Annotated in this window: 50 protein-coding genes and 1 tRNA gene (2 of these 51 cut by a window edge); 29 read left to right on the forward strand and 22 right to left on the reverse strand. The window is 38.5% G+C overall.

Features of this window, described 5'->3' with window-relative positions:
- The 3 genes from EWM59_RS04480 to EWM59_RS04490 all read right to left on the reverse strand — a co-directional run.
- Positions 1-2068, reverse strand: the 5' portion of a protein-coding gene (locus EWM59_RS04480; RefSeq protein ID WP_130019747.1) for a T9SS type A sorting domain-containing protein. Its footprint begins 743 nt before the window's first position; 2068 of the gene's 2811 nt are visible here — the first part of the coding sequence; the start codon lies at positions 2066-2068; its stop codon lies beyond the left edge, outside the window.
- Positions 2069-2201: 133 nt separating this feature from the next.
- Entirely contained in the window at positions 2202-3545 is a 1344-nt protein-coding gene (locus tag EWM59_RS04485) for a trigger factor (protein ID WP_130019748.1), read from the reverse strand.
- 137 nt (positions 3546-3682) lie between these two features.
- Positions 3683-3764, reverse strand: a tRNA-Leu gene (locus EWM59_RS04490).
- Positions 3765-4002: 238 nt separating this feature from the next.
- On the opposite strand from EWM59_RS04490, the gene EWM59_RS04495 reads away from it, so the two are divergent.
- Together EWM59_RS04495 and EWM59_RS04500 are read left to right on the forward strand one after the other, a co-directional pair.
- Complete coding sequence (locus EWM59_RS04495) at positions 4003-6276, forward strand: RelA/SpoT family protein (protein WP_130019749.1); 2274 nt, start codon at positions 4003-4005, stop codon at positions 6274-6276.
- Positions 6277-6315: 39 nt separating this feature from the next.
- Positions 6316-6834: a hypothetical protein gene (locus EWM59_RS04500; protein ID WP_130019750.1), complete on the forward strand. Its 519-nt coding sequence runs from the start codon at positions 6316-6318 to the stop codon at positions 6832-6834.
- A gap of 65 nt (positions 6835-6899) precedes the next feature.
- On the opposite strand, the gene EWM59_RS04505 is transcribed toward EWM59_RS04500, so the two are convergent.
- Positions 6900-7937 carry an SGNH/GDSL hydrolase family protein gene (locus EWM59_RS04505; RefSeq protein WP_130019751.1) on the reverse strand — a complete coding sequence of 346 codons (1038 nt, stop codon included), beginning with the start codon at positions 7935-7937 and terminating at the stop codon, positions 6900-6902.
- 166 nt (positions 7938-8103) lie between these two features.
- On the opposite strand from EWM59_RS04505, the gene EWM59_RS04510 reads away from it, so the two are divergent.
- The 9 genes from EWM59_RS04510 to EWM59_RS04545 all read left to right on the forward strand — a co-directional run bounded on the left by EWM59_RS04510 (position 8104) and on the right by EWM59_RS04545 (position 16547).
- The gene (locus tag EWM59_RS04510; RefSeq protein WP_130019752.1) at positions 8104-9969 is read left to right on the forward strand and encodes a carbamoyltransferase family protein; all 1866 of its coding nucleotides are present in this window, start codon (positions 8104-8106) and stop codon (positions 9967-9969) included.
- A gap of 62 nt (positions 9970-10031) precedes the next feature.
- Positions 10032-10181 carry a DUF5989 family protein gene (locus EWM59_RS27565; protein WP_165372095.1) on the forward strand — a complete coding sequence of 50 codons (150 nt, stop codon included), beginning with the start codon at positions 10032-10034 and terminating at the stop codon, positions 10179-10181.
- Between the two features lie 3 nt (positions 10182-10184).
- Complete coding sequence (locus EWM59_RS04515) at positions 10185-10547, forward strand: SxtJ family membrane protein (protein ID WP_130019753.1); 363 nt, start codon at positions 10185-10187, stop codon at positions 10545-10547.
- Between the two features lie 163 nt (positions 10548-10710).
- Entirely contained in the window at positions 10711-11172 is a 462-nt protein-coding gene (locus EWM59_RS04520) for a Fur family transcriptional regulator (protein ID WP_130019754.1), read from the forward strand.
- A gap of 45 nt (positions 11173-11217) precedes the next feature.
- Complete coding sequence (locus tag EWM59_RS04525) at positions 11218-12498, forward strand: adenylosuccinate synthase (protein WP_130019755.1); 1281 nt, start codon at positions 11218-11220, stop codon at positions 12496-12498.
- Positions 12499-12735: 237 nt separating this feature from the next.
- Positions 12736-13332 carry a hypothetical protein gene (locus tag EWM59_RS04530; protein WP_130019756.1) on the forward strand — a complete coding sequence of 199 codons (597 nt, stop codon included), beginning with the start codon at positions 12736-12738 and terminating at the stop codon, positions 13330-13332.
- A gap of 216 nt (positions 13333-13548) precedes the next feature.
- On the forward strand, positions 13549-13824 hold the full coding sequence (locus EWM59_RS04535; protein WP_101725194.1) for a co-chaperone GroES: 276 nt from the start codon (positions 13549-13551) through the stop codon (positions 13822-13824).
- 126 nt (positions 13825-13950) lie between these two features.
- Positions 13951-15585: a chaperonin GroEL gene (gene groL / locus EWM59_RS04540; RefSeq protein WP_130019757.1), complete on the forward strand. Its 1635-nt coding sequence runs from the start codon at positions 13951-13953 to the stop codon at positions 15583-15585.
- 83 nt (positions 15586-15668) lie between these two features.
- Positions 15669-16547 (forward strand): S1 family peptidase, encoded by an 879-nt coding sequence (locus tag EWM59_RS04545; protein WP_130019758.1) that lies wholly within the window; start codon positions 15669-15671, stop codon positions 16545-16547.
- A 43-nt stretch (positions 16548-16590) separates the two neighbouring features.
- Here EWM59_RS04545 and EWM59_RS04550 read toward each other — a convergent pair whose 3' ends face one another.
- Positions 16591-17589: an MBL fold metallo-hydrolase gene (locus EWM59_RS04550; protein WP_130019759.1), complete on the reverse strand. Its 999-nt coding sequence runs from the start codon at positions 17587-17589 to the stop codon at positions 16591-16593.
- Positions 17590-18047: 458 nt separating this feature from the next.
- On the opposite strand from EWM59_RS04550, the gene EWM59_RS04555 reads away from it, so the two are divergent.
- A complete protein-coding gene (locus EWM59_RS04555; RefSeq protein WP_130019760.1) occupies positions 18048-19037 on the forward strand; it encodes a YhdH/YhfP family quinone oxidoreductase in 990 nt (329 codons plus the stop codon).
- Positions 19038-19155: 118 nt separating this feature from the next.
- Here the strand turns inward: EWM59_RS04555 and EWM59_RS04560 are convergent, their stop codons facing one another.
- Complete coding sequence (locus EWM59_RS04560; RefSeq protein ID WP_130019761.1) at positions 19156-20517, reverse strand: M20/M25/M40 family metallo-hydrolase; 1362 nt, start codon at positions 20515-20517, stop codon at positions 19156-19158.
- Between the two features lie 118 nt (positions 20518-20635).
- On the reverse strand, positions 20636-20857 hold the full coding sequence (locus EWM59_RS04565) for a PspC domain-containing protein (protein ID WP_116985183.1): 222 nt from the start codon (positions 20855-20857) through the stop codon (positions 20636-20638).
- Positions 20858-21065: 208 nt separating this feature from the next.
- Between EWM59_RS04565 and EWM59_RS04570 the strand changes: the two genes are divergently transcribed.
- The 5 genes from EWM59_RS04570 to EWM59_RS04590 all read left to right on the forward strand — a co-directional run bounded on the left by EWM59_RS04570 (position 21066) and on the right by EWM59_RS04590 (position 24130).
- Positions 21066-21260 carry a cold-shock protein gene (locus EWM59_RS04570; protein ID WP_130019762.1) on the forward strand — a complete coding sequence of 65 codons (195 nt, stop codon included), beginning with the start codon at positions 21066-21068 and terminating at the stop codon, positions 21258-21260.
- 230 nt (positions 21261-21490) lie between these two features.
- Positions 21491-21970, forward strand: a complete 480-nt coding sequence (locus EWM59_RS04575) for a hypothetical protein (RefSeq protein WP_130019763.1) — start codon at positions 21491-21493, stop codon at positions 21968-21970.
- 25 nt (positions 21971-21995) lie between these two features.
- Complete coding sequence (locus EWM59_RS04580) at positions 21996-22685, forward strand: hypothetical protein (RefSeq protein ID WP_130019764.1); 690 nt, start codon at positions 21996-21998, stop codon at positions 22683-22685.
- Positions 22678-23478 carry a sensor histidine kinase gene (locus EWM59_RS04585; RefSeq protein WP_130019765.1) on the forward strand — a complete coding sequence of 267 codons (801 nt, stop codon included), beginning with the start codon at positions 22678-22680 and terminating at the stop codon, positions 23476-23478. The genes EWM59_RS04580 and EWM59_RS04585 overlap by 8 nt, the downstream gene beginning before the upstream one ends.
- A 1-nt stretch (position 23479) precedes the next feature.
- On the forward strand, positions 23480-24130 hold the full coding sequence (locus EWM59_RS04590; protein ID WP_130019766.1) for a response regulator transcription factor: 651 nt from the start codon (positions 23480-23482) through the stop codon (positions 24128-24130).
- Here the strand turns inward: EWM59_RS04590 and EWM59_RS04595 are convergent, their stop codons facing one another.
- From EWM59_RS04595 to EWM59_RS04625, 7 genes are all read right to left on the reverse strand, one after another.
- Positions 24131-24523, reverse strand: a complete 393-nt coding sequence (locus tag EWM59_RS04595) for a RidA family protein (RefSeq protein ID WP_130019767.1) — start codon at positions 24521-24523, stop codon at positions 24131-24133.
- Between the two features lie 69 nt (positions 24524-24592).
- Positions 24593-25864: a 3-coathanger stack domain-containing protein gene (locus EWM59_RS04600; RefSeq protein ID WP_130019768.1), complete on the reverse strand. Its 1272-nt coding sequence runs from the start codon at positions 25862-25864 to the stop codon at positions 24593-24595.
- 100 nt (positions 25865-25964) lie between these two features.
- The gene (locus EWM59_RS04605; protein WP_130019769.1) at positions 25965-26276 is read right to left on the reverse strand and encodes a LytR/AlgR family response regulator transcription factor; all 312 of its coding nucleotides are present in this window, start codon (positions 26274-26276) and stop codon (positions 25965-25967) included.
- A 9-nt stretch (positions 26277-26285) separates the two neighbouring features.
- The gene (locus tag EWM59_RS04610; protein WP_130019770.1) at positions 26286-27836 is read right to left on the reverse strand and encodes a hypothetical protein; all 1551 of its coding nucleotides are present in this window, start codon (positions 27834-27836) and stop codon (positions 26286-26288) included.
- Between the two features lie 182 nt (positions 27837-28018).
- Entirely contained in the window at positions 28019-28657 is a 639-nt protein-coding gene (locus EWM59_RS04615; protein ID WP_130019771.1) for a response regulator transcription factor, read from the reverse strand.
- 106 nt (positions 28658-28763) lie between these two features.
- The gene (locus tag EWM59_RS04620) at positions 28764-32516 is read right to left on the reverse strand and encodes a sensor histidine kinase (protein WP_130019772.1); all 3753 of its coding nucleotides are present in this window, start codon (positions 32514-32516) and stop codon (positions 28764-28766) included.
- Positions 32517-32740: 224 nt separating this feature from the next.
- The gene (locus EWM59_RS04625; RefSeq protein WP_165372096.1) at positions 32741-34180 is read right to left on the reverse strand and encodes a TlpA family protein disulfide reductase; all 1440 of its coding nucleotides are present in this window, start codon (positions 34178-34180) and stop codon (positions 32741-32743) included.
- A gap of 120 nt (positions 34181-34300) precedes the next feature.
- On the opposite strand from EWM59_RS04625, the gene EWM59_RS04630 reads away from it, so the two are divergent.
- The gene (locus tag EWM59_RS04630; RefSeq protein WP_130019774.1) at positions 34301-35068 is read left to right on the forward strand and encodes a YdcF family protein; all 768 of its coding nucleotides are present in this window, start codon (positions 34301-34303) and stop codon (positions 35066-35068) included.
- A gap of 64 nt (positions 35069-35132) precedes the next feature.
- Here EWM59_RS04630 and EWM59_RS04635 read toward each other — a convergent pair whose 3' ends face one another.
- Positions 35133-38114: a glycosyltransferase family 117 protein gene (locus EWM59_RS04635; RefSeq protein ID WP_130019775.1), complete on the reverse strand. Its 2982-nt coding sequence runs from the start codon at positions 38112-38114 to the stop codon at positions 35133-35135.
- Positions 38115-38544: 430 nt separating this feature from the next.
- Here EWM59_RS04635 and EWM59_RS04640 point away from each other — a divergent pair, with 430 nt between their 5' ends.
- Both EWM59_RS04640 and EWM59_RS04645 read left to right on the forward strand, forming a co-directional pair.
- The gene (locus EWM59_RS04640) at positions 38545-39666 is read left to right on the forward strand and encodes an AAA family ATPase (protein WP_130019776.1); all 1122 of its coding nucleotides are present in this window, start codon (positions 38545-38547) and stop codon (positions 39664-39666) included.
- A gap of 423 nt (positions 39667-40089) precedes the next feature.
- Positions 40090-40992, forward strand: a complete 903-nt coding sequence (locus EWM59_RS04645) for a DUF6371 domain-containing protein (RefSeq protein ID WP_130019777.1) — start codon at positions 40090-40092, stop codon at positions 40990-40992.
- Positions 40993-41032: 40 nt separating this feature from the next.
- On the opposite strand, the gene dnaJ is transcribed toward EWM59_RS04645, so the two are convergent.
- The gene (dnaJ, locus tag EWM59_RS04650; RefSeq protein ID WP_130019891.1) at positions 41033-42181 is read right to left on the reverse strand and encodes a molecular chaperone DnaJ; all 1149 of its coding nucleotides are present in this window, start codon (positions 42179-42181) and stop codon (positions 41033-41035) included.
- A 197-nt stretch (positions 42182-42378) separates the two neighbouring features.
- A complete protein-coding gene (locus EWM59_RS04655; RefSeq protein WP_130019778.1) occupies positions 42379-42924 on the reverse strand; it encodes a nucleotide exchange factor GrpE in 546 nt (181 codons plus the stop codon).
- A 615-nt stretch (positions 42925-43539) separates the two neighbouring features.
- Between EWM59_RS04655 and nagA the strand changes: the two genes are divergently transcribed.
- The 8 genes from nagA to EWM59_RS04695 all read left to right on the forward strand — a co-directional run bounded on the left by nagA (position 43540) and on the right by EWM59_RS04695 (position 51175).
- Positions 43540-44670 carry an N-acetylglucosamine-6-phosphate deacetylase gene (gene nagA, locus EWM59_RS04660; RefSeq protein ID WP_130019779.1) on the forward strand — a complete coding sequence of 377 codons (1131 nt, stop codon included), beginning with the start codon at positions 43540-43542 and terminating at the stop codon, positions 44668-44670.
- A gap of 105 nt (positions 44671-44775) precedes the next feature.
- Positions 44776-45363: a TetR/AcrR family transcriptional regulator gene (locus tag EWM59_RS04665; RefSeq protein ID WP_130019780.1), complete on the forward strand. Its 588-nt coding sequence runs from the start codon at positions 44776-44778 to the stop codon at positions 45361-45363.
- A 69-nt stretch (positions 45364-45432) separates the two neighbouring features.
- Complete coding sequence (locus EWM59_RS04670) at positions 45433-45927, forward strand: PaaI family thioesterase (RefSeq protein WP_130019781.1); 495 nt, start codon at positions 45433-45435, stop codon at positions 45925-45927.
- Positions 45928-45944: 17 nt separating this feature from the next.
- Complete coding sequence (locus EWM59_RS04675; protein ID WP_130019782.1) at positions 45945-46691, forward strand: SDR family oxidoreductase; 747 nt, start codon at positions 45945-45947, stop codon at positions 46689-46691.
- A gap of 10 nt (positions 46692-46701) precedes the next feature.
- Positions 46702-46935, forward strand: coding sequence for a DUF2798 domain-containing protein (locus EWM59_RS04680; RefSeq protein ID WP_130019783.1), 234 nt, complete (start codon positions 46702-46704; stop codon positions 46933-46935).
- Positions 46936-47129: 194 nt separating this feature from the next.
- Positions 47130-48080 carry a sugar phosphate isomerase/epimerase family protein gene (locus EWM59_RS04685; protein ID WP_130019784.1) on the forward strand — a complete coding sequence of 317 codons (951 nt, stop codon included), beginning with the start codon at positions 47130-47132 and terminating at the stop codon, positions 48078-48080.
- Positions 48081-48082: 2 nt separating this feature from the next.
- Complete coding sequence (locus tag EWM59_RS04690; RefSeq protein ID WP_130019785.1) at positions 48083-49120, forward strand: Ldh family oxidoreductase; 1038 nt, start codon at positions 48083-48085, stop codon at positions 49118-49120.
- Between the two features lie 534 nt (positions 49121-49654).
- A complete protein-coding gene (locus tag EWM59_RS04695) occupies positions 49655-51175 on the forward strand; it encodes a P-loop NTPase family protein (RefSeq protein ID WP_130019786.1) in 1521 nt (506 codons plus the stop codon).
- 66 nt (positions 51176-51241) lie between these two features.
- On the opposite strand, the gene EWM59_RS04700 is transcribed toward EWM59_RS04695, so the two are convergent.
- On the reverse strand, positions 51242-53872 hold the full coding sequence (locus tag EWM59_RS04700) for a valine--tRNA ligase (RefSeq protein WP_130019787.1): 2631 nt from the start codon (positions 53870-53872) through the stop codon (positions 51242-51244).
- A gap of 337 nt (positions 53873-54209) precedes the next feature.
- Positions 54210-54929 carry a head GIN domain-containing protein gene (locus EWM59_RS04705; protein ID WP_130019788.1) on the reverse strand — a complete coding sequence of 240 codons (720 nt, stop codon included), beginning with the start codon at positions 54927-54929 and terminating at the stop codon, positions 54210-54212.
- Positions 54930-55076: 147 nt separating this feature from the next.
- On the opposite strand from EWM59_RS04705, the gene EWM59_RS04710 reads away from it, so the two are divergent.
- A complete protein-coding gene (locus EWM59_RS04710) occupies positions 55077-55991 on the forward strand; it encodes an ROK family protein (protein WP_130019789.1) in 915 nt (304 codons plus the stop codon).
- A 52-nt stretch (positions 55992-56043) separates the two neighbouring features.
- Here the strand turns inward: EWM59_RS04710 and EWM59_RS04715 are convergent, their stop codons facing one another.
- The 3 genes from EWM59_RS04715 to EWM59_RS04725 all read right to left on the reverse strand — a co-directional run.
- Positions 56044-56451 carry a DUF805 domain-containing protein gene (locus EWM59_RS04715; protein WP_229239277.1) on the reverse strand — a complete coding sequence of 136 codons (408 nt, stop codon included), beginning with the start codon at positions 56449-56451 and terminating at the stop codon, positions 56044-56046.
- A gap of 97 nt (positions 56452-56548) precedes the next feature.
- A complete protein-coding gene (locus EWM59_RS04720; RefSeq protein WP_130019790.1) occupies positions 56549-56905 on the reverse strand; it encodes a DUF805 domain-containing protein in 357 nt (118 codons plus the stop codon).
- A gap of 21 nt (positions 56906-56926) precedes the next feature.
- On the reverse strand, positions 56927-57671 hold the 3' portion of the coding sequence (locus EWM59_RS04725; protein WP_130019791.1) for a DUF58 domain-containing protein. 590 nt of this gene lie beyond the right edge of the window; the window shows 745 of its 1335 coding nt (coding positions 591-1335); the start codon falls outside the window, past its right edge; the stop codon is at positions 56927-56929.

A 57671-nucleotide genomic window follows, 5' to 3' on the forward strand; every position in this document is an offset into this window, starting at 1 on the left:
CCATTAATGGTTGTTTAATAAATCTTTGTAAAGTATTCTGTCCTGCAGCATACAAAGTATTTTCATCAAAAAATTCAAATCCATAAACTGTATTTGTACCTAACAAGGTAAACGAACTGTCTATCTTCCCTTTTGGCGTTATTTTCAGGAAATTATGTATGATATATTCCCCATATTCTTTCACCTCATGGACAGTATTCATAAAAATACTTCCATCCTTTTGATACTGTTTGAAATAACCTCCCCTATAAATATTTGATTGATAATTCTTGTCCGGATTCCCATTACTATCGTATTTCAGAAATTGTTGTTTAACTATATTGGCAATTTCACCAACAGCCATCTGGTTAACAATTAATCCGTCTGCATTTTTTATAGTATTTGGTATCCCACCAGAGAGTCCGAAAAAAGTATGATCCACTACAATAGTTTTAAAGGAATTATCCAGCATTCCATTAATATGGTACATATTGATATAGTTCACTCTTTGCGCAGGGGTTATATCGGCCCATGTTTCTACCGCAATCCTTTTATCGTCCATGATACTGAAATTGCTTATTCTCTGGTCTCTGATCAAGAAGTTTTTATCAAGCCCCTTTCCAGTCTCATATCTGATAATACTATCGCTTTTTATCTGGCGATACACAAAATTATTCTCCCAGTCAATTAAGTCGTTTGCTTCCAAAGTATCCTTTGAAACTATCATTTGATTGGCTTCATCAATCGTGTAGAATTTCCCATCACCTCTTACTACCAATGTATTTTTAGTTTTATATGTTTTCCAGATAGTTTTGCTATCAAAAAACTCATGTAATAACTTATGTTTATTGTCATATACCTGCACAGCATTCGGATAAGGCGAGTACCTGATACTATAAGGAGAATTATCGTGGGTATGGCTGATAAAATCAAGCAGATAGCTATTGTTAGAGAGTTTCTGAATCTGGTTAGGAAATAGCTGTTTTTGTACCTGCATTAAAATTCTGAAGTTCTCATCAATGTTACCGTCGGCATTTATTCTCTCTATCACCCCACTCTTGTTTCGCATAATCCAATAGCTTCCATCAGCAAAGGCATGTAAAAAACTCGTATTTTTATGTAATTTTCTATCGTAGAAAGTAGAATCTACCACACCATTTGCTTTAATTTTCAGGTGCTTATAATCAAAATAGACTAAATCAATACTGCCATTGCTCTGCTCAAAAAAACTAACACCCATATCAAATGTGCTTATCTTATCAAAACTTACATCCCATACTTTAGCACCATTTCTATCATACTTCCCTACTTTATTTTTTAAACCTTCAACACCTGACTGATATACCAGAAAATCATTTCCGACTCTTTGCAATTTATGGGTGTACGCTTCTATACCACTTAGTTTTACAGGAGAGAAGTTTTTATCAATTTCAAAATTTGTGTTTGTTTTAATTACCTCTACATTTCGTTTGCTATCAATGAGTAATAAAAAATATTCATTCAAATCGTTCGAGATTATATCTGTGAGCTGTGCACCAGTAGAACTTGTAAACATAGACGGGTCAAGTGTTCTGATAAATTTTCCATTTTTATCATACACTTCATGCTTTAGATAACTATTTTCATCATGAAAGAACAGTACAAAATTTTCATTCTTTAGCAAGACTATTTTTGAAATATAACGCTTAGGATTATTGAACTTAAAAGTAGTGTCGATTGCTCCATCATGAGAGACTTTTATAATTGAATAAGACGACTCACTAACCAGTTGAGAAATTAACACTTTACTATCGGGCGTAACAGCACTATTTGCTGACCGGTAATCGTAATTAAATGGCGTTTTATAAGTAAGATTCTTTACAATCTCCCCTTTTGTATTCAAAAGAAAATTTCCGGGTTCTTTTAACTCCCCGTTAATCAGGTTAGCATCAGTTCTAAGGTAGAGTAATCCGTTTGGAAATTGTGTAACTAAGGGTTCCTGAACAGCTAATGGTTTGATGAGAGGCTTACCTACAAAGGTAGTATCAAGGTAAAAAACCTGAGAAAAGCTATGGAAAGATATGAATGCAAGTAATAAAACTTTTTTCATGACTTAGGGCTTTTTCAATCAATGACTGCATTAAGAGTCAATTAGTTGGAATGGACTCACAAAGGTAGTTTTTAAAAACAAAAAATCCTCGTAGCTGTACTACGAGGACTATATAATCTTCCATTACAAAATCTTAGGCATAAACCTCTTCTGCAATTTTATTGAATTCGTCAACTTTAACAGTTTTCTTTTCTACTGTCAGGTTTGCTTTCAGAAACTCACGTACTTTCTTACCAAAAGCACGGTCAGTATAACGACGCACGGCGTTATCTTTGTTTTCTTTCAATTGCTTACGAGCCATATTGTCGATGATGTCTTCTAAACCTTCGTAAGAGTAAGCACCGAAATAGTTACGCATTTCTGCTTTTACTTCTTCCACAATATCATTATACTCTAATTTAATTTCGTTGTTAGCTGCTATTTCATTACGAATCAAATCCATACGTAAACCACGGGCAAAAGCATCATAATCTTTGTTGATGTCTTCTTCTGTAAATTTACCTTCGTTGATAGTCAACAACCATTTTTTCAGAAACGCATCCGGTAATTCAATATGAATATTATCTAAAAGCGTTTTCTCTACTTCAAAGTCTAACAAATAATCGCTTTCACGCTCGTAGTTTTCTTTAACAATGCGCTTGATTTCTTCTCTGAATTCTTCTTCGGTAGTAACTTTTCCGGCACCAACCGCTTTATCAAAAAACTCTTGATCAATATCAGCCGGAGATACTCTGGTAATTTTTTCTACGGTAAATTCAAATTCGCCTGTTAGAGCAGATGCTTCTTCTTCACTTTTACCAGTAGCAAAACCTAAATCTTTAGGGTTTTCAAAAACCGACTGAATGTCAAATTTCACACTACTTCCCTTTTCTAAACCTTTAAAAATATGGAAAGCATCTTCACGCACACGACCGGTTGAAATAGTAGCATCAGTAATTTCTGTTTCTGACGACTCTTGCTTCAAAGTTCCAAACACTAAATCTTCTTTCTCTACCTCTTCGGCCTCTGAATCGTTCCCAAAACGACGACGAATATCTTCTATTGCCTCAGTAACTCTTTCTTCAGTAGGTTCGATATCATAATTGGTAATGGCCGGAATCGCACTTAAATCTACTGTAAAATCTGATGCCAGTCCTAAATCATATTCAAAAGAAAATTCTTTGCTATTGTCCCAATCTACCTTTGCAGAAAGCTCGTTGTCTGGCATTGGGTCTCCTACTACACGTAGTTTGTTGTTAGTGATATATTCATTAGTAGTTTTAGAAACAAGGTTTATTACTTCGTCAACTAAGATACTTTTACCGTATAATCTCTGGATATATTCTTTAGGAACCATGCCCGGGCGAAAACCTTTCACCTGTGCTGTTTTAGTGTATTGTTTAATCTTTTTATCTACTTCCGGCTTGTAATCTGCCTCTGTAACAGTTACTTTAAGTCTGCCGTTTGTTGCAGAAGTCTTGTCTAATATTGTTTCCATTATGTAGGAATATGAGGTTTATTTGATAAAATCGCCACATTCAGTACTAATAGTCTGAATGAAATAAAGTTTTGTGTGAGCTAAAACTGGTATTATTAAAAAACCCCCTGACCAGGCAAGGTTCAGAGGGTTGTCTGTACGGGCGGAGGGACTCGAACCCCCATGCCTTGCGACACCAGATCCTAAGTCTGGCACGTCTACCAATTTCGCCACGCCCGCATCGCTCGTTTCCGTTTAGTTGTAACTGAATCGGGCTGCAAAGGTAATCAGTTTTTTTATTCATGTCAACCCATTTGAAAAAAAACTTTATTTTTTTTCAAACTTTTTTTTCTACCTCCGAAAAAGTGAAAATCCGGATACTTTATTTAGATTGCATCAAGAGTATGTTGAAAAATTATTTGCGCTTAAGCCAACCATTGATTATATTAGTCTTTAGGTACACAATAAAACAACAATAATGTCGGGAGTAATAGCAGAAAAAGTGGAAACCAGTCGTCAGTATGAGCCAATGATAGACCTTGAGAAAGAAAGAGCGGAGATATTAACAAAGTATCGTCGATTACTTCGGGCAGCCAAACCTACCCTGAAAGAAGACGATGCCAAACAGATAAAGAAAGCCTTTACAATTGCGGTAGAAGCCCATAAAGATATGCGGCGGAAATCAGGAGAACCCTACATTTATCATCCTTTAGAAGTAGCGCAGATATGTGTAGAAGAAATCGGATTAGGGGCTACTTCTATTATCTGTGCTTTACTACATGACGTGGTAGAAGACACAGATATGACCCTGAAAGAAATTGAAAAAGATTTTGGTCCGAAAGTAGCCCGTATTATTGATGGCCTTACCAAAATCTCAGGCAATTTTGAGCAAGGCACTTCTGCACAAGCCGAAAATTTCCGTAAGATGCTGATTACGCTTTCGGAAGATGTGCGTGTGATTCTGATAAAACTGGCTGACCGCCTGCATAATATGCGTACACTTGGCAGTATGGCCCGCAACTCTCAGTTAAAAATTGCTCATGAAACTATTTTTATCTATGCACCGCTTGCCCACCGTTTGGGTTTGTACAAGATAAAATCAGAGCTTGAAGACCTTTACCTCAAATATACAGAGCCTGAAATGTTTAAAGACATTGCCCAAAAGCTCAAAAGTACCAAATCGACACGTGATAGATTTATTGATAATTTTATTAAACCCCTCAAAAAGAAAATACATGACAATGGCCTTGAGTTTATCATTAAAGGCCGCCCCAAGCATATTTATTCAATCTGGAACAAGATAAAGAAACAGAATACACCTTTTGAGGAAATCTTCGATTTGTTTGCCATTCGGGTAATTTTACAGAATGTTTCACCTGAAAAAGAGAAATCGGCCTGCTGGCAGGTATATTCTATTGTAACTGACCAGTATAAACCCAATCCTGACCGACTGAAAGACTGGATTTCTATTCCTAAAGCTAATGGGTATGAGTCTTTGCATACAACTGTGATGAGCCAGACAGGCCAATGGGTAGAAGTACAGATTCGTACCGAGCGCATGGATGAAATTTCGGAAAGAGGTTATGCCGCTCACTTTAAATATAAAGGCAACGATACCTCAATGAATGCTCCGCTTGACCGATGGATTAATCAGGTACGGGAAACGTTGCAATCGGGCGATAAATCAGCTATTGAGTTTTTAGAAGATTTCAGGGGGAATTTTTATAATGAAGAAGTTTTTGTTTTTACACCTAAAGGTGATTTAAAGGTATTAAGAAAAGGAGCTACTGTACTCGATTTTGCTTTTGAGATTCATACCGATATAGGGAAAAAATGTACAGCCGGAAAAGTAAATAACCAGTTAGTGCCTATTAGTTATACTTTACAGAACGGCGACCAGGTAGAAATATTAACTACCAAAAACCAAAAACCCTCAGAAGACTGGCTCAGGTTTGTTACTACCACTAAGGCCAAAGCCCGTATTAAAGACTTACTGAAAGAAGAAAATAAAGTTTATTATAGTGATGGAAAAGAAATAATCACCAAAAAATTCAAGATTTTAGGGTTAGAAAACAACCTCGAAACCCTTAATCAGTTACGAGCCTATTTTAATAAAAAAGATTATAACGACCTTTACTATGCTTTTGGCAAGGCTTATATTAATCCTGATGAAATCAAGAAATTTAAGGCAGACAGAGAGGCTCGTTTAAATAAGCAGGCAAAAATTGAAATAGACAATAAGGCTTTTATTGATGCCAAGAGTTTTGAAAAAGAAATTAAGAAAGTAAAAGGCAACGACACCCTATTTATTGGTGATGATTTACAGGAAATTGATTTTACCTTAGCCCGTTGTTGTAATCCAATTCCCGGCGATGACGTTTTTGGATTCCTGACTGTAAATGAAGGCATCAAAATCCATCGGAATTCCTGCCCTAATGCACAACAGTTATTGTCGCAATATGGCAATCGGGTTATTAAAGCCCGTTGGTCGTCGCAGGTGGCGAAAGCCTTTGTAGCAACCGTACATTTAGATGGTATTGACCGTATGGGCATGATTCAGGACATTTCTAAAGTAATCTCAAGCGAGCTACATATTAACATGCGTTCTTTGGCAGTTGATACAAATGATGGTATATTTACGGGTGATATAAAATTATATGTGCAGGATACACGCCATTTGGAAACACTGATGAAATCTTTAGGGGAAATAGAAGGGGTTAATCAGGTAACACGTGTTGATGCAGAAAAATGAATCTGAACATCTTTAGACCAAACATAACCATACTCTTCAATGAAATCATTTGCTATTCTATTAATTCTTGTAGCCATTAGCATTCATACCTCTGCTCAGACCTTAGATAGCCTTACTACCAAAAGAGCATTTCTGACTACAAAAATTTATAGAAATGGCTTTAAACTTTCTAATGACAGAGTTCTGAGTTTATATCAGGAGGCCTCGCAATCTAAAGCCAAATATAACTGGGGGCGTGCCATGAACCCGGTTGGTCCTGTAGTGTTTATTGCAGGTATAGGTTTAGCGGCCATAGGCTTGAAGGGGCAGGATGCAACAGCAATGGTAAGAGGAAGAGAAGTGAATTATAAAATACGCAGTTTACCCCAAGTACTGGCAGGTGTAGGTATAGCAGCAGCAGGGTTATGTATTATCGAGTCATCAAACGAATTAATACGCCATTCTGTAGATATTTATAATGCCGGCTCAAAAAACCAGAAACCGCTGGCGTCTTTTATACAAAAAGTAAATCTGGGTATTACTGAAAGCAACGGCATAGGTTTTACGCTCAGGTTCTAATACAATAAAACCAGATTAGAGCTACTAATCTGGTTTTACAACATAACGGCAAGGGTTGTGCCTATCTATATCTTTGGTTTACCTTCCAGTATATGATTTGTGGTAATATAGTTGGCTAATGCATCTGCAAATATTCTGCATCCTTTCTCGCTCAGGTGACATATATCGCAAAAGCAATCTACTTCCTGAGGTATTACTTTGCGCATATCTAAATAATAGGTCTTATGCTCATTGGCAAGTTTTGTTAAAATTTCGTTGTGCACGCCTATTCCCTTTTGGGTATTTTTTGTATCGCCCCATACAGTAACAATAGCTGCTCTCTGACAATTTTTAGCAAAATATTGTGCATCAGACGGGTCGCCTAAAAAATTTACATCAGGAAAAAAAGAAGTATAAGCCATCAATAACAATTTTTCTTCCTTTTTTTCCGACAAGGCAATAATATCCTCTAAGTTTTTCTTATAAGGCACTGCTGTTTTTATATCGCTTCCATACGGACGATTTTCTTTCCGCACATTATCATTTTCAAGAAAAGGAGTTCGGGTAACTTTCCGTGCAATGGTAACTATTGCTTTATGAATTAAATAAGGTAAAGTAGTAAAATTAAGTTCAGGGTGTTTTCTTATCAACCCTATATGATGATACCACTCCATCTGAGAATAATCTTCCCTGAATAATTCAGGCTTAATATTATTAGCCCGATTTTCATTAATGGCTTCGTAGTAAATTACGAGGTCAAATTCTTTATCTTTTAATAAATCGTATTTAATGGCATTGTCTAAAGAAGTATGTCCCGGAATAGCCACATCAAAAACCCTTACTTTTTTTGCGGCCAGTAAACTATCCAGACGGGTATCCATACGGCTCCATAATGGACTGATAACCGACCCCCCTAATATAAGAATATCTTTATAACCATCATCTTTGCTGATATTGGTTTCCAAAGGTTTTTTAAGTTCTTTATAGTAATTATCAACTAAAAAACTCTTGGGATTAAAAAAAGAAAAACCTAAAAATGACAGAGCAATACGAGAGAATAATTCAAGAATAATATAAAATAACAGGAAGGAAACCAGTCCCAGAACCAAATTTTTAGACTTCACTTTAAATCTGTATTAACGATTAATAAACGGCTTAAAACTAATCAAAAATCTCTACTCAATAAAATTTTGGCATATTTAATAATAATTAATATTAGAAAGACTCTAAAATCTCTATATTTGCATTCCAATTTATAGACGGACTAAAAATTTCCCGAAAAATAGATACATGACAATTTTAGGAATTTCTGCATTCTATCACGATTCCGCAGCAGCTCTCATAAAAAATGGCGAAATACTCGCAGCAGCCCAAGAAGAAAGATTTACAAGAATAAAACATGACCCGGCGTTCCCGACGAATGCGGTGAAATTTTGCTTAGAATACAGCGGCGTAACTTTAGACAAAGTAGATGCCATTGTTTTCTATGATAAACCTTTGTTAAAATTTGAACGTCTGTTAGAGACTTATTACGGTTTCTCACCAAGAGGTCTTCAATCTTTTCTTACTTCAATTCCGGTATGGCTTAAAGAGAAGATGTTCCTGAAAAGGATGCTTCATGAAGAATTAGAGAAAATCGGAAATTATAGTAAGAAAAAGGCCAAATTACTTTTCCCTGAGCATCATCTTTCACATGCAGCCAGTGCTTATTACCCTGCCCCTTTTGAAGATGCCGCCATACTAACCATTGATGGTGTTGGTGAGTGGGCAACTGCTTCCATCTGTCATGGGAAAGGCAATCAGATGACTATCTTGAAAGAGTTACGTTTTCCGCATTCATTAGGGCTCCTTTATTCGGCAGTTACCTACTATTGTGGATTTAAGGTAAACTCAGGTGAATACAAACTGATGGGCTTAGCTCCTTATGGCAATCATGGGTCGGCTCAAGTAGCCAAGTTTGTTGACCTAATCAGAAATGTGTTGGTAGAAATAAAACCCGATGGCTCAATATGGCTGAATCAGGAATATTTTAATTATGCCACAGGTCTGAGAATGGTATTTGATGACAAGTGGGAACAACTTTTAGGTTTCAAACGCCGTGAGTCAGAAAGTCTTTTGGAGCAGATACACTGCGACTTTGCGCTGGCTATTCAGGAAGTAACCGAAGAGGTAGTAATTAAAATGGCCGAAGAAGCAAAACGATTGACCGGCTCTAAAAACCTGTGTATGGCAGGTGGGGTAGCACTAAATTGCGTAGCAAACGGTAAACTACAAAAAACGAATATTTTCGACAATCTTTATATTCAACCTGCGGCTGGTGATGCCGGAGGGGCATTAGGTGCTGCTTTGGCTGCTTATTATATCTATTTTAATCAGGAGCGCAAACTGACCCCAAATACTTTAGACGAAATGCAAGGCTCTTATCTGGGTCCTGAGTACTCAGATATGGAAGTGAAGCAAATGGCTAAAAAGTATGAGGCTCACTATCAGTATTTCGAAAATTTTGACAAATTAGCCAGCAAAACTGCTGAATTACTGGCAGAGGGCAATGTAATAGGCTGGTTTCAGGGACGTATGGAGTTTGGCCCGAGAGCTTTGGGTGGCCGAAGTATTTTAGGTGATGCCCGTAACTCTGAAATGCAGAAAAAACTGAATTTAAAAATCAAATACAGAGAAGGATTCCGCCCTTTTGCCCCATCTGTTCTGGCAGAAGATGTAGAAGACTATTTTGAATGTGAAACGCCTTCGCCTTATATGCTATTGGTACATGGAGTAAATCCAAAAAGAAGAAATGCTTTTCCGGCCGATTATGAAGATTTGCCAATGATGGAAAAGCTGTACTTCTTACGCTCAGATTTACCTTCAATAACCCATATTGATTATTCTGCACGTATTCAAACTGTTCATCAGGAAACTAATCCACGCTATTGGACACTCATCAATGAATTCAAGAAACAGACAGGCTATGGCGTTATCGTAAATACCAGCTTTAACGTGCGTGGCGAGCCTATTGTTTGTACGCCAGAAGATGCTTACAAGTGCCTTATGCGTACAGAAATGGACTATTTAGTCGTTGGGAATTTTATTTTTGACAAGAAATTCCAACCAAAATGGACTGAATCAGAATCATGGAAAGATGAATACAAATTAGATTAGTTTTGCGTCCCTAAAAACTAACCAAACTTTAAACAAATCCCTTCAGGGAAGGGAGTGAAATCATGGATTTTTTACAAGACCTTTGGAATTTCTTAAAAGAACGAAAAAAATGGTGGCTTATGCCAATGATAGTAGTATTATTACTAATTGGGGTATTGATTGTAATTGGTGGCGGCTCGGCTATTGCTCCGTTTATTTATACGTTATTTTAAGCAATGAAACAACAAAACAATAAAGAGATTGTCCTGACAATTGTAGTAGGACTATTAGTATTTTTTTACTTTTTCAAACTGGAGGGCTTACTTATTGCGGCACTTGTAATAGGCTTATTAGGCGTATTTTCCAGTTTTGTTGCTGAAAAAATTGCCTGGGTATGGCTGAAATTTGCCGAAATACTGGGCAGAATTAACTCTACCGTTTTATTAAGTCTGATTTTTTTCATTTTCTTAACACCCATTGCTCTTTTGATGCGTATTTTCAAAAAAGACGATGCCTTAAAACTGAAAAAACCAGCAACCAGTGCGTATGATGAAAGAAATCATACCTACGTAAAAAAAGACTTAGAAAATACCTGGTAATATATCATTTACAGATAAATGGCCGACTTATACAAGCATTGGTTTTTACTCAATGCTTGTATATTTATTTTCAGAAAATAATCTTTCATCTATATATTTATCTGTTCGTATCTATTTTCTTTGTAACTTCACACCAAAATAACAGTCAAACAAAGCGAACAATATGGTTCCTAATCCATCAAATTTTGACTCGGCCAAGCGTATTTTTACTGCTTATCTTGAAGCAAAACAGCTTCGGAAAACCCCGGAAAGATATGCGATATTGGAAGAAATATACTCTCGTGACGACCACTTTGAGGTTGAAGACTTGTATATTTCTATGAAAAACAAAAAATACCAGGTTAGCAGAGCCACCGTTTATAATACACTTGATTTATTAGTGGAATGTGATTTAGTAACTAAACACCAGTTTGGCAAAAATCTGGCTCAGTACGAAAAAGCTTATGGCTATAAACAACATGACCATCTGATTTGTGTAGACTGCCATAAGGTGATGGAATTCTGCGACCCTCGGGTACAAAATATACAAAGCATGGTAGGCGATATGCTCCAGTTTAAGGTCATGCACCATTCGCTGATATTCTACGGTAATTGTCAGCGTGAGAAATGCGAAAACAAAGCTTAATATTTTCTAATTTATATATTACAGACATAGTCTTTTTAACCAATAATGATTGATATACTTTTAGGTTTACAATGGGGCGATGAAGGCAAAGGAAAAATTGTTGATGTGCTTGCCCCTGATTATCAGGTTGTTGCCCGTTTTCAAGGTGGCCCGAATGCCGGACATACCCTTGAATTTGATGGCATCAAACACGTGCTTCACCAGATTCCATCAGGCATTTTCCGTGCCGATTGTCTGAATATTATCGGTAATGGTGTGGTGCTTGACCCAATCGTTTTCCGTAGAGAAATAGAAGGCCTGGCTAAATATAATCTTGATTTACGCAAAAACCTGATTATTTCAAAAAAGACAGCTATCATTATTCCTACTCATAGATTATTAGACGCTGCTTTAGAAAAAGCTAAAGGTGATTCAAAAATCGGCTCTACCCTACGTGGTATCGGCCCTGCTTATTCTGATAAAGTTGCTCGTCAGGGTTTAAGATTAGGCGATATTCTTTCTCCTAATTTCGAGGACAGGTATCGTAGTCTATTAGAAAAACATAAACAGGTTTTAGATTTTCATGAATTCAGCTATGACCTTTCAGAATCTGAAAGAGAGTTTTTTGCAGCTATCGAATTCCTGAAAGAGTTTACTATTCTTGATAGCGAATACGTTGTGAATGATGTCCTTAAAAAAGGGCAGAAAATATTAGCTGAAGGAGCACAAGGTTCTTTATTAGATATTGACTTCGGTTCGTATCCATTCGTAACCAGTTCTAATACAACTGCCGCAGGTGTTTGCTCAGGTTTAGGTGTAGCTCCTCGCCAAATTGGTGAAGTATATGGCATTTTTAAAGCCTACTGCACAAGAGTAGGTAGCGGCCCATTCCCTACTGAATTAAATGATGATTTAGGAGAGGCGATTCGTCAGGAAGGAAGAGAATTCGGTGCTACTACTGGTCGTCCACGTCGCACAGGTTGGTTAGATTTACCTGCGTTGAAATACAGCATTATGCTGAATGGCGTTACACAATTAATAATGATGAAAGTTGACGTATTGAATTTCTTAGACGAAATCAATGTATGTACCCATTACAAATTGCCTGATGGTACTCTTACTGACCAGATGCCATTTGATTTGACAGATATTACCGTAGAGCCAATCTACAAATCATTTAAAGGCTGGAAATGCTCGTTGGCGGACTTCCATACTTATAATGAAATTCCGTCAGAATTGTCTGACTATATCAATTATTTAGAAGCCGAATTAGATGTTCCGATTAGTTTCATCTCTACCGGCCCTGACCGTGAAGCCGTTATTTTGAGAGAAGCGGTAGTGTCTTGATAGTATATATTGTAAGTCTCTTGAATTTGTAAAATATACGTTCCTTTTTCGTAGAGACGCAATGCTTGCGTCTTCGTTGGCCTATAAAATCCCATATATCTAATTTGGGAGATAAAAACAATAGAGAGTTTATCATGTTTTATAGACCCTTGGAGACGCAAGCATTGCGTCTCTACAAAGGAATCTTAAAATATTTATTTTTGCACTGCACTGTAAATAAGAGACCTGATTTTTCAGATGAATCATATACTTGCCCAATATCTTTTCAACAAAGAAATCCTTTACAAAAATCCACAGACTAATATAGTCTCTGAAAAAGAAATTGTAGTTGAGAAAAAAGAAATTTCTTCTGTAAAAGCCACTTCGATAGAGGTTACTCCGGCAGCGGCAACAACTCCGAAAATCACAGCTACTCCGCCACCTCCTGCTCCGGTAGTTGAAATACCTAAACCTGTTGTTCCTGTTACTATTCCTTTAAAACTCAACCACAAAGTTTTAGTACTGACTGAAGTGATTTCAGAAGATGAAAAAGTTTTATTGGGTAATATTCTGAAAGCTGTTGGTTTATCGTTAGCGCAAATAGATTTAATAGAGATGCAGAAAACACAACAGATAGATTACCCATCTTTTATTGCTCAAAAAGTTACGACCAAATTTATTAGCTTCGGAGTCGGGCTTAGTAAACTCAACTGGGATATATTGTTAATACCTTATCAAATCAGAACAGTAGCAGCTATTGATTTTTTATTAGCCAACGAATTAAGCGCAATTGCCGCAGATACCAAATTAAAGAAAGACTTGTGGGCAGCTTTGCAAAAAATGTTCAGTAAATAATCTTCTCGTCTATACATCAACTCTATAACAGCTTTTTTGGTGGCGTGTCATGCTTTTAACAATTTTGTCAGTTAATACTGAAAATTTGTCAGAAAACCGTACCTTTGCGGCTCGTTGGCAAAAATCTTGATGATTTGTCAGCAATCTCTTTATCAGACACATTTGTCTGGTTTTAAATTGTACAATTATTAAAACCATAAAAAATCAAAAATAACTATGTCAGTAAACGTTAAGCCATTAGCAGACAGAGTATTAATTGAAGCTGCTCCGGCGGAGGAAAAAACGGCATTCGGTATTATCATTCCCGACACTGCTAAAGAAAAGCCACAAAAAGGTATTGTAGTAGCAGTAGGTCCAGGCAAAAAAGACGAACCCCTTTTAGTAAAAGTAGGTGATAGCGTACTTTACGGTAAATATGCTGGAACTGAAATTACCGTTGAAGGTAAAGAGTATTTGATCATGCGTGAATCAGATATCTACGCAATCGTTTAATTTTTTCAGAACTTTAAGTTCGCCGTTATAGTGTGGATTGTAGAATTATCTCTTTCTACATATATTTTCCATTTCTATTCAATCATTCACTCATTTTATTCACTAATTCATCATTAGTAAAACAACATGGCAAAGCAAATCATTTTTGATACAGAAGCAAGAGAAAAATTGAAGCGTGGGGTGGATACACTTGCTAACGCTGTAAAAGTAACTTTAGGACCAAAAGGTCGTAACGTAATCCTTGATAAAAAATTCGGTTCACCAGCTATCACTAAAGACGGTGTAACTGTAGCAAAAGAAATCGAATTGAAAGATTCGATCGAAAACATGGGAGCACAACTTGTGAAAGAAGTAGCTTCTAAAACTGCTGACCAGGCAGGTGACGGTACAACAACTGCTACTGTTCTGGCACAAGCAATCTACACAATAGGTGCTAAAAACGTAGCCGCTGGTGCAAACCCAATGGATTTGAAACGTGGTATCGACAAAGCTGTTACTGCCGTTGTTGATGCGTTGAAAGGTCAATCAAAAGCTATCTCTACATCAAAAGAAATCGAACAAGTAGCAACTATCTCTGCTAACAACGACTATGAAATCGGTCAGATGATTGCGCATGCAATGGAAAAAGTTGGTAAAGAAGGTGTAATCACAGTTGAAGAAGCTCGTGGTACTGAAACTGAAGTAAAAACAGTAGAAGGTATGCAGTTTGACCGTGGTTATTTATCGGCTTACTTTGTAACTAACCCGGAGAAAATGGAAGTTGAATTAGAAAAACCTTTCATCTTAATCTCTGAGAAAAAAATCTCTTCAATGAAAGAGTTACTTCCTGTATTGGAAGGTGTAGCACAAACTGGTCGTCCATTGTTAATCATCTCTGAAGATGTTGACGGAGAAGCTCTTGCTACATTAGTAGTAAACAAAATCCGTGGTGCATTGAAAATCTGTGCAGTAAAAGCTCCGGGTTTCGGCGACCGTCGTAAAGCAATGTTAGAAGATATCGCTATCTTAACTGGTGGTACTGTAATTGCTGAGGAACGTGGATTCAAATTAGAAAACGCTGACCTGTCTTACTTAGGACATTGCGATAAAATCATTATTGATAAAGATAACACAACCATTGTAAACGGTGCTGGTGATCAGGATCAAATCACAGGTCGTGTAAATCAAATCAAAGCACAAATCGAATCAACTACTTCTGATTACGATCGTGAAAAATTACAGGAACGTCTGGCTAAATTGTCAGGTGGTGTAGCTATCATCTATATTGGTGCTGCTACAGAAGTAGAAATGAAAGAGAAAAAAGACCGTGTTGATGATGCCCTACACGCAACCCGCGCTGCGGTTGAAGAAGGTATCGTATCAGGTGGTGGTGTAGCATTAATCCGTGCGCAAAAAGCTTTAGAAGGTCTGAAAGGTGCTAACGGCGACGAAACAACAGGTATTGCTATCATCAGATCTGCTATTGAAGCTCCATTACGTACAATCGTTGCCAATGCAGGTGGCGAAGGTTCAGTAATTGTTCAGGCAGTAAAAGGTGGCGAAGGTTCATTCGGATACAACGCTCGTGAAGACAAATACGAAGATATGTTGGCGGCCGGTATTATCGACCCAACTAAAGTAACTCGTTTGGCATTAGAAAACGCTGCTTCTATCGCAGGTTTATTATTAACTACAGAAGCTGTAGTTTCTGATATTCCTGAAGAAAAAGCTCCAGACATGGGTGGTCATGGCCACGGTGGTGGAATGGGCGGCATGATGTAATCAGATGCCTGAATGATATACCAAAGCCCTCGGAGCAATTCGAGGGCTTTATTTATACCTGAATTTTTTCAAATACTAACCTCATGTTTGCCAAAGCCTACCAAATTGCCAGTAATTATACACAACCCGTTCTTATCTCAACACTTCGCTTCGATGGAACGGTAGAATGTAGTGTAGGTACTTTTGTAATTGTCAACCCTGAAGGTTGGATTGTTACTGCTGCTCATATTTTTGATAGTATGCTGACACAACAGAGGGATGCAATTGAGATAAATCAGTATAATCAGGAAGTAAGCGAGATAGAAAATAACAGGTTTTTATCGTCTCAGGATAAGAAGAAAAAATTAGCTAAAATAAAGTTTAATCCAAAATGGATACGAACTTATTCTTACTGGTGGGGTGCTGATTTACATGGAATAAGCAATATCCATTTACTAACCGAGAATGATATTGCTGTTGGCAAACTGACCAATTATAATCCGCAGTTCTGCCCACAATATCCTGTATTTAAAAAACCTGATAATCTCGCTTTAGGCACAAGCCTTTGTAAATTAGGCTATCCGTTTCATGAGGTAAAAGCCACGTTCAATGAAACTAACAACGCTTTTCAGATTGCCCCTAATGCCCTACCCATTCCTCGTTTTCCGATTGATGGAATATTTACAAGAGAAGTGCTACAACCCAATTCCGGCAATAGTCCTTTTGAAATAAAATTCATTGAAACCTCTACACCCGGATTTCGTGGACAAAGTGGTGGACCAATTTTTGATACCAATAGTCATATATGGGCTATCCAAAGCCGAACCGCTCACTTAGCCTTGGGGTTTTCACCTAAAGTGGTAGTTGATAACAAAGAAATCACCGAGCATCAGTTTATTAATGTGGGCATGGGTGTACATGTAGAAACAATTCTGAAATTATTCAATGTCAACAAGGTTCAATATAACATAAGTGAATCTTAACTGCTAACTTCAACTAATGCACCGATGTTGTCTTCACTCCCCTTCAGGGGTTGGGGGTCAGCACCTCTCCTACTTTCAAGGCCTTTAAATCGCCATTAATTGCCCCTTGCTTTTCCAACTTATGCATTACCCTTAGAGGGTCTCCTAATGGTTCATCGGCTAAATCAAAAGTGCCGTAGTGCATGGGTATCATCACTTTTGCTTTGGTATCATTAAATGCTTTTACTGCATCTGTGGGTGAAGTATGGCTTTGTCCCATAAAAAACTCAGGTTTATAGGCACCTATCCCAATCATGGCAAAGTCAATGGCAGGAAATACACTCGCAATATCTGCAAAATGCTTACCATAGCCCGAATCACCTCCAAAATAAATAGTCTTACCCGCTCCCTGAATGATGTATCCGCCCCATAACTGAAGATTGGTATCATTCAGAAAACGCCTGCCCCAATGTCTTGAAGGCACATAAAAGACTTTTATTGCTTCGGCTGTTTCATATTGCTGAAACCACCCTGCTGTCTGAATTTTACTACTATGCGTAAATCGTTGAATAACAGGAGCTAAATTCAAACCTGTCAGATAAGTAGCATCAGGATTATTTTTCGCTAATAGTTTCAGGCTTTTTTCATCACAATGGTCTCGATGGTCGTGCGAAACTAAAATATAATCTATATTACGCAAATCAGCGGCTGACACAGGCAAGGCTGATTGTCGTTTTATGAGAGAAATATTGAATAATACAGGGTCTATCAGAAAAGTAATACCTGCCAGCCGAATAAAGAAAGAAGCATGCCCTAACCATACAATACAATCCTTTTTTGAGTCAAGAAACCCTTGATTTTGCAATACTTCTGCTCGCCATTGTTCTGTTTTCTTCTCTGATTTCTGAGGATTTCGGGTAAACTGCCATCGCAAAACCTCTTTGAATGAATCAACAAACGGAAATTCATAATTAACGAATCTGCCTCTTTCATCAATAGGTGTTCCATTCCATTCAAACGGCAATTTGAGTGTAGGTAAGTCGGGATTCGAGGTATAAGGCATTTTGTAAAATTGATTTCTTTTTACAATTGAAAGTTGTTTGTAAAAGTTCCATTGGTACCTACGAAAGTTAATCTAAAAATGGACTAATACTATAATATTGCTTCTTGCTTAGTCTCGGGCTGGTACTTTTTGTTGCTGCAAAAAGTAACCCTGACTGGGCGTCCCAAAAGCAGCCATCATTTAAACTCATACAATTAAAAACCCGATATTCTATTTCTTTTTCTCTTGGTTTTTAGCTTGATTTTTAATCGTAGACTAGCCGTCCGCCTCAACAGGAAATGATGTTTTGCGGACGGCTAGTCAAGGTTACAATTTTAGTTGTTATTATTTCAATATTACTTATAGTTCCTTGCGAAACTTAATTTCCTCTGTTCTGAAGTCTTTAGAACTTTAATTAAGGGTTTGTTTCTATTAGCAATAAACTTTTTCACATATTTACTGAAATAACACTGAATACTATGCCAACTTTTCAAGCCTTTTATGTAACCGAAAATGCAGATAAAACATTTTCAAACCAGATTATAGAACGTTCTACTGATGATTTACCTGCCGGAGAAGTATTGATACGTGTCAAATATTCCTCACTTAATTATAAAGATGCGCTTTCTTCTATCGGTAATCGTGGAGTTACCCGAAATTTCCCACATACCCCCGGCATTGATGCCGCAGGTATCATAGAAGAATCAAGTTCTGATGAATTTTCAGTAGGTGAGCAAGTAGTTGTTACGGGCTTTGATTTAGGCATGAATACCGCAGGTGGATTCGGACAATATATTCGTGTGCCTGCCAGATGGGTTGTAAAATTACCAAGAGGTTTACGTCTGAAAGAAAGTATGATTTTTGGTACAGCCGGGCTAACAGCCGCTTTGTGTATTGATAAATTATTACAAAACGAGCTTACATCCGACAAAGGCAAAGTAATTGTAACAGGAGCAACCGGAGGTGTAGGCACAATGACAGTAATGATTCTGGCAAAATTGGGGTTTCATGTGGTAGGTGTAACAGGCAAACCCGAAGGAGAAGTATTTCTTTTAAATTTAGGGGCAAAAGAAGTTATTTCCCGTGAAGCCGTCAATGACCAGTCGGGCAAACCTATGCTGAAAGGTATTTATGCCGGATGCGTAGATACTGTGGGCGGAAATATGCTGGCAACTATCCTGAAGTCTATGCAATATAATGGAGTGGTGAGTATATGTGGCTTAGTGCAATCGCCCGAGTTACCAACTTCTGTTTTCCCGTTTATCCTGCGTGGTGTTTCTATGTTTGGTATAGATTCTTCTGAATGTGATCTTGAATGGAGAAAAAAGATGTGGAAAAACCTTGCCAAAAAATGGAAACCGAAAGGTATTCAGAACATTATAAAAATAGTTACATTAAAAGGATTGTCAAAAGAAATCAAAAAGATACTGAAAGGCGGACAGGTGGGAAGAGTGGTTGTGAGGCTATAAATTTTAAAAATAGAACAGCCACAATGTAAACAAAGATAACAAAATGTTACACAATTTGCTCATTATCAATTGTGCAACTTAGTGTACATTGTGGCAGAAAACATACAATTATATAATCTTACAACCCATATTTATCAATCAAATACACCAAAGCGGCCATAGAAGCGGCACCTAATTGTAGTTCTCTTTCATTCACAGCATCTAATTTATCATTTTGTGCATGATGAAAATCGAAATAACGTTGCGAATCGGGTTTAAAACCAATCAATAAAGTACCCAGATTTCCTAAAGGGCCAATATCTGCGCCACCGCTACCTCTGCCGATTTCAGCCAGCCCATAAGGCGCCAACAGGTTTTTATAGACTGTTACTTTAGCTATCTGTTCGTTGGTACCTACCATGCCGAAGCCTCTTGGGGTAAAACCACCATTATCTGACTCTATTGCGGCAATGTGTTTTTCGTTGTTTTGTTTAGCTAAATCAGCATATTTAGTCCCTCCTCTCAATCCATTTTCTTCATTCATATACATCACGGCTCTGATAGTACGTTTGGGTTTAATACCTAAGGCTTTCATGGCACGTAATACTTCAATAGCCTGTACACACCCTGAACCATCGTCCTGTGCCCCTTCTGCCAAATCCCACGAATCAAGGTGCCCGCCTACGACAATAATCTCATCCGGTTTTTCTGTACCGCGTATCTCTCCTACCACATTGTGCGAAGGTGCATCATCTAAAGTCTGACAGTTCTGTTTGAAATAAAACTTCAGTTTCGGGTTTTCTTTTAATAGTTTGCTTAACAAATTAGCCCCATTGGTACTAATGGCCGCCGTTGGAATCATCGGAATTCCCGGTGCATAACGCATACCGCCTGTATGTGGATTATTATCCTGCAAAGTAGTCATTGAACGTACTATGGCACCTACAGCACCATATTTAGCCGCTTCTGATGCGCCATTGCCACGTTGCCCTACGGCTCCGGCATAGGCTTCAAAAGTATTAATTTTGGTTGGGTCCATCGGGCGGTTAAATAATACTATTTTACCTTTTACTTTTGCTTCGCCTAAAGCCTTCAGTTCTTCAAAGGTTTTTACCTCTATTACTTCTGCTTTTATACCAATAGCAGGTGTTGCTACCGACCCACCTAAAGCAACAATCGGCACTTTGGTTTTCACTTTTCCGTTTTCAATATAGGCTTCTTCTTTGGCTCCTCTTACCCAATGCGGTACCATCACCTCTTGCAGAAACACTTTCTCGAAACCATAATCTTCCATCACCTTTTTGGTGTATTGTACAGCTTTTGCTGCGCCAGTTGAGCCACTCAAGCGTGGGCCTATGGTTTTGCACAGATAAGTTAATGTTTTATAACATTCTCCATTGGTCAGAATTTCATCATAAATTTTTCTGATTTGAAGTGAATCAGTGTTTTGTGCAAAGCCTGAAAATGCACAAAAAAGCAGGAAAAACAGGATTTTCTTCATAGTGTTTGTTTAGAAGTGTTCAGATATTTCATTTTCTCAAAAGTACATTTTTTGAGTAAAATATCCAATGGAATACTTCTAACAAAATAGCTACTATATAGAGTGAGATTGGAAGAATTTAAAACTCCCAGACGGTAGGATTCTTGTGTCTGCGTAAATGCTTACGCACCTCCATCCAGAACGCCAGGACTAAATATAGGATGATAGGAGAGCCAAATGTAAAAAAGGAAGCATAGATAAAATAAAGCCTCACACTACTTGCAGAAAAGTTAAGCTTTTCCCCCAAGCGAGAGCAAACTCCAAAAAGTTGGTTTTCTACGAGGTATCTCAGGCGATTCATTTTTCTTTGTTTTTACAAAAATATGACGAATCTAACAATAATCTCTTAATTAACAATAAAACAACAAAAAAATAATGAAACCTTTTGCTTTTTTGTACAAATAAATATGAGTTTTGTCCAAATATATTTTCTACAAAACTTGTTTTATCATTTAAAATATGTACATTGCAATTCAATTCTTCATTTTCTCATAATTTTTTTTATTTCAATGCAAACAGGTGTAGTTAAATTCTTCAACGAGACTAAAGGCTTTGGTTTCATCGTTGACGATGCTTCAGGGCAGGAAATCTTCGTTCACGTGACAGGTCTCGGCGGCAGAAAGATTCGTGAAAACGATCATGTTGAATACGAAGTTGTCGAAGGTCGCAAGGGTTTGAATGCAGTCAACGTGAAAAAAATATAATTTTTTTCTGAGTACGATTGTTTCAGTTCCACTACCTCACTATTCTACACAATAGTGAGGTTTTCTTTTTTTAGCCAACGTAGTTTTCCGTAATTTCTTAGGGGTTTTTACGCATTTTACTAAGCGGTCTATCATTATATGAATACTTCATTATATATTTCGGGTGTATTTTGAAGTTTTGCCAAAATACCTGCTATTTATTATTATCTAATCTAAAACACCTTACTATTATGGCACTACAATGGCCTTTCTTAAGTGAAAGAATAAGTAAACTCGGAGACCTTTTTTCTTTGAAAGACGTAAAAGACTTTACAGGCAAATTCAAAGCAGAAGTTAATTTAGCCAAAGGAGAAGATTCTCTATCTTCAAAATTTCTGGTAAATGGCGAAGTAAGAACAGGAGAGTTCTTTGGTATTGATAAAATCTACCAGTTAATCACCTTAGCTAAAGAAAAAAGTAATACCATAGCCGGCATCAGAGTTTATTATGGTTTAGCTCACGAAAGTTTTGACAATAAATCAGGAGAGTCAGCCATTTCAACAAGTGCAATTGATGGAGCAGACGACTCATCATTAAGACCTCGTTTATTTTTAGTTGCAGTAGATGAAACCGGAGCAGACATTGAAATTAATCTGAGTAGTCTGAAAGACGTACCAGATGGCAATGGGTTAGGGAATGGTTCGCCACAACCACCATTTGGAAATGGATAAATAAAAACAAGGACTTGGAAAACGAATGAATGGATTAATGGTTTTTTCCACGGTTTCAGAAGTAAGTATTCTTATTCCTGTGGCTATAATTCTTCTCAGAAGAAAATATTTAAGTACAGAATTAAGAATACTTGCTGCTTACGTGGTTGTTACACTCATCAGAAACATTTTTGGCGTAACCTCGGATATACTCTATTTTATAGAGCCGGGTAGAAACTTTCATACGCTGTTTTATTATAACTGGCACTCTATTATAGGATTTTATATCATTGCCTTTCTGTATTTTAGTCTGATACATCATAAATACTGGAAGATATTTATTATTGTAGCAGCCTGTATTTTTACTTTCTTTTCTATTTTAGAAATCCCCTCGGGCTCAATTACTGATATTAGAACTGCTTTTTTCAATAACTATACTTATACTGCTTCAAGTCTGTTGGTGCTTGTCATTGTGTTAGCTTATTTTTACCAACTTTTGCAAGATCTAAAGGTTGAAAATATTACAAAATTTCCCTACTTTTGGGTAAGTGTAGGCCTGTTATTTTATTTTGGAGGCAATTTATTTGTCAACTTATTCCTTATAAAAGCAGCTAAAACTACTACTCAGATGAGTTGGGGCATTATCAACTCTGCGCTTAGTATTTTATTTCATTTGACAATCTTTCTGGCGTTCTGGTATAGCAAATCTTTGAATAAAACTCAGCAGGATGAGTGATTTACAGTTAATTTTTATAGGCTCGTCTGGTCTTATCGTACTAATTACCTTTAGTATCCTCTTTGTAGTATATTATAAGCAAAAACAAGCTGAACAAAAAGTTGCCATACAGGAATTAAAAGCCGAAATGCAACGCCAACTGTTGGAATCATCATTAGAGGTACAAGAGGTAGAAAGACGAAGAATAGCCAAAGACCTGCATGATGAAGTAGGAGCTATGTTATCAATGACAAAAATGAGTTTTAATCAGCTAATAAAAAAACTGAATACATCGGCTGAACTCACAGAGCAAGGAAAAACCACTAAAGAATTTTTGGAAGAATCTATCAGCCAGGTAAGACGAATTTCACGCGAATTGGTACCCAGTACTTTAGAAGACTTCGGTCTTATTTCTGCCATCGATGAATTTATCCAGAAGATTCATATAGCCTCAGGAGTATTATTTATCTTTAACCATGAAGGCATAGAAGATACTCAGCGTTTCGACAAGAAAATTGAACTGACGATATACAGAATAGCACAGGAGTTAGTCAATAATGCCTTAAAACACGCCGAGGCGCAAGAAATTACCTTGAAACTTTCGGCACAAGCACGTAAACTTCTTTTTATTTTTACCGATAATGGCAAAGGATTTGATTTGGAGGCGGTGAAGAAAGATCCTAAATCTGGTCTGGGTTTAAGAAATATAGAGAGTCGCCTGAGTGTGGTAAATGGTACTTTTACATTCAAAACAAGTATTGGACAAGGTACTCATACAAAAATAGAAATCCCATTACCTAAAAATGAATCATGATATGTCGAATATAAGAATTGCCGTAGTTGATGACCATAGTCTGTTCAGAAAAGGAATGATTTCAATTCTACAACTCGTTCCTGACTTTGAAGTGGTAATGGAAGCCACTAACGGATTGGAATTTTTACATAAACTACAACAAACACCTGTAGATGTGGTGCTGATGGATTTACAGATGCCACAATTAGATGGCACTAAAGCCACAGAGATTATAAGAGAGAAGTTTCCGCAGGTAAAGGTGATAATCTTATCGATGCACGATGAAGATAAATATATTCTGCACCTGATGGAAATTGGTGCCAATGGTTATTTACTGAAAGATAATGACCCCGAGGAGGTAGAAAAAGCCATCAGGAAAGTAATTGAGACTGATATTTACTTCAGCGATTTTGTGAGCAAAGTAATGCTTCGTAAAATGACCCGTAAGAATCAGCAAGAAAATAAGATATTCAACTATAAAACCGATATTTCAGACCGTGAAAAAGAAGTTCTTGTACATATATGTGAAGGACTAACAACCACCGAAATAGGCGATATTCTTTCATTAAGCCCCCGGACAGTTGAGGGACATCGGTTAAGAATGATAGAAAAATTAGGAGTAAAGAATACGGCAGGTCTGGTAGCGTTTGCTATCAAAAATAACTTGGTCTGATTAGTTACCTTCCAATACCGCCGTAAATTCAATTTCAACGAGATACTCTTTCTCAATAAGCGCACTTACCTCTACCATTGTGGTACATGGTTTAATAGAGCCAAAAAACTCTCCGTGCGCTTTACCTATGGTTTCCCATTTCGAAATATCAGTGGTAAAAATACGTGTCCGAACTACATCTTTCAAGCCTGCCCCTAATTGTTGCAAAACCTTTTCTACTTTTAAGATAATAAATTTGGTTTGAATGTAGATATCGTTTTTGCCAACTAATTCGCCACTGTTATCAGTTGCAACTGTACCGGTTACTTCTATCAGATTTCCGATTTTTACGGCTCTTGAATACCCGACAATATCTTCCCATTTTGCTCCGGTAGAAATGTTTATACGACTCATAGATTAAAAAGGTCTTTTTTTAAACAAAGGTAGAATAAAAAAGCCCTTTTGCAAATTATGTAATAATTATCAATCGCAAGGATCAGCCGAGATTTTAGCACTAAAAGAAGCGCCGGGTTCTACTTTAAACCCTGGTTTCAGCAGAATAAATTTTCCGGTTTCATAAGAAATAGAAGACTCTGAAACGGTATTGTTTGCTTGTATCAATATCCTCGATTTTTTTTTGGTATTCACAGATAAATCATCATTGACACTACTCAGAATCACCGAATGTACACAAGGGTCTGCTTGTTTTTCATAAGCAAACTGTCTGATTTCGGCAACTGTACCTGCTAAGAAACTAAAATTTAAAGTAGTTGAATTATTAGGTGTAGTACAGAGTTCACCACAAGGAAAACTATAAGTACTAAACGAAAACGTTCCGAACGAATATTTGTCTTCATCAGGGCAGGATGGTGCTTCAAACGGACATTCATTCTTGAACTGTTTTTCTCCGTATAAAAACCTGAAACGGTTATCGTTGGTGTATATACCCATGCCAAAATCATACTGATTAGTCATAGCTACCCAATTTTCGGTAGCCTTATTCCAGAAATTTTCATTATTAGGAGCACCGGGGGGTATATTTGTTCTGTAATCAACAGGCTGATTAGTAAAAGGAGCCGATTCGTTGTAGGTATACCATCTCTCTGCAAAAGGGAAATTGAGATTAATAAATATATTCAGCGAAACCCCAGTATTTGAATTACTCACAGCATAGGGAATATTTCGTGTTTGTTTTGCTGAAAAATGCGCCGAAATACCTTCTAAATCTACCCAATATTCATTGTAGGCTCCTGCATCAATTTTTTTGTAAATGCCAAGACTATCTTTTACAAACCCCCATTCCCATAGTTTAGCTTTTAAATATAGAGTACCCGTACTTTGATTAAACCTGATTTCTTCGGGCAGGCCACCCAGATTATCGGTATTAGTCATGTATTCGTTATAAAAACTTCCTTGCACCAATCCATTCCACTCACGGGTAGCTCCTCCGGCATATGGGAAAACCTCTGTCAGGTATTTAGCGGTCTGGTATGGTCGCCAGGTGTTAGGTTGGTCAGGATAGATACGGGTTTCAAAACCTGCCTGTCTGCCTGCATCATGGTTATTGATTAAGTTGGCTCCATTTGGCATTCTGGCAAAATAACTCACTGCTCCACCCATCCGTTTGTCGAACCCGATTTTTATAATGGTATTATTCAGGTAGTATCTCAGGCTATCTTCCGAAAACATGGTTTGGGAAGCAACCCGGCTATATACTAAAAACAAAAAGATAAATGGAAAATATTTTCTAAACATTTCCTTGAGGTGTTTTAGAGCTAATAAAAGGATTACATGTAAGTCGGACTTATTTCCTGTGCGGTCAGAGATTGGTTTTTGAATGATCCGTATGTATTTTCTATAGCTGAATTTTGCTTAGTAGTTTTCTGCGTCGGCGTGATACTGAAAACCGGGTACCATCATTTAATAAAATACTCATTTCCTTACAACCTGATTTAAGCCATTGAATAGCCGAAAAATTAATTAACTGGCTTCGGTTGACCCTATAAAAATTACAATCTTTTAGCTTTTCTTCAAATATCTGTAAGGTTCTCGAACTTAGTGCCTTTCTATTGTCGTTCAGGTAAACCATCGTATAATTTCCCTGCGATTCAAGATAAAGAATATCTTGTGAGCTGATGTCTTTTTTACTGATTCTGATTGTTTTCATGGTTGTATATTATTTTGAATAAGCGAAAATAACCCCTCTCAAAGCCATATCGGTACCTTGCCAGTTAGACTCACATTCTAATTTCAGATAATAATAATACTTACTGTTATCTATTTTTGTCTCCTTATCAAAATCAGCAGTAGCTTCCCGAATAGTACCGGGAGAAGTATCATCGCTAAGTATAATTACTTCTATGCTTCCTACGGCATCAGTTTGTTTTTCTACGCTGTAGAAAGTCAGTTTCATTTCACCACCTGAATTTTGCTTATAGTTCATTATCATCTTCGACATCAGAGCCCCATCTGGTAACTCCACCGGAGCAAAAGCGTGTGCATCTCCACTCTTGGTACCATTGGCGAAAGAAATCAAGGCTCTTTCTACATTTCTGACAAAAGCAGTTAAAGGTGTAGACGCCGACAAAACAGGGTGAAATCCCAAGGCAGAAACATTGTAGTATAAAAGATTGGCCGAATTGTTTGTACACTCTATCAGATTACCGCTTGCGTCTGTACATACATGGCGTTCACCTATACCTGAAAGACCCGTTGACCTTAAATTTGAAGCCTGAACTGTTCCGGTAGCAGACATACTACCACCCAATTTTAGTTTGTATGTGGTTGACGAAGTGGGAGTTACACCAATATTCACCACGCCATTTTTCTGAATCACCATAGCATTGCTTTGGCTTGCTTCACTCTGTCCGTTACCTATATATAGGAGAGGATCCGTGCTTACCCAACTTGTAGCATTAGAGCTAATTGGCAAATTATAGTAGCCTAATGCAAGAGAATAATAGGCATTAGCTATAGTACCTGTACCAATTGCAGTGCTATAATTTGCCGAAGCTCGCGTGTTTACCCCGATGGCAATGGAACGAACAGACCCATCAGCCAATGAAAACTGACCCATAGCGATACCACCCTCACCGGAAGCATGGGCACTTTCGCCTATAGCAACAGTATTTGACGTTCCATCTGAAATTGCCCCTATCCCAAAAGCCATATTACGATATCCTGAAGCATGAGAACCCTCTCCAATCGCAATCGTATTTGAAGTTCCATCTGATATTGCTCCGGTGCCGATAGCCACATTCCCAACCCCAGATGCCCATGAGTTATAACCCGTAGCAAACGAATGAAGCCCTACATTAGCGGCGTCCCAAGCATTACCATTGACTGTACCAGCCCTGAAAGCACTTCTTGAGGGTATCCACATCATTCGTGTACCGCTACCAGCCACCGGAGCCGTTGGTGGATTAGTTGTATTATTAGCAGTTATCGGCACAATAGTACCATAACTCGACCAAAACCCACCAGCATTTGTATTTTGTATCTCATTGCCTCCCAAGCCTGCCACCGTCCATAGTCCTGAGCCGCCTGCCGGAGTCTGCCAGGTTGCCCTACCCTGAGCATCAGAGGTAAGTACTTTCCCTGCTCCTTCACCTATGTTCATTAATCTGAGTGGGACACGGGTTTTAAAGGAATCCGTTCTTGCCTCTACAAATTGTGCATTTGCCTCAAATGTGGCTACAGATAAAAGAAGTAAAAATATTTTTTTCATGGTCTGATCTGTTATTTGATGGATACAAAGCTAAACCATAAAAAATCACCATGCACCTACTAAAGTTAGTAGGTGCATGGTGCAGATAACTCTTCTAATTTTACTCTTATTGTCTGTAATCCCCTATTTATTCTAAGAACTAAAGCTTCACTATACAAGACTGTTCAGGCTGCGTTTTACTATTATACTATCTGCCGCTTTACTGCTTTTGAGATAGCTTCGGTAGCAGAGTTTACATGTAGTTTTCTGTAGATATTTTTGAGATGGAAGTTGACTGTTGAGATACTTATTTTACACTCGTCGGCAATCAGTTTATAACTCATCCCTTTTACAAGGCAGTCTAAAACTTTTTGTTCGTTCACCGATAATTCCTTGTATTCTTCTTTGGCAAAAGTCTGGTTTTGCTGTTGAAACATAGTCCAAACCTTACGGGCTATTACGGGAGGCATAGGCGAACCGCCCTGAGATACTTCAATAATGGCTTCTATGTATCGTTCAGGGCTTGAGTCTTTTAATATATAGCCACTTGCACCTGCACAGATAGAAGCAAAAATGCGTGCATTGTCTTCAAAAACTGTCTGCATCAGAATCTGTACATCAGGAAACTCTGCTTTAATCAGTTGTACTGCCTCAATACCTGTAATGCCAGGCATCTGAATATCCATCAGTACTACATCAGGTTTATCTTTACGAACAACCTTAATTACCTCATTGGCATTCGGATAAGCCCCCGTAAGCAGTAATTCTTCCGCTACTCTGATTGTTTCAGCCAACAGTTCCCGGATTTCCCGGACATCTTCAAAAATCGTTACACGTATCATAAAGTAGTTAGAAAAGAATTTTTGTAAAATTCACGATAATCTTCGTTCCTCACAACTACTAAAATTAGTAGGAAAAAGTCTGTTTCATCAGGTTCAACCATAAGGATTATTGAAAAGTAAAATTCAATTCTATTGTTGTACCCTTGCCAATAGTGGAACATATCTCTACTTTCCCTCCTAATGTTTCGGCTCTTTTCCGAAAATTAAGTAACCCGTTTCCCTGATGGGTGTCTTTGGTATCAAAACCTCTGCCATTATCTTTAATCGTCAGTTTGCCATGTTTGCCAAAAGCTGACGAAATTAATCGAAAATCAAGCTGTACTTCGGTTGCTTCTGAGTGTTTGGCAATATTATTAATGGCTTCTTTAAAAAAAAGATACAAATTGCGCCTGTTCTGGGTCGATAAAGGGATGGCAGGTATCTGTTCATCAATTGCCAGATTCAGTTCTATTTGTTTGGCAGATAACATTTCTTTAGCAAACTGCACCATACGGTCGAGCCACTCGGCAGAATCATCATTCTGCGGATTCATGTCATATACGGCTTCTCTTACCTGCCGCATCATTTCTCTTGAACGACTACTGATTTTATTGAAAATCTCTGAAGTTTCAGGACCTGATTTCCTGAATTTCATGCGATTGAGTTCTGAAAACATCGTGAGGCTACTCAAAGATGCGGCTAAATCATCATGTAGATTAGTTGAAATCTCGTTTCTAAGCATCTGCTGCCTTTGTTGTTCTTTCTGGCTACGACGTAACCTATCGCCGAAAGCTACCGAAAACAACACGATTTCGAGCATTGAACCCACCATCAGGTAGTATTCCTGATTCATAGCCGGAATCACATTCAGGTTTTTTAAAGCAACTATTATAGCAGCTATTGAGATACTGACCATAGCTAAGGCATAAAGCCAGATAATACGGATATTGCGAGAAACGTAGTTATATACCACATAGCCCTGTATAATCAATAGAATAAAGGTAAGCCCGATGCTTATAAAATTAGAGTACCACTCATAATGAATAAACAACAGACCACTGAAAAGGAGAATAATATAGGAAAACCACTGAACAGGCTTGATTAAACGAAGCAGATTTACCCTCAGATTCAGGAACTGAACAGTAAAATAAATCATGAAAAAAGAGGAAATATTCAGAAAAAGTAAATGTCCTCTATCATTCAACCATGAGTTTGACCATATATACTGGTAAAAAAAGCCGTATAAGACTGCCTGTAATCCACCGAAACACAAAACATAAAAAATATAATATACCAAAGCCTGCTCCCGGATAACCAACCACAAAAAGAAATTGTATAGTACAATGAGGAATATAAAACCAAAGTAAATACCCCAGATTATCTTGCGGTTTGACATGGCCTGAAAAAGTTCTGATTCCTGCCAGAAATAGATAGGAAATTTTAAATCCTCAGTACTTTTGCATTTCAGAAAGATGAGGTATTCCTGATTTTCAATCATATCAATTTTAAAGATAGGGTTGGCATCTTTAATGGTATTGAGGTGGTAAGGATAGTGGTCGCCTGATTTTTTAGAATGGATAACACGGTTGTTTTCTACCACAAATAAGTCTATCTCGTTAATACGGCTATTGGCTATTTCCATCAGCCACTGCCTGTCGGCCAGATTCATTACCCGCATCATCAACCATACAGGTTTATTGGCATAACCAAAGTTTGGAATATCATTGGTTGTGGCTTTAAACTTCCTGATAAATGTTTGGTCTTCCAGCATAGGTCTTGCATACCGATTGTCTTCATCGACAAATGCCAGACAACGATTACCTACAAAAAACTGATTTTCTTCTTTAACTAAGGTGAAATTGGGGGTGAATATACTTTTAGTAATGTTGTCGGGATAGAATCGGTTAAATCCATTGACCCCTCCAAAAAACAACTCGCCATCAGAAGCCTGAAAAGAACTGTATCCGTTAAACTCGTAGGCTTGCAGGCCATCGTTCAGGTTAAATGCTGTGAATCGCTGTTGATGGGTATCAAAACGGGCTATTCCTCTGTTTGTACTTACCCAGATATTATTGTTTTTGTCAATCTCGCAGGTATAAATAAAGTTATTAGGCAGGCCGTCTTCGGTTGTATAGGTTTGTATAAGTTTATCTTTTAATGAATAACGCACCAGACCCTTACTTGTACCAATCCACCAGATTGATTGGTCTTTTGCTAATTGTGCACAAATGGGAATACCTTCCCTGACAATTTTAGTCACAGTAAAATGTCTGAAATTATCCTGGGTATCTAATTGCCAAAGTCCCTCATTATATACGCCAACAAAGTATTTCCCCTCTCCTACTTTCTTTAACAAAGAAATTCGCTTATTAGGAAGCACTACTTTTGATTGAAATTGTTGTGTTTTCTTATTAATAAAGTAAATCCCTCCTTCTGTTCCTACCATCATCGATTCTGTGTCTTCTTCTATACACCTGATAAAGTTTGAGAGTACAGGGTCTTTCCCTTTGGTATTGTTCAGTTTCTGAATGCTATAGCCTTTCATTAGCGCCAAACCCTGCGATGTGCCAATCCAGATATTGTCAGAAGAGTCTTTTTTCAGGTATCTGACCGTATTAGAGGGTAATGGGTTTTGTGTATTATCGTTATAAAAACGCTTGACAACACTTAAATCCTTATCATTTAATATCCAAAGGCCGCTTTGTTGCGTACCTAATAGCAGTTGTTGCTTCTGCTCGTCTTTAATAATAAACCTTACCGAGTAATTTAATAACTGCTTGGGAAAATCTTGGGGAAACGGAATTCTGAAACTGCTTAAATTATTAGGTAAAATCTGTATCCGGTCAATACCATAAGGGTCGGTATTGGCCCAGATAATTCCATCAGAATCAATATATACCTGGCTTATCTCATTGATATAGAGGTTATTTTTATCTAAAAAGCCTTCATTTTTTATTTGTGCAAAGGTTTGATTAGCTATCGAATACCTTAATAAACCATGTTTCTCTGTACCCAGCCACAAATTCCCTTTGCCATCAGTATCCAAATCAAATACTACATTGATCGGCTTACCTTTTTCGTATTCATTAATGAGTTTTATTTCGTTATGGATATAATCAAAACGTACCAGCCCCTCGGCAGTTGCAATCCATAATAGATGATTTACCGGAAGAATTTTAATAATTTCAAGTGGTTTGCCTGCTTTATTCTGTGGATGATTGGAGAAGAAATAGGTAATATTATCTTTTTTACCCGCCGATGTATCTAATCTGATAACGGCATCTGAACTATGAATCCATAATTTACCATCGGCATCGAACTGGGTGGAATTAACCGTACGAAAATAGCTTGTTTTAAAAGACTGATTCGGTAATACGATTTGTTTTTTTCCGGTTCTTATAGGCAGTTTTACCAGACCTTCAATAGCCGACCAATACCACACCATGCTATTGACAGCTTTAATGGGAAAAACCTCACTTTTAACTGCCTTGCCTTGCTGATTGGTAATATGATATTGTTTGAAATCATTTGAGACATAGCTATATCGGTTCAGGGCGCTTTCGGTGCCTATCCATAAATCACCGTTTTCGTCTTCAATGAGTTTCTTTATTTCAATGCCATCTATGCTGTTTTTTTTCTTTTGCGAGGGTCTGAAAACCGTAAAAGATTCTCCATCCCACTTATTCAGTCCGTCTTGTGTACCAAACCACATGGTTCCTCTCGAATCTTTCAGCATGGCAAATACAGAGCCTTGCGAAAGTCCTTTTTCGGTTCCGTAGTGGTCTATCCTATAATTGAGTTTCTGGGCATAAACCTGATTCAGCAGAAAAATGCCCGATAAGAAAAACCACCTGCATAATAAAAGCTTTTGGCTTGGCATGATTAGTAGCTAATTTTCAGCTTTTTAGCAAATATACGATTAGAAAGCAAACGGTTTCTATAATTACAAAAAACTGTATTTCTTACCAAATAAAATACCCCAGCCGTGCGACGGTCGCCCCTAAAGGGGTGCCAAAACAAGAAAAACAAAAAAGACCAATACTCGCATATATTGGCCTTTTTTTAAAACTCCTCTTTAGGGGCGACCGTCGCACGGCCGGGGGCTTATTTTGTCTCATTTGTCATTTTCTGAATCTGCTGACGTTCGTAGAAAGTGATAAAATCCTGCAACTTTTCAACCGGAATACGTCGGGCGATAATCTTCTTGTCTTTGTCTAAAATATAATTGGTAGGCGTAGAATATACGTCAAAATTATTTCTGAAATAATACCTGCCCTTAGCATCCCACAGGTTCAGCAACTCTCCGGTTTTGTAGGTATTCACAAAATTCATTATCTTCTTCTTGTCGTACACAATACTTACATTATAGATAGTTACTTTATCTTTATTGGCATGATAATACTCCATCAATTTAGGTGCAGAGTCTTTACAGTGGCCACATTCAGGGTCATAGAAATGTACGATTGTATATTTGGTTTTGCTCTGCATCGGCGAGTGTTCCTTACCTAATGAATCGGACACAATCAGCTGAGGGAATACCAGTCCTGTCTGCAAAGGTTTCAGAATATCCACTCTTTCTTTGAATTTGGCTCTTTGGGTAGAGTCTAACCAGGGCGCATTTTTCAGGTAATAGTTTTCGGCTAAATGCACAAATACGCCATCTAAGCCTACTATTTCATTATTTTCATATTTATTCGTAATCTGCCATAACACAAACCGATATACTTCCTGATTAGGTTTTGCGAGTTTCAATACTTTATCGGCATCTCTGTTGATAGAGTCTGTAACCTGATAGACAAGATCTTTGAAATAACGCTCAACACGGCTATGCAGGAAAGGCGAACGCAACAAGCGGTCGTCGGCAAAATCTATATTATCAAAAAAGTGTCCTTTATAATAATTGAACAGATACGTAGAATCGGGGCGACCGTTGGCCTTTTTAGGCAATACTTTAGGTAGCTCAGGCTCCATATTACCTTTGATTACTTTAGCCGCAAAAGTACCTTCATGGGTTTTGGTAAATTCTTTCATGTATGTCTCAACATCAGCCTGAATCTTTTCCATCTGCTTACGGCTTGCTTCCTGTGAGGCCGCATCGGTTTTGCCTTTAGCAGCCGCAGAAACAGTTTCTGCTTCCTTGCTTTTATCTTGTAGAAACTTGCGGTAAGCAAACAATAAATCGTTTTCTTTTGAACCTTTAAACTTTACATGCCCTACAAAATCGGTAGTATCGCTCTCTATTTCCATAAATTGTTCTTTGCCGTCAACCGCAAAATCATAATACTTTGATGGCGATAATACAATCAGGTAAATACCTCCTTTCAAGGGGTCTTTACCCTCAAAATTCAATAAGCCGTTTTCTACCTTCGCCGAATCGACTTTGATATATTGGTTATAACCAAAAAAATGGGCTAAATGACAGGTTTTGCCTTCTTGTATCCCCTTCATACGAACCTTGATTGAGTGTCCGGGTTGTTGGGCAAAAACTCCACTCATGGCTAAGAAAAGTGAAAGAATGAGTAAGGGTGTTCGGTAATGTTTCAAAAACATATGCTTATTTTTTAGTCTATGACTGTATAATTAACAAAGATAAGTGCTTAATTTATGAGTTCTTGTTAAAAACTTGTTAATATAGAAATATAACTCCATTTCTAACGAAAACTCATGTTTCATATTGTTTCAAAGTTACTGACTTTCTTTCTGATGCCAGCAGGTATTATCTGTATTTTATTGATTTATGCTATCTATACAAAAAATCGTACCAAATCGAGAAAAGTTATCCTGACAACTCTGATTTTTTTCTATTTTTTTTCAACGCCTTTTATCATCAACGAAGTTTTTCTGTGGTGGGAACTCCCCCCTACTGCTATTTCCACTGTAAAACCTCATGAGGTAGGTATTCTGCTGACAGGTGGCACTATTAACACCAACCGCTTGCCAACCGAGAATGTATTTTTAGGTGGTACAAGCGACAGAATCGGACAAGCCATTCAATTATACAAACTTGGTAAAATAAAGACAATACTCATCAGTGGCGGCGATGTGCCTATTTTAGGTAAAACTACTACCCGTGAAATAGACCAGATTGCCCGGTTTCTGATGATTAGCGGTGTACCACGGGAAGTTATCTTTTTAGAAGACCACTCTACCAATACCCGTGAAAATGCTGTAAATGTGTCTAAAATCTTAAAAAAACAATTCCCGAACCAGCGTTATATGCTTATTACCTCGGCTTTTCATCTGAAAAGAGCAGTCGGATGTTTTGAAAAAGCAGGTATCCCGGTAACGCCTTATGGGTCTAATTATATATCTGGCGAGCGGCAATGGGTATTGATTTCTTTTCTTCCCAAAGCCGAGGCTATGGGCTATCTGCAATGGATATTCCGTGAGGTAGTCGGGTATGTCAGTTACCGGATATTCGGGTGGATATAAAAAGAGAGGCATTGCTCATGCCTCCCCTTTTGCTATATGCCAGACAATTTTACTTGTCCGCTTATTAACTCAATTTTGAATAATACTTGTTATAAATAGCTTCATAACGTTTGGCAGCTTCTGTTTGTCCGTTTCGGTTACAAACATTGGCTAATATCTGCAAGTTACGCAAATTAACCTCTATAAATGTCTGCACATTATCAGGCATCCATTCGGCACTTGTTTTTTGTGCTTTTTCGGTAAAGTAAGCTAAATTGGCATCAGCACGTTTAGTCATCACCTCGGCTATTTCCATCGCTTTTTTGCTATCACCTACTTCAAAATAATACATCACGTAGTTGGTACATAGCTGGTCGTAAGGAATCGTATTATCCGGTAAAACCTTATTGGCATAGTCTAATACCTCTTTGGCTTTTGCTTTTTTATCTTCTCTTACCAACTGGTCAGTCAGACGCAAGAATGCCAGACGGGCTGTTACGATAGGTACTTTCAGATATGTTTCCGAATCATAATATACCTTCGGATTGTTCATTTCACGCCACGACATCTTTTTCAGCATTTTGTCATACATCACATCTGTATTTACAAAACCGTCGTCTCCGGCAGCAATTCTGAATGGCATTAAACGATAGGCATAGCCTTCTAACTGCATATAATCTCTCAGATTCAGGTAGTTGTCAGAGGCCAGCGTACCTGCAAAATAGATTGGTCTCTTCCAGTTATTCTGGGCAATCATTTCTAATTGCATCAGGTCGTTTTTCAATAAATCACGCTTGCCGATATTCCACACCATATTCCCGGTCAGATAGGGTTCATATTGTTTGTCAACAAAGCCTAATTTCTTCACTTCCTCTATATTATAAGGCAGAAAAAGGCTATCTGATGGCAATGAGTTGATGCTCTCGCCTGTAGTAAGCGGAATCTGAATAGCAGGGTCATTTTTCTTTACCAACTCCAAAAACTCTTTCAGGTTAATGGGTTGTTGCAGACGCTCTACAAAAGGAATCTGGTCGTTGATACCACTTAACAACTGGTCGGTTGAAAATGTAATCGGTAGTGGCTGCGACTCATAGGTTTTGCGTTTCATCTGCTCGCAATACCAGTCTGTACCCAATAAGCTCAGGTTACACACCCTTACGTCTGTACGGAAGCCTTCTACCTCCTGCACATACCACAACGGGAAAGTATCGTTATCGCCTCCAGTGAAGAGAATAGCATCTTTGGCACAAGAATTAAGCAGGTTTTTAGCAAAATCAACCTGATGGTAGCGGTCTGAACGGTCGTGCCCTCTCCAGGCTTGTGGCAACATAATTAAAGGGATAACCAACCCGATTGCTGTAGCCGAAATAGCTCTTACCTGTGTATTCTTGATAAATTTCAATACATAATCAAACAAGCCCATTACACCCAGACCTATCCAGATAGCCCAGATATAGAACGAACCTACATAGATATAATCACGCTCACGTGGCTCAACAGGCGGTGCATTCAGGAATACTACTAAGGCAACACCTGTGAACACAAACAATAACAAGAGTACCAGTGCATCACGCTCACGACGGAAATAATGGTATAATAAACCTAAAATACCCAGAATAACAGGCAAGCCATAGAAGTTGGTTCTGCCACGGTTTTCTTTTACGGCCGGAGGTAAATTATTCTTTGTTTCAAAAATATTGGTAGGGCCAGCTCCTTCAATATCGCTCGAACGCCCCCAGAAATTCCAGGTAAAATAGCGCCAGTACATATAACCCAACTGACGTTTAAACATGTACATAATATTGGTAATGAGCGTAGGTTTCTGCTCAGGCGATAATCCCATTTCCTGACGATAGATTGCCTGATGACCTGCATCTGTGCTCCACATACGAGGCAGTAAACTCTCACTGTTTGGCCCCCATACATACGTAGGTTTGTGGTCATATACCTCATATTTGTCTTTACCCATCTTATAAATCGGGTCGCCGTTTTCGATAGACTCTAATTTGCCTGTAAACACAGGGCCATACAATAACGGACGACTACCATATTGCTCACGTTTCAGGTAAGACACATAGTTTAATACATTGCTTGGGTTGTTTTCGTTGATTGGCGGATTGTAGTTTGAACGAATCAAAGCAATGGTATAGCTTGAATACCCAATCAGGATAAAAGCAAAGGCTACTAAGGCTGTGTTAGCAATGGCCATCCCTTTTTTGTTGGTATAGAAAATAGCATAAGCCAAAGCACCCACCAATAATATCACAAAGAACAAACTACCCGAACTGAATGGTAAGCCAAAAGTATTGACAAAGATTTTTTCGAAGCCAAAAGCTAAAGACGGGATACCTGTAATAACCCCTACGTTGATAATACCCAGTACTACCATCCCTATCAGAAAGGCAATGATACCGCCTTTCCATGATACCTTTTTGGTCTTTTTGTAGTAGTAGATTAAGGCCAAAGCAGGAATTGTAACGAGGTTTAACAAGTGAACCCCGATAGAAAGACCTACCAGATAGGCTAAAAATATCAGCCAGCGGTTGGCATCTGACTCGTCTTCGATTAATTCCCAACGGAAGGCGGCCCAGATAACAATGGCTGTAAAGAATGATGACATACCGTAAACCTCTGCCTCAACTGCCGAAAACCAGAAAGAATCAGAGAAGGCATATACCAACGAGCCTACTGCACTGGCACCTAATGCCAAAATGGTTTCTGTTGAGTTGAGTTCCTCTCCTCTTTTACCAAATACTTTACGTGCCAGCAACGAGATTGTCCAGAACATAAACAGAATGGTAAAGGCACTTGAAATAACCGACACCATGTTTATCATCAATGCCACTTTGGTTACGTCGCTTCCGGCTAATAGAGAAGCCATACGGCCTATTAATAAGAAGAAAGGTGCGCCTGCGGGGTGAGGTACCTGTAGTTTGTAGGCACAGGCAATAAATTCGCCACAATCCCAGAAACTCGCAGTAGGTTCAACAGTTAGTGTGTAAGAAATCAATGAAACGGCAAATACTGCCCAGCCAACGATATTATTGAGCCTCTTAAAATTGTTCATTTGATAGTGAATAAATGTGTAAATGCTTAGTTCAGGGGTGAATTTGATAGCCCAAATCAGAACGATGGCTCAAAAATAGAGAATTTAGGGCAGAGTTTAGAAAAAATCGAACTTAAATTATGTTAAAAGCAAGAAATCGGAGATAATATCAGGCAATGATGGCCTGTGCCTCTTACAATTAACCTTCTCATTAAATCGGCTGATTACCTACTATTTTTTAGTCATTTTTATACGTATTACATAAGCACAAAAACCAGCAAAAATATAAAAAAAATCCTATTTAAAATTATCTTCTCAAAAAATTGTTATCCACAAAATAATTCTATTCATTTCAAAAAATCATTCAAAAAAATTGCTGAAATTTATAACAATCAATTAAAAAATCATCTGTGAGTTAAAAAAAGTGTTTAATAAAATCAAGTAAATTTCAATGAGAAAAAATTCAAAAAATCCACACAACAAAAAACAATCATCTGAAGACCACGATGCCTCTGATGAGGAGATTTTCAAAAATCTTGGCAACCGAATCAAGGCCCATTTTGAGGAGATACTGCAACAACCCGAATTCTCTGAAGAAGAAGATGAAAACACGGGCCTGCTCATTATTAAATCGGCTAATAGCTGGATTGAATTGGCTGCTAACCAACCCAACCCTGAAATGTTGTTTGATGAGTTCTGGTTTGAAGGAGAACTCTGCATTTTGTTTGCCGACACCAATTTAGGCAAATCGATTCTGGCCGTACAGATTGGTAACAGTATCAGCAAAGGTGAGGCTATTGAGGGTTTCAGGCTTGAAGCCAAAAAACAGATGATGCTCTACTTTGATTTTGAGTTATCGGCCAAGCAGTTTCAGAACCGCTACTCTATAGACTATCAGAACCCGTATCCATTCGATGACAACTTCAAAAGAATCGAACTGAATCCTGATGCTATTATTCCTGATAAAATGAGTTTTGAGGAATTTCTGAGCAAGGAATTAGAAAAGAGCATTATAGAAACCAATGCAAAGGTGCTTATTGTGGATAACCTGACCTATCTGAAAATCGAGACAGAAAAAGCAGGTGGGGCCTTACCTCTGATGCAACACCTGAAAGCTCTGAAAAGTAAGTATGATTTGTCGTTGCTGGTATTGGCACATACCCCCAAACGAGATGTAACCAAGCCTATCAGTAATAACGATTTACTTGGCAGCAAGACATTGATAAGTCTTACAGATTCATCGTTTGCCATTGGCGAAAGTCAGCGGGATAAAGGCCTCCGCTACCTGAAACAGATAAAAGTCCGCTACAATGAGTTTACTTACGATGCCGAAAACGTAGCGATATGCCAGATAAGAAAAGCCGACAATTTTCTGCAATTTGAATGGCTTGATACCGGAAGCGAACGGGAACATCTGAAGCAGGTTGAAGAAAAGGATAGAGATAAGCGGGTAATGGAGATACTGGAATTGAAAAAACAAGGATTTTCAATTATACAGATTGCCCAAACTACAGGATTGTCAGAAAGTGGAGTAAGAAAGATTATTAAAAAAAATAATTTACTGAAAGAATAGCGAATGATAATCTGCACTTTTCCGCACTATCCGTACTTTCTTTACTATGGTGCGGATAGTACAGAAAGTGCGGGATGAATAGGGAGTGATTGGTTTTAGATTGAATATTAATCTATGTATTATTATTTATTAGGGAATAGGAATATATTATCCCTACGGGATACCAAGTTGCGAAAAGCCGATTTTTTCTACCGCGCGGTAGAAAAAAAGCAAAATTAACTCCAAAGTCCTGTAGTGACGATATATTAAAAGGCTTTGAACCTATTTCTCTTAATAAGCAAATAACATACAGATTAACATTCAATCTAAAACCAATCCCTTTCTTTACTATCCGCACTTTCCGTACCATAGTACAGAAAGTACAGATAGTGCGGAAAAGTACTGATTAATCAGGCAATAAAATCAGAAATCCACACAAAAACCATGCAACATAAATTTATGCTACAACCCTATAAGGGCATGAAAACCCGTTATACCTGCCCCCATTGCAGGCAAACCAAAGCATTTACCCGATACATTAATACCGAAACGCAGGAACATCTGGCCGAGTATGTAGGCCGATGCAACCGTGAGGTAAAATGCGGTTACCATTACACCCCCAAGCAATATTTTCAGGATAATCCTGTGCCGATAAAGCAGGGAATACCTGAGAGACCTGTCAGGCAAACTCCTCCATCATATATCGACCGGGAGCTTTTCAAAGGCAGTTTGCAAGCATTCGAGACCAACCACCTGATTACGTTTCTTAGCCATGTTTTAGGGCAATCAACGGCTTATCAGTTGGCAGAAAAATATTTTATCGGTAGCTCCAGACACTGGCCGGGGGCTACGGTATTCTGGCAATTAGACAAAAAACTCAGGATAAGGGCAGGTAAGATTATGCTTTATAACCCTACAAACGGCAAACGGGTAAAAGAGCCATTCAGCCATATTACGTGGGTGCATCGGGTATTGAATTTACCTGATTTTAACCTGCAACAATGTTTTTTTGGCGAACACCTGTTAGCCCAGCCTACCAGGCAGGTAGCCATTGTAGAAAGCGAAAAAACAGCCCTGATAGCCCATGCCTACGAACCCAACTTTATATGGCTTGCTTCGGGTAGCCTGAGCAACCTGACACATGAAAAATGTAAGGTATTGCAGGGCAGAAAGGTTTATCTTTTTCCTGACATCAATGCCACAGACAAATGGCGGTTAAAAGCCGCAGAGCTATCATCAATAACGAGGTTTATCGTATCAGACGAACTGGAAAACATAGCCACCGACGAAGACCGCCAACAAGGGCTTGATTTAGCAGATTATTTGTTGAGAACAGAGAGGGGATAAACAACAAAGCCCTCTTATGCAGAAGGCTTTGTTATCGCTATCAATGAAAAAAGTCTTTCATTCTATCAAAGAAATTTTTATCGTTTTTGGTAGCTCTTGGCTGGAAGTTGGGAGCTTCACGAAGCTTTTCTAAAATTCCTCTTTCTTCGCTGTTTACAGTGGTTGGCGTGTAGATGTTTACATGCACCAACTGGTCGCCTACGCCATAGCTGTTTATATCTTTCAGGCCTTTACCTTTCAGGCGCAGTACTTCGCCCGGTTGGGTTCCGGCCTTAATAGTAATTTTCACTTTACCGCCAATGGTTGGTATTTCGGCTTCTTTACCCAATACGGCATCGGCAAAGTTCAGTTTCAAATCATAAATAATATTGCTACCATCACGTTTCAGTTCGGCGTGTTCTTCTTCCTCTATTACTATCAGCAGGTCTCCGGCTACACCGCCACGGGTGGGTACATTACCTTTGCCTGTCATAGACAATTGCATGCCCTCACCTACCCCTGCCGGAATTTTGATAGAGATTAAATCTTCGTTCAGCACACGACCTTCGCCAAAACAGGTTTCGCAACGGTCAACAATTACTTTGCCTTCACCCTGACAGGTATGACAGGTGCTGGTAGAAACCATCTGCCCAAGCATGGTACTTACTACTTTACGAATCTGCCCGTTACCATTACAGGTAGTACAGGTTTTTAATGAATTACCATTCTTCGACCCATTGCCGCTACAGGTATTACAAGATACATAGCGTTTTACTTTTATCTTCTTTTCAACACCATTGGCTATTTCTTCTAAGTCCAGCTTTAATTTGATACGCAGGTCTGAGCCTTTGCGTACAGGTTGGCCGCCACTGCTACGTCTGCCACCTCCACCAAAGAAACTGCCAAACGGGCTGTCGTCGCCAAATACACTGCTGAAAATATCTTCCATGTTCACTCCGGCACCACCAAAACCACCGGCACCACCCATACCCTGATGACCGAACTGGTCGTAGCGTTGGCGTTTTTCGGCATCTGATAATACTCCGTAGGCTTCAGCTATCTCCTTAAACTTTTCTTCCGCCACTTTATCTCCCGGATTTTTATCAGGGTGATACTGGATAGCTAACTTCCGATAGGCTTTTTTCAGCTCGTCTTCCGTAGCAGTTTTGCTTACCCCTAATACTTCGTAATAATCTTTCTTTTGTGCCATAATGATTGTGTATAAATGCGGAGAGGGTCTTAAAAGAAAAAAGTGCCAAGGCTTCGACCCCACACCCCAACCCCTCTCCCCAACTGTGGGGAGAGTGGCTTTTTGCCCCCTTCCCATTGTTGGGGAGGGTTAGGGTGGGGTTTCTTTCAAATATCTTTGCTCTAAAAACTTTCAAGACACCCCTACTATTAAATATCTTAACTACCCACTACCACTTTTGCGTAGCGAATTACCTTATCGTTCAGAAAATACCCTTTTTCTACCTCATCTATCACTTTTCCTTTCTTATCTTCTCCGGCGGCAAACTGCGTGATACACTCATGCAATTCTACATCAAAATCAGTATCTTTCGACTCCATCGGTTTCAAGCCTTTAGCCGCCAGGGTTTTCTGTAATTTATTAAATATCAAAGCAATACCCTCTTTCAGAGGTTCTACTTCGGTTACACTTTCAAAAGATTTATTGGCACGTTCAAAATCATCAATCACCGGAATCAATTCTTTTATCAATCCCTCTGAGGCATTCTGAATTGTCTCAATTTTTTCTTTAGCTGTGCGACGACGGAAATTTTCAAATTCGGCATACAGACGAAGATACTTGTCTTTTGCTTCGGCCAACTGACTTTCTAACTGTGCCTGTGTATCGTCAGTTTCGGTACTTTCTACTGTTTCTCCTGCCAGATTTTCATTATTTTCTGTTACTTGTTCTTCTTGTATTTCTTGACCTTCTTTATTCTCTGCCATTTTTCAAACAATTTTGTTTTTGCAAATTTCGGCAATTATTTTGCCAATACGAAATTTACTGACAAGATGGCAGAATTATATACTTATGTATTGTAGTTTGAAAGACACTTTTGACACTAAGATAGATACCTAATAAATATGTTTGATACTTTATTTAAAATAATGAGAATAAAATAACAACTAAAATTAAAGTCCTTAAAACATCATTTCCTGTTTGAGTACAGTTAAAAATCAAGGAAAAGATTGGATTTAAAGAAGTGTATTAACAGATTTTTAATTGTACGAGTTTAAATGATGCCGGCTTTTTTGGTTACTTTTTTTCCGGTAAAAAAAGTAACACCCTCCAACTACGAAAAAACGGGTAAATATTTTTTAAGTATAGGCACAAAATTAATTAACAATATTTTACCACGGAGTGTCACGGAGTTTTGCACTGAGTATCACGATGTTTAACTCAAAGTCCTCTGTGAAACTCAGTATTCTATACTTAGTGAAACCGGGCGTCAGTCGCTCTGTGGTTTAAAATCTTAACATAGTAATTAATATTTTCTCTTTACTTATATATAAGCTCATATCATAAGACAGAATTTTCCTAAATTGCCAAAAAATCTCTTTATGCAGACCGCCATTACCCATGCCACTATTCATACAGGCACACAAATACTTGACAATCATATCATTATCGTTGAAAACGGCCGCATCAAAGCCATAGAACCCATAGATAATTTCGGGCATGAAAATAAACGTACCATAGATATGGCAGGCAAACACATTGCCGCAGGTTTTATAGATACGCATATCAATGGCGGTGAAAAATACTATTTTACTCAACATCCTACCGAAGAGACCATACAGGATATTTATGAATCAAGTCTGGCTTTGGGGACTACCCATGTATTGCCTTGCCTCATTACCTCCCCCTTAGACAATATCCTGAAAGGCATAGAAGCCACCAGAAACTTTATGCAGAAAAACCCTGATTCGGGCGTATTAGGGATGCACTTAGAAGGGCCTTTTTTAAACTTAGCTAAAAGAGGCGCACACTTAGCCGCTTATGTCAGAAAACCTACCAATAGTGAGTTAGAAGAGATTATTAAATATGGCAAAGACGTGATAAAAATCATGACCATTGCCGCTGAAAACTTTACCGATGAACAAATAGATTTGCTGTTAGCTAATGGCATCAGGTTATCTTTAGGACACTCAAACGCTACTTATAAACAGGCACAACACGCCTACCGCAAGGGTATCAGCCTATGTACACACCTCTACAATGCCATGACCCAGATGGGGCACCGTGAGCCGGGTGTAGTAGGTGCTACTTTCGATAATGCCGATGTCTATGCTCCTATTATTGTAGATGGCTTCCATTGTGATTTTGCAGCGGCTCGCATTGCCTACAAAATCAAAAAAGATAAACTGTTTCTGATTTCAGACGCACTTTTTGTGGGTGATAAAGTAACGCATTTTCAATGGGAAGAATTTGATGCTTACCTGAAAGACGGACAATACCGCAACTCGGAAGGTAATCTGGCAGGAGCTGCTATCTCGATGGCCGATGGCGTAAGAAACACCGTGCAAAAGGTAGGTATCAGTACCGAAGAAGCTATTAAAATGGCAACCATTCGTGCTGCAAAAGCTGTAGGTATGGAACAAACCATCGGACAGATTGCCGAAGGTTTTCCGGCTAAATTTGTTGTTTTTGATGAAACCCTGAGCCATTTCGAGCCTTTACTTGTTCAATAATATCCTTATAATCAATATTTTAAATTTCATCATAGAAAAAAGTGCAAATAAATCTTGTAAAATAATACCGATTGGTATAATTTTACATCAATTATTCAGGACGATATGGGCAAAGCAGCCAGAACAAAAGAATTCATTATTGAAAAAACAGCACCTCTTTTTAATATAAAAGGATATGCCGGTACTTCATTGAATGACATTACCGATGCTACGGGCTTAACCAAGGGCAGCATCTACGGCAATTTTGCGAATAAAGACGAAGTAGCTCTGGCCGCTTTTGACTATAACCTGCAATGTGTAGATGACATTATCAGTCAGGAAATCAGGAAACAGACAACCATTCAGCACAAGTTGTTGGTTTATGCCAATGTCTATGAGAATTTCCTGCAATATCCTTTTCCAATGGGTGGTTGCCCTATTCTGAATACAGCCATTGAAGCAGACGATACACACCCTGCCTTGAAAGAGAAAGCGGCCAATGCCATCAATAACTGGAAAAACAAACTGATTGCACTGATACAAAAAGGCATTGATGCCGGAGAGTTCAGAGCTGATACGAATGCCGAACAAACAGCCCTGACCATGATTGCCATGATAGAAGGAGGAATTATGATTACCAAACTGACCGGAAAACTGAATTACAGAAAAGCAGTGATGCAATCGGTTGAAAAAATTATCAGAGATTTAAGTTAGCGTATATGATTCAGCAACGCTATTTTTTTTAACAAATAATATACCGAACGGTATAAAAAATATAAGATTATGACTAAGCAAAACAGAGAAAGAACGTTTCAATGGGATAATCCTTTAGAGGGAGCTAAACAAGCCTTGCAGATGTCAGGCTTGGATTATTTGCAAGCGATGGGCGATGGCAAAATTCCTTTCCCTCCCCTACTCCATACACTTGATTTTAAGCCTACACATCTCGAAAAAGGCAAAGTGATTTTCTCGTTCAAGCCACAGGAATTTCATTATAATCCAATAGGCAGTGTGCATGGTGGGGTTATTTCTGCCATTCTCGATTCGGCTATGGGTTGCACTTTACACTCTATACTGGAAGCAGGCACGGGATACACCACCTTAGAACTAAAAGTAAATTTTCTGAAAGCCATTACTACCCGGATAGACGAGCTTCATGCCGTAGGTAAAATCATTCATGCGGGTGGACGAACAGCCCTCGTTGAAGCACAATTAATTGACAAAGACAACACGGTGTATGCACATGGCGTAAGCACTTGTCTGATTTTAAAATACTAATAAACCAAAGAATCAAAATGAAAACAACACAGAATACCATCCTGATTACAGGAGGAAGTGCCGGAATCGGCTTTGAAATAGCTAAACTTTTTAGCGAGCAAGATAACCACGTGATTATTGTGGGCAGAGACGAAGAAAGATTAGCCAAAGCAGCAGCTAAACTGAAAAAAGTAACGCCTCTGGTGGGCGATGTGAGCAAAGATGAAGAGGTAGAAACACTTGTAAAAATACTCTACAACGATTTTCCGAATCTGAATGTCGTAATTAATAACGCAGGAAGTGCCTTTCTGAACAATTTATTAGAAACTGACCGAACTTTTGAAAAAGCTCAGGAAGAAATGCTTACCAACTACCTTTCTGTTATCAGACTAAACGAGAAACTTCTGCCTTTGCTTACTAAACAACCAGAAGCCGCCATTGTCAATGTTTCGTCTATTGTAGCTTTTGCACCTAACTTTGTCTTACCTACTTATGGGGCAAGTAAGGCAGCACTTCACTCCTATACACAATCGTTAAGATTATCATTGAGCAAAACACCTGTAAAAGTCTTTGAACTGATGCCTCCATTAGTCAATACTGATTTTTCACAGGCAATAGGTGGTGCAAACGGCATCTCTCCGTTGGTGGTAGCAGAAGACTTGCTGAAAGCATTTGAAAACAATACTTACGAAATTCATGTGGGTCGTACGGCTGAGTTTTACAAACTCTTCCACCATTCGCCTGACGAAGCATTATTGGCCATGAACCCTGCTTTTCAATCTTAATGCTACCAACATGAAACAAAAAATAGCCTTTGCCCTACTAATGGGCAGTATTACTACCGGAATTATTTCTTTTACCCTTATTTCAATTAATATAGGTTTTACCCAGAGGTTTCTGAGCATCTGGCTGAGGTCATGGGCTACCTCTTATGCAGTGGTTATCCCTTGTATTCTGCTTATCGGGCCAAAAGTACAGGCATTTGTCAATAAAATCTTCCCTGAAGAACTATTGGCTGAAAAGAAATAAACACATCAGAACCATTTCATATTCAGCATGGGTAGCGCTTACTCATGCTTTTTTGATTTAAAAACAGGTATCTGTTTTACTCTTCTATCATCCTTAGCCCCACATTAAAGTACTGATTTGCTTGAAAACTCAATCAGATAGCCTTATCTTTACCACTCTATCATTCAATCAAATTATACTTATAAAGACTACCAATGGAAACAAACGCTATCTCTCGTAGAAACTTACTAAAAAACTCGCTGGCAGTAGGTGCAGGCTTGAGCTTAGGCTTACCTGATGCAATGGCAGGTTCAGAGAAAAAAGCTGCACATAATTTTAAATTCAGTTTGAATACCAGTACTATCAGAGAACAGAATCTGGGTCTGATGGGAGAAATAGAAACGGCCGCTAAAGCCGGATATGATGCCATTGAAGTATGGGTAAGCACGGTTGAGAAATATGTACAACAAGGAGGTAAACTGAAAGATGTAAAGAAAAAAGCGGCTGACTTAGGCATTACGATTGAAGACGCCATCGGTTTTTCTAAATGGATAGTTGATGATGCCACAGAGCGTGAAAAAGCCCTGGAGCAAAATAAAAGAGAAATGGCTATGCTGGCCGAAATCGGCTGTAAACGCATAGCAGCCCCACCGTTTGGTGCAACTACAGGCAAAGTACTTGACCTGAAAGCAATTGCCGAAAGATATGGCAAACTATTAGAGGTAAGCGACAATTTTGGTGTAATTCCTCAATTAGAGATGTGGGGATTCTCAACTAATCTGCATTTAGTAGGAGAAGTGTTGTTTGCCGCTTCTGAAAGCGGACACCCTAAAGCCTGTGTATTAACCGATGTATATCATTTACACAAAGGTGGTTCGAGTTTCAATAGCTTAAAAACTGCCAGTGGCTCGTCTATTCAGATGTTCCATATGAACGATTATCCGGGAGTACCGCCAAGAGAAACCATTAATGACGGAGACCGTATTTTACCGGGTGATGGTGTTGCCCCTATTACCCAGATATTGAAAGAACTGCATCATAAAAATACGCCCATTATCTTGTCGCTGGAGATATTTAACAAAGAGTACTGGAAAATGGATGCTTTAGTAGCAGCTAAAATGGGGATAGAAAAAATGAAAGCATCTGTAGCTAAAGCTATTGCCTGATTATGAAGGACTCACAGGCAATTTTACAGTTTAGTCAGGATATATTACAGAAAGCAGGATTAGATAAAGAGAAGGCTTTTCATACAGCCGATATATTGTTAGAGGGAGAGTTATTAGGGCATCGTACACATGGTCTGCAACTCTTACCTGCTTATGTGGCCGAACTGGAAAAGGATTGTATGACTAAAACAGGAGAAGCCAGACTGCTCAACGATATGGGAGCTGTTTTGGCTTTAGATGGAAATTATCTGCCCGGTCCGTGGTTAGTCAACAAAGCCATTGAAGAAGCCTGCAAAAGAGCCTTACAATACGGAACTTGTATTATTACCATCCAAAAATCACATCATATTGCCTGTCTGGCTGCTTATTTAGAAAAAGTAGCCCGACAAGGCTTTATGATTTTACTGGCCTGCTCTGACCCTCGCAACAAAACAGTTGCACCTTTTGGTGGACTTACCCCTACTTATAGTCCCGACCCATTGGCAGTAGGTATTCCGACAGAATCAGACCCCATCATGATTGACGTGAGTATGTCCACAACCTCCAATGGTCTGGTAGCTCGTTCGCATCGGAATCAGGAGAAACTACCTCATGACTGGCTTTTAGATAACCAGGGAAATGTAAGCAACGACCCTGCTACTTTTTTTGCTACTCCTCCCGGTTCAATACTCCCATTAGGTGGCTTGGATAGCGGTTACAAAGGTTTTGGCTTAGGTCTCATGGTAGAGGCATTGACAAGTGCTTTAGGTGGACATGGCAGGTCAGATATGCCTACCCTCTGGGGAGCTTCGGTGTATTTACAGATTATTAGTCCACAGGGTTTTGCAGGAGAAGAGGCCTTTAAAAGAGAAACAGAATATTTCAAGAATCAATGCCTGAACTCAGAACCTATTCATGCTGACAAACCTGTAAGAATGCCCGGAGCAAGAGGTTTAGAACTAAAACAACAACAATTGGCAAACGGAGTAAACTTACTCCCGGAGACCACAAAGGCATTGCAGGAATTAGGCGAAAAGTATGGATTTCATTTGAAAGAATGATTTCAGGAATCGGGAATTTTTTCTACAAAAAAAAAAGCATAAATAGAAATTTAGTTTTCATATTTTCACTTTGTGGAAGTAATACCCCAATATTAAATAATCTCTGAAAGGTCTGATTTTTTCTATCGTATATACATGATATTATAAACCACAAAATTTATACGATATGAATAATTTATTACGAGGATTATTAGCAGGCTACGGCGCAAAAAAATTAGGAGGAGGTTGCTTCGGCACTATTATTGTTTTTATTATTATATGGGTCATTTTAGGGCAATGCAGCTGAAATAGCACACAGGTATTTTATAGCAAGGTTCATTTCTATCATGGTAGAAGTGAACCTTTATTTTTATACTCTTCCCTATTAAAAAGTCAGTTATTTTGCTGAAATGAAATCAGCATACAAACCATTTCTTCATTAAATCCGTTATTCTATCAGAGCAGGCTTCTTTGGCCTTTCTGCCATTTATAAGAAATGATGAAGGCAGATTTCTGACGTACCCTCAAACCAAGAAAATTAGCAGTTTACGCATTATGGGATTCGACAAAAACTTATTAAAAATCAAAACATTGGGTGAACTGAAAGCAAGCAATTATCGCCCGAAATCCATTAAACAAGAACTTCGAGACAACTTAATCGAGAAACTTAAAAATAAAGAAGCGGTTTTCCCCGGCATCTGGGGTTATGAAGATACCGTTATTCCTGATGTGGAAAAAGCCATCTTATCCATGCACCACATCAACCTGTTGGGTCTTCGTGGACAGGCCAAAACCCGTATTGCCCGCCTGATGGTGAACCTGTTAGACGAATACGTAGCTGTGGTTGAAGGCTCTGAACTGAACGATGACCCTCTGGCACCACTATCACGATATGCCAAAGACCTGATTGCCGAAAAAGGTGATGCAACCCCTATCAGTTGGCTATCTCGCACCGAACGCTATAATGAGAAACTGGCAACCCCAGATGTGTCCATTGCCGATTTGATTGGTGATGTTGACCCTATTAAAGCTGCCACTTTAAAACTGCCTTACTCTGACGAGCGAGTAATTCACTTCGGAATGATTCCACGCTCACACCGTTGTATTTTTGTAATTAATGAGTTACCTGACTTACAGGCCCGTATTCAGGTATCACTATTCAATATTTTACAGGAAGGAGATATTCAGATTCGTGGCTTTAAGTTAAGGATTCCTTTAGATATTCAGTTCGTATTTACGGCTAACCCGGAAGACTATACCAATCGTGGGAGTATCGTAACTCCATTGAAAGACCGTATTGATAGCCAGATTGTTACTCATTATCCGAAATCGATTGAAATTGGACGCAGAATTACCGAACAGGAGGCTATTATTAAAAACGAGCAGAAGAAAATTGAGGTAAACGATATACTGAAAGATCTGATTGAACAAATTGCCGTAGAAGCCCGCCAGAGTGAATATGTAGATGCGAAAAGTGGAGTTTCGGCTCGTATGACAATTTCAGCTTATGAAAACCTGTTGAGTTCTGCCGAAAGACGCTCTTTGATTAACGGAGAAAAGAATGTAAATGCACGGGTATCTGACATTTACGGAGCCATAGCGGCTATCAATGGTAAAATTGAGTTGGTCTATGAAGGTGAGGTTGAAGGTCCGGTATATGTAGCCCAAAGCCTGATTGGTAAAGCCATGCGTACAGAATTTTTGAAGTATTTTCCGAATCCGGAGACTTTGAAGAAAAAGAAATCAGGCAAAAATCCTTTTCAGCAGGTATCAACCTGGTTTGGAGAAGGAAATGTAATTGATTTTCTGAACGACCTTACCGACCGTGAATATAAAGCCCGGTTAAAAACCATTGATGGATTAGAAGAATTAGTAGAAAACTTCCATCCAAGGCTCAATGAAAGCGATAAGCTATTTATGATGGAATTTGCCCTACACGGCTTAGCCGAATATTCATTAATCAGCAAACAGGCACTCGATACAGGCTTACAATTCAAAGACCTGCTCGACAGTATGTTTGACCCCAACAAGATGAAGTTTGATGAGGATGATGATGAGGATTTCAAGAGGTTTTGATTGATAACGAAAGAGGCTCATTTTTGAAGTGAGCCTCTTTTTTATTACAATTTTCCCTTAAAATATCTACCCCAACTTCGCCAAAGCCTCTTCCAGAGCCTTAATCTTAGCCTCTGCATCGGCTAATTTCTGGCGTTCTTTTTCTATGATTTCAGGCTTGGCATTTTGTACAAAACGCTCGTTGCTCAACTTTGCTTCTGTTGATTTTTTGAATCCTGAAGTATAATCCAGTTCTTTAGTAAGATTAGCCTTCTCGGTTTCTACATCAACATTAGAACCTAAATCAATCATAAACTCATCACCTTTAATAACAAAACTGATACCTTCGGCTTTATCATCAACATACTGTATGGCCGAAATATTAGCTAATTTCTGAATTAATCCTGCCAATGCTTCGTAGCGTGCTTTATTGGTTGCTTTAATCGCCAATGGCAAGGCTTCTTTAGGAGAAATCTGTTTGGCATTGCGGGTATTCCGGACATTGGAAACGATTTCAGATAAAATCTCGAAATCACCCAATATCTCTTCATCGATTGCTCCTACCGTCGGGAATGGGGCAATACAGATAGAATCGTTAGCTTTTCTTGTTTTGATATTCTGCCAGATTTCTTCCGTAATAAATGGCATCCACGGATGAGCCAATCGCATTAACGCATCAAATATTTCAAGCGTTGCTTCGTAGGTTTGCTTGTCTATTGGCAAGCTCTTTCCGTCCACATACGCTGGCTTAATCATTTCAAGGTATTGCGAACAGAAATCATCCCAGATAAGTGTATAGGTGCTCATCAAAGCATCTGACATTCTGAATTTGTTATAATGGTCAAGTGTTTCAGCCAATACCTTGTTAAATTTCGATTGAAACCATAGAACCGCCTTAGCAGAAGCCGGATTCTGGCCTATAGTTTCTGAAACCTCCCACCCTTCTACCAATCTGAAAGCATTCCAGATTTTATTATTAAAGTTTCTACCCTGCTCAATCAACTTTTCATCGTACAACAAATCGTTTCCGGCAGGAGAACTGAATAACATACCCGTACGCACACTATCGGCACCATATTGTGCAATCAAATCAAGTGGATCAGGTGAGTTACCCAATTGTTTTGACATCTTACGACCTTGCTTGTCTCTTACAATACCCGTCAGATATACATTCTTAAACGGATAATTGCCCCGGTACTCATAGCCTGCAATAATCATACGTGCCACCCAGAAGAATAATATCTCAGGGGCTGTTACCAAATCATTGGTCGGATAGTAATACTTAATATCTTCATTATCAGGATTTTTGAAAGCATCAAAAACCGACATCGGCCATAACCATGAGCTAAACCATGTATCTAATACGTCTTCGTCTTGTGTAAGGTCATGCTCGCTCAGGGCAAAAAGCTGGTATTTGTTACGGGCAATTTTCAAGGCTTCTTTCTTATTGGCCGCTACAATACAGGTACCATCTGGCATATAAAAAGCCGGAATACGGTGCCCCCACCAAAGCTGACGGCTGATACACCAGTCTCTTACGTTCTCCATCCAGTACTTATAGGTATTCTTGAATTTAGGCGGAATAAACTGAATGGTATCGTCCATTACATTTTTCAAAGCAGGTTCAGATAAATCTTTCATTTTCATAAACCACTGCAATGAAACTTTCGGCTCAATAACCGCACCTGTACGCTCAGATGTACCCACGTTCGATTTATAATCTTCTACCTTTACCAGATTGCCCGACTCTTCAAGCATTTTAATAATTTTCTTGCGCGCGACAAAACGGTCTTCTCCGACTAAAATCTGTGCTTTTTCGTTCAGTTTTCCATCATCAGTCAGAATATCAATTACAGCCAGGCCGTGTTTCTGTCCTAAAGTATAGTCGTTTTGGTCGTGGGCAGGTGTTACTTTTAAAGCACCTGTACCAAAATCCACAGTTACGTACTCATCAGCAATAATCTTTACTTCACGATTAATGAGTGGAATCCGTACTTTTTTGCCAATCAAATCCTGATAACGTTCATCAGCCGGGTTTACACAGATAGCACTATCGGCCATAATGGTTTCAGGGCGAACGGTAGCAATGGTTACGCTTCCTTCATCGCCATCATAACGGATATAAACCAGTTTCTGCTGTATATCTTTCATGATTACCTCTTCGTCTGAAACCGTAGTTTTAGCCTGAGGATCCCAGTTTACCATTCTGTAACCACGATATATCTCGCCTTTGTTGTATAAATCAACAAAAACCTCAATAACCGCATCATACAGATTAGGTTCCATCGTAAAGCGGGTACGGTCCCAATCGCAGGAAGCACCTAACTTACGTAATTGCTGCAAAATGATTCCGCCATACTTCTCAGTCCACTCCCAGCAATATTTCAAAAACTCCTCACGGGTTAAATCGCTTTTGTTGATTCCCTTTTCTTTTAGCATAGCAACTACCTTAGCCTCCGTTGCAATCGACGCATGGTCTGTACCCGGTACCCACAATGCCTCTTTACCTTCCATTCTTGCCTTGCGTGTCAATACGTCTTGTATGGTATTATTCAGCATATGTCCCATATGTAAAACACCTGTTACATTGGGTGGCGGAATCACGATGCAATAAGGTTCTTTGTCAGGATTCGGTGTAGACTTAAAGTACTTGTTATCAGTCCAGTACTGATACCATTTGTCTTCGATTTCTTTCGGATTGTAGGTTTTGCTTATCATGCTTATCTGGTGTCCGTCATGAACGAACTATCGTTTGTGTATGTGAAGGCAGTTAAATTGATTTTTCACAATAAGATATTCTTTACATTATCTTATTTGTAAAATAAAATCCTAAAGACGTTTACCGTAGAGACAGGGCAATGCCCTGTCTCTACCAGATCTGCCTTTTGGTGAATATTTATTTGTAAAAAATAATTAAAACTACCTTTACCTCTAAAAGGAGTGCAAAATTACGATTTTTTTAGTGAATTTATGCTTTGCACGTATATAAAAAACCTGCAAATCTGTAAGCCAGACCTGCAGGTTGAGTCAGGGTTGAATATTTAAAATCTATGGATTAATTGGCATCAACAATTCTACCTGAGCCCGAAATACGATGATTGATTCTTGGGTCGCCTCTGAACCATACGGTTCCGCTACCTGAAATAATTACATCAAGGTTATAGTAGGCAGTAGTTTCACAACGGCCTGAGCCATTGATGTCAACATCGGCATTATCTGTACGCAAGCCGAAAGACTCAATTTTTCCGCTTCCTGTTATAGTATAAATGGCATTTTTAGTATCTCCTTCCAAAAAAATCAAGCCCGAACTGCTCAATTCTGCATCGACATCATTTTTCATATCAACAGCAACATCTATCAAACCACTTCCCGATAATCTCAAATTAATACTTTTGCCATAAATTTTGTTATCGCTGATAACTCTACCACTACTATTAACTTCAATGCTATAAATATCAGGGGTTTGAATCCAGATTTTGACTTTTTTACTGGTGTACCAGCCGCCATTGCTATCTAAAATTAAAGTATTGCCACTGATACGTGTAATAATACGAGGAATAATATTACTCTCTGCTTCTATCTGAATATCTCTGGCCGGGCCTTGGGTCAGAATAACCTCGGCAGCAAAATCCAGTTCGATGCGATTAAAATAGCCGGCACGACGGTACTCGGTTTCAATGATACCACTACCTGTATCTTCGTAGAATACATTACAAGAAGATAATCCTACCACTCCCAACAGGATTATGCCGATAAAAATGAATGTGCGTTTCATAGTAATACGATATTTAGCTTTTTCTAAGTTTTTTTTGTCTTTAACTATTAGATGCTATATGTTTGCATAAAGTTGTCTGACAATTTGTTAATAACATGTTAAGGACAATTCAACACGATTTTTCCCTTATCTCAGCAATAGAAAAAAATGAAAACACTTTGGGGTATAGACCTTGGCGGCACCAAAATAGAAGGCATTGTAATGAATGCCGATACCAACGAAATATTATTAAGAAAAAGAATTCCGACAGAGGCGGCTAAAGGTTATGAGCATATTGTCAGTCAGATTGCCCGGCTGATTGATATGATAAAAGATGAAACCAAACTTACTCCAACGGCAGTAGGTTTTAGTACGCCCGGTGCTTTAGACCCTACTACGCAAACCATGAAAAACTGCAATACTACTTGTATGAATGGTCAGCGTATGAAAGAAGACATTGAAAAGGCCATTGGTGTACCGATTGAAATTGCCAACGATGCCAACTGCTTTGCATTGGCCGAAGCTACTATGGGTATTGTGAAAGATTTAGTTCCTGACGCAAAGGTGGTCTTTGGTGTGATTATGGGTACAGGTGTTGGCGGAGGTGTGGTAATAAATGGACAAGTGTTAAACGGCAGACATGGTATTGGTGGCGAATGGGGTCATAATGTATTGGAAGACGATGGGTATGAGTGCTATTGTGGTAAAAGAGGTTGTAATGAAACCGTCTTTTCAGGGCCATCATTGCAGCGTTATTATGAGAAATTAAGCGGTAAATCGCTGACTATGAAAGAAATTTACCAGAATTATAAAGAAGGTAACGACCCTTATGCCACAGCTACTCTTAAATATTTAACCAAATCTTTCGGAAAGGCTATTTCTTATATTACCAATGTAATTGACCCTGATGCGATTGTGATTGGTGGCGGTGTTGGAAATATTGACGAAATATACACTGAAGGACCAGAAGAACTGAAGAATTATATATTTAACAGCCGTGTAGTAGAAACACCATTTCTGAAACCTAAGTTAGGGGATAGTGCCGGGGTTTTTGGTGCCGCAGAATTAGTAAGAGGATATTAAGAGATATTCTATAATAAGAGAGAGGTATCCGAATGGTACCTCTCTCGTTTATTTATGAGTCTAATGATTTGCCTATTTCATTAATCTGGTCATCGTAACTGGTTTCGTTTCCAACACCTTTTGGATTTAATCCATATTGATTTTCACCAGCCTCTCCATCCTGAAAAAGCATCCATAAAACATAAAAGGGTATCAGCTGATACCAACCACTATTCCCTAAATCATGGCAACGTTTAGCACCTTGTGCCCAACTAAACCAAAACATAGGAATATATGAAATAAGTAAAATAATAAGATACAATTCAGTATTACCCATTGTCATAAACATAATGAACAGATTGAATATGGTGCTTATTCCCCAAAGAATAATGCAGGAAAGACCATATTCTGTTCTTCTGATTCGGCCATTAAATGAAAAAGGTGCTTTAAACATATTTACCTGTATTACTCCAGCACGCAACAGCTATAGTTTGCTATTTATCTGCCTGGCATAATTCTATTATTATCAATTGGTTTTGCTCTAAAGATGCTTATCAGCTATGCAGTTCTGCGTTTGATTATGATTCTAAAGATTTCCCTATCTGACTAATCTGGTCTTCGTAGCTTGCCTCATTACCAACACCTTTCGGGTTTAAACCATACTGATTTTCTCCCGGCTCACTGTTCTGAAAAAGCATCCAGAGGGCATAAAAAGGTATTAGCTGATACCAGCCGTTTCTATCTAAATCATGACAACGTTTAGCACCCTGGGCAAGCATAAACCACATCAGTGGAAGAAACAACACAAAGAATATGACTCCTGAACCTGTCTGCAATACAGTTAGGATACAATAAACAACAATATAAATAATGTAGCTTAAGCCATATTCAGTTCTTCTGATTCGGCCATCGAAAGAAAAAGGTGCTTTGAACATACAAGTATAAGTTTAGGTTAATTAAATCATTTGCTTTCTTTTAATCTGAAGGTATTTGTTAATGGCTTCGATACTCAACAAATGTGGTTGAGTGATTAAGCCCTGAATACCTGATTTGACTAATTCTTTTAATATTAACTGGTTCTGGCTCAAAAAATGTTTGCCGATTGTATTTGAATAAATCTCCCGTAGGTTGTTAGCAGGTTGGTTCACAAACGCTACAATCTCAGAGTTTTCAAAGAAAACGACCAGAACCAGATGGTATTGAGCAATGGCTTTCAGGTATTGTAAATTCCGTTTCAGACTATTGATTGAATCGAAGTTGGTAAAAATGATTAACAGGCTTCTTTGTCTTACTTTATAACGGACAAATTTATAAAGTCTCTCAAAATCTGATTCGAGAAAATCTGTAGTCAGATTATAGAGCATATCATTAATAATGCCAAATTGCTTGTATTCACTTCTTGCAGGTAAATACGTACAGTTTTTTGACGAAAATGTTATCAGTCCGGCTTTGTCTTTTACATCTAAAATTGACCTGGTCAATGCTACAGAACCATTAATAGCATAATCTAATAATGTTTGTTGATTAAAAGGCATTTTCATGCTTCTGCCCATGTCTAAGACCATATAAATGTCCTGACTTCTTTCTGCCTGATATTGATTCAGCATCAGGCGGCCTTGCTTGGCACTTGCTTTCCAGTTAATATGTCGGTAATTATCGCCATTCACATAATCTTTTATTTGTTCAAACTCAAGACTCTGA

This window comes from Emticicia agri (assembly GCF_004168285.1).
GTDB lineage: Bacteria > Bacteroidota > Bacteroidia > Cytophagales > Spirosomataceae > Emticicia > Emticicia agri.

Excerpts from the sequence above, each read along its gene's own strand:
- EWM59_RS04550 (WP_130019759.1), bottom strand. The coding sequence starts at position 17,589 with ATGCCTTATACCTCGAATCCCGACTTACCTACACTCAAATTGCCGTTT.
- groL (WP_130019757.1), top strand. The coding sequence starts at position 13,951 with ATGGCAAAGCAAATCATTTTTGATACAGAAGCAAGAGAAAAATTGAAG.
- EWM59_RS04495 (WP_130019749.1), top strand. The coding sequence starts at position 4,003 with ATGTCGGGAGTAATAGCAGAAAAAGTGGAAACCAGTCGTCAGTATGAG.
- EWM59_RS04485 (WP_130019748.1), bottom strand. The coding sequence starts at position 3,545 with ATGGAAACAATATTAGACAAGACTTCTGCAACAAACGGCAGACTTAAA.
- EWM59_RS04535 (WP_101725194.1), top strand. The coding sequence starts at position 13,549 with ATGTCAGTAAACGTTAAGCCATTAGCAGACAGAGTATTAATTGAAGCT.
- EWM59_RS04575 (WP_130019763.1), top strand. The coding sequence starts at position 21,491 with ATGGCACTACAATGGCCTTTCTTAAGTGAAAGAATAAGTAAACTCGGA.
- EWM59_RS04655 (WP_130019778.1), bottom strand. The coding sequence starts at position 42,924 with ATGGCAGAGAATAAAGAAGGTCAAGAAATACAAGAAGAACAAGTAACA.
- EWM59_RS04665 (WP_130019780.1), top strand. The coding sequence starts at position 44,776 with ATGGGCAAAGCAGCCAGAACAAAAGAATTCATTATTGAAAAAACAGCA.
- EWM59_RS04615 (WP_130019771.1), bottom strand. The coding sequence starts at position 28,657 with ATGATACGTGTAACGATTTTTGAAGATGTCCGGGAAATCCGGGAACTG.
- EWM59_RS04520 (WP_130019754.1), top strand. The coding sequence starts at position 10,711 with ATGGTTCCTAATCCATCAAATTTTGACTCGGCCAAGCGTATTTTTACT.
- EWM59_RS04645 (WP_130019777.1), top strand. The coding sequence starts at position 40,090 with ATGCAACATAAATTTATGCTACAACCCTATAAGGGCATGAAAACCCGT.
- EWM59_RS04590 (WP_130019766.1), top strand. The coding sequence starts at position 23,480 with ATGTCGAATATAAGAATTGCCGTAGTTGATGACCATAGTCTGTTCAGA.
- EWM59_RS04640 (WP_130019776.1), top strand. The coding sequence starts at position 38,545 with ATGAGAAAAAATTCAAAAAATCCACACAACAAAAAACAATCATCTGAA.
- EWM59_RS04595 (WP_130019767.1), bottom strand. The coding sequence starts at position 24,523 with ATGAGTCGTATAAACATTTCTACCGGAGCAAAATGGGAAGATATTGTC.
- EWM59_RS04620 (WP_130019772.1), bottom strand. The coding sequence starts at position 32,516 with ATGCCAAGCCAAAAGCTTTTATTATGCAGGTGGTTTTTCTTATCGGGC.
- dnaJ (WP_130019891.1), bottom strand. The coding sequence starts at position 42,181 with ATGGCACAAAAGAAAGATTATTACGAAGTATTAGGGGTAAGCAAAACT.
- EWM59_RS04565 (WP_116985183.1), bottom strand. The coding sequence starts at position 20,857 with ATGAATCGCCTGAGATACCTCGTAGAAAACCAACTTTTTGGAGTTTGC.
- EWM59_RS04600 (WP_130019768.1), bottom strand. The coding sequence starts at position 25,864 with ATGTTTAGAAAATATTTTCCATTTATCTTTTTGTTTTTAGTATATAGC.
- EWM59_RS04610 (WP_130019770.1), bottom strand. The coding sequence starts at position 27,836 with ATGAAAAAAATATTTTTACTTCTTTTATCTGTAGCCACATTTGAGGCA.
- EWM59_RS04580 (WP_130019764.1), top strand. The coding sequence starts at position 21,996 with ATGAATGGATTAATGGTTTTTTCCACGGTTTCAGAAGTAAGTATTCTT.
- nagA (WP_130019779.1), top strand. The coding sequence starts at position 43,540 with ATGCAGACCGCCATTACCCATGCCACTATTCATACAGGCACACAAATA.
- EWM59_RS04710 (WP_130019789.1), top strand. The coding sequence starts at position 55,077 with ATGAAAACACTTTGGGGTATAGACCTTGGCGGCACCAAAATAGAAGGC.
- EWM59_RS04685 (WP_130019784.1), top strand. The coding sequence starts at position 47,130 with ATGGAAACAAACGCTATCTCTCGTAGAAACTTACTAAAAAACTCGCTG.
- EWM59_RS04515 (WP_130019753.1), top strand. The coding sequence starts at position 10,185 with ATGAAACAACAAAACAATAAAGAGATTGTCCTGACAATTGTAGTAGGA.
- EWM59_RS04630 (WP_130019774.1), top strand. The coding sequence starts at position 34,301 with ATGTTTCATATTGTTTCAAAGTTACTGACTTTCTTTCTGATGCCAGCA.
- EWM59_RS04635 (WP_130019775.1), bottom strand. The coding sequence starts at position 38,114 with ATGAACAATTTTAAGAGGCTCAATAATATCGTTGGCTGGGCAGTATTT.
- EWM59_RS04705 (WP_130019788.1), bottom strand. The coding sequence starts at position 54,929 with ATGAAACGCACATTCATTTTTATCGGCATAATCCTGTTGGGAGTGGTA.
- EWM59_RS04695 (WP_130019786.1), top strand. The coding sequence starts at position 49,655 with ATGGGATTCGACAAAAACTTATTAAAAATCAAAACATTGGGTGAACTG.
- EWM59_RS04700 (WP_130019787.1), bottom strand. The coding sequence starts at position 53,872 with ATGATAAGCAAAACCTACAATCCGAAAGAAATCGAAGACAAATGGTAT.
- EWM59_RS04530 (WP_130019756.1), top strand. The coding sequence starts at position 12,736 with ATGAATCATATACTTGCCCAATATCTTTTCAACAAAGAAATCCTTTAC.
- EWM59_RS04555 (WP_130019760.1), top strand. The coding sequence starts at position 18,048 with ATGCCAACTTTTCAAGCCTTTTATGTAACCGAAAATGCAGATAAAACA.
- EWM59_RS04510 (WP_130019752.1), top strand. The coding sequence starts at position 8,104 with ATGACAATTTTAGGAATTTCTGCATTCTATCACGATTCCGCAGCAGCT.
- EWM59_RS04500 (WP_130019750.1), top strand. The coding sequence starts at position 6,316 with ATGAAATCATTTGCTATTCTATTAATTCTTGTAGCCATTAGCATTCAT.
- EWM59_RS04560 (WP_130019761.1), bottom strand. The coding sequence starts at position 20,517 with ATGAAGAAAATCCTGTTTTTCCTGCTTTTTTGTGCATTTTCAGGCTTT.
- EWM59_RS04585 (WP_130019765.1), top strand. The coding sequence starts at position 22,678 with ATGAGTGATTTACAGTTAATTTTTATAGGCTCGTCTGGTCTTATCGTA.
- EWM59_RS04525 (WP_130019755.1), top strand. The coding sequence starts at position 11,218 with ATGATTGATATACTTTTAGGTTTACAATGGGGCGATGAAGGCAAAGGA.
- EWM59_RS04720 (WP_130019790.1), bottom strand. The coding sequence starts at position 56,905 with ATGTTCAAAGCACCTTTTTCTTTCGATGGCCGAATCAGAAGAACTGAA.
- EWM59_RS04670 (WP_130019781.1), top strand. The coding sequence starts at position 45,433 with ATGACTAAGCAAAACAGAGAAAGAACGTTTCAATGGGATAATCCTTTA.
- EWM59_RS04545 (WP_130019758.1), top strand. The coding sequence starts at position 15,669 with ATGTTTGCCAAAGCCTACCAAATTGCCAGTAATTATACACAACCCGTT.
- EWM59_RS04680 (WP_130019783.1), top strand. The coding sequence starts at position 46,702 with ATGAAACAAAAAATAGCCTTTGCCCTACTAATGGGCAGTATTACTACC.
- EWM59_RS04605 (WP_130019769.1), bottom strand. The coding sequence starts at position 26,276 with ATGAAAACAATCAGAATCAGTAAAAAAGACATCAGCTCACAAGATATT.
- EWM59_RS04570 (WP_130019762.1), top strand. The coding sequence starts at position 21,066 with ATGCAAACAGGTGTAGTTAAATTCTTCAACGAGACTAAAGGCTTTGGT.
- EWM59_RS04675 (WP_130019782.1), top strand. The coding sequence starts at position 45,945 with ATGAAAACAACACAGAATACCATCCTGATTACAGGAGGAAGTGCCGGA.
- EWM59_RS04690 (WP_130019785.1), top strand. The coding sequence starts at position 48,083 with ATGAAGGACTCACAGGCAATTTTACAGTTTAGTCAGGATATATTACAG.
- EWM59_RS27565 (WP_165372095.1), top strand. The coding sequence starts at position 10,032 with ATGGATTTTTTACAAGACCTTTGGAATTTCTTAAAAGAACGAAAAAAA.